51 protein-coding genes and 1 pseudogene (1 of these 52 cut by a window edge) are annotated in these 57,118 nt (G+C 63.4%); 20 read left to right on the forward strand and 32 right to left on the reverse strand.

What is annotated here, in order from left to right; all coding sequences use genetic code 11:
- Positions 1-206 precede the first annotated feature (206 nt).
- Together C6558_RS07350 and C6558_RS07355 are read left to right on the forward strand one after the other, a co-directional pair.
- Positions 207-1,139, forward strand: a complete 933-nt coding sequence (locus tag C6558_RS07350; RefSeq protein WP_051509174.1) for a LysR family transcriptional regulator — start codon at positions 207-209, stop codon at positions 1,137-1,139.
- A gap of 68 nt (positions 1,140-1,207) precedes the next feature.
- Complete coding sequence (locus C6558_RS07355) at positions 1,208-1,558, forward strand: VOC family protein (protein WP_025428215.1); 351 nt, start codon at positions 1,208-1,210, stop codon at positions 1,556-1,558.
- Between the two features lie 55 nt (positions 1,559-1,613).
- Here C6558_RS07355 and C6558_RS07360 read toward each other — a convergent pair whose 3' ends face one another.
- Positions 1,614-2,897 (reverse strand): cystathionine gamma-synthase family protein, encoded by a 1,284-nt coding sequence (locus tag C6558_RS07360; RefSeq protein WP_025427853.1) that lies wholly within the window; start codon positions 2,895-2,897, stop codon positions 1,614-1,616.
- A gap of 124 nt (positions 2,898-3,021) precedes the next feature.
- On the opposite strand from C6558_RS07360, the gene C6558_RS07365 reads away from it, so the two are divergent.
- The 4 genes from C6558_RS07365 (at position 3,022) to C6558_RS07380 (ending at position 7,845) form a co-directional block, all read left to right on the forward strand.
- Positions 3,022-3,480, forward strand: a complete 459-nt coding sequence (locus tag C6558_RS07365; protein ID WP_025427852.1) for an Lrp/AsnC family transcriptional regulator — start codon at positions 3,022-3,024, stop codon at positions 3,478-3,480.
- 258 nt (positions 3,481-3,738) lie between these two features.
- Positions 3,739-5,028 carry a mechanosensitive ion channel family protein gene (locus C6558_RS07370; protein WP_057217674.1) on the forward strand — a complete coding sequence of 430 codons (1,290 nt, stop codon included), beginning with the start codon at positions 3,739-3,741 and terminating at the stop codon, positions 5,026-5,028.
- Positions 5,029-5,341: 313 nt separating this feature from the next.
- A complete protein-coding gene (locus C6558_RS07375; RefSeq protein WP_025427850.1) occupies positions 5,342-5,974 on the forward strand; it encodes a LysE family translocator in 633 nt (210 codons plus the stop codon).
- A 179-nt stretch (positions 5,975-6,153) separates the two neighbouring features.
- Positions 6,154-7,845, forward strand: coding sequence for an alpha/beta-hydrolase family protein (locus tag C6558_RS07380; protein ID WP_025427849.1), 1,692 nt, complete (start codon positions 6,154-6,156; stop codon positions 7,843-7,845).
- Between the two features lie 15 nt (positions 7,846-7,860).
- Here the strand turns inward: C6558_RS07380 and C6558_RS07385 are convergent, their stop codons facing one another.
- Positions 7,861-8,751 (reverse strand): LysR substrate-binding domain-containing protein, encoded by an 891-nt coding sequence (locus C6558_RS07385; protein WP_025427848.1) that lies wholly within the window; start codon positions 8,749-8,751, stop codon positions 7,861-7,863.
- A gap of 147 nt (positions 8,752-8,898) precedes the next feature.
- Here C6558_RS07385 and C6558_RS07390 point away from each other — a divergent pair, with 147 nt between their 5' ends.
- From C6558_RS07390 to C6558_RS07405, 4 genes are all read left to right on the forward strand, one after another.
- A complete protein-coding gene (locus C6558_RS07390; protein WP_025427847.1) occupies positions 8,899-9,564 on the forward strand; it encodes a cysteine hydrolase family protein in 666 nt (221 codons plus the stop codon).
- A 61-nt stretch (positions 9,565-9,625) separates the two neighbouring features.
- Positions 9,626-9,928 (forward strand): GYD domain-containing protein, encoded by a 303-nt coding sequence (locus tag C6558_RS07395; protein WP_038576291.1) that lies wholly within the window; start codon positions 9,626-9,628, stop codon positions 9,926-9,928.
- Positions 9,929-9,939: 11 nt separating this feature from the next.
- Complete coding sequence (locus C6558_RS07400) at positions 9,940-10,755, forward strand: transporter substrate-binding domain-containing protein (RefSeq protein WP_158071706.1); 816 nt, start codon at positions 9,940-9,942, stop codon at positions 10,753-10,755.
- Between the two features lie 22 nt (positions 10,756-10,777).
- Entirely contained in the window at positions 10,778-11,449 is a 672-nt protein-coding gene (locus C6558_RS07405; RefSeq protein ID WP_025427845.1) for an amino acid ABC transporter permease, read from the forward strand.
- Between the two features lie 6 nt (positions 11,450-11,455).
- Here the strand turns inward: C6558_RS07405 and C6558_RS07410 are convergent, their stop codons facing one another.
- Positions 11,456-12,322, reverse strand: coding sequence for a LysR family transcriptional regulator (locus C6558_RS07410; protein WP_025427844.1), 867 nt, complete (start codon positions 12,320-12,322; stop codon positions 11,456-11,458).
- Between the two features lie 128 nt (positions 12,323-12,450).
- Between C6558_RS07410 and C6558_RS07415 the strand changes: the two genes are divergently transcribed.
- From C6558_RS07415 to C6558_RS07425, 3 genes are all read left to right on the forward strand, one after another.
- Positions 12,451-14,898 (forward strand): FAD-dependent oxidoreductase, encoded by a 2,448-nt coding sequence (locus C6558_RS07415; RefSeq protein ID WP_057217677.1) that lies wholly within the window; start codon positions 12,451-12,453, stop codon positions 14,896-14,898.
- Positions 14,895-17,342: an FAD-dependent oxidoreductase gene (locus tag C6558_RS07420; protein ID WP_057211084.1), complete on the forward strand. Its 2,448-nt coding sequence runs from the start codon at positions 14,895-14,897 to the stop codon at positions 17,340-17,342. Before C6558_RS07415 ends, C6558_RS07420 begins: the two co-directional genes overlap by 4 nt.
- Before the next feature lie 250 nt (positions 17,343-17,592).
- On the forward strand, positions 17,593-18,879 hold the full coding sequence (locus C6558_RS07425) for an aromatic ring-hydroxylating dioxygenase subunit alpha (RefSeq protein ID WP_025427841.1): 1,287 nt from the start codon (positions 17,593-17,595) through the stop codon (positions 18,877-18,879).
- A 164-nt stretch (positions 18,880-19,043) separates the two neighbouring features.
- Here C6558_RS07425 and C6558_RS07435 read toward each other — a convergent pair whose 3' ends face one another.
- Complete coding sequence (locus C6558_RS07435) at positions 19,044-19,487, reverse strand: Lrp/AsnC family transcriptional regulator (protein ID WP_225906328.1); 444 nt, start codon at positions 19,485-19,487, stop codon at positions 19,044-19,046.
- A gap of 114 nt (positions 19,488-19,601) precedes the next feature.
- On the opposite strand from C6558_RS07435, the gene C6558_RS07440 reads away from it, so the two are divergent.
- Complete coding sequence (locus C6558_RS07440) at positions 19,602-20,186, forward strand: cysteine hydrolase family protein (protein ID WP_025427839.1); 585 nt, start codon at positions 19,602-19,604, stop codon at positions 20,184-20,186.
- 24 nt (positions 20,187-20,210) lie between these two features.
- Here C6558_RS07440 and C6558_RS07445 read toward each other — a convergent pair whose 3' ends face one another.
- From C6558_RS07445 to C6558_RS07490, 10 genes are all read right to left on the reverse strand, one after another.
- Entirely contained in the window at positions 20,211-20,732 is a 522-nt protein-coding gene (locus tag C6558_RS07445) for a hypothetical protein (protein WP_107027132.1), read from the reverse strand.
- 160 nt (positions 20,733-20,892) lie between these two features.
- Complete coding sequence (locus C6558_RS07450; RefSeq protein WP_025427837.1) at positions 20,893-22,038, reverse strand: ABC transporter substrate-binding protein; 1,146 nt, start codon at positions 22,036-22,038, stop codon at positions 20,893-20,895.
- A 2-nt stretch (positions 22,039-22,040) separates the two neighbouring features.
- Positions 22,041-22,793 (reverse strand): siderophore-iron reductase FhuF, encoded by a 753-nt coding sequence (fhuF, locus tag C6558_RS07455; protein WP_025427836.1) that lies wholly within the window; start codon positions 22,791-22,793, stop codon positions 22,041-22,043.
- Between the two features lie 289 nt (positions 22,794-23,082).
- Entirely contained in the window at positions 23,083-23,574 is a 492-nt protein-coding gene (locus tag C6558_RS07460; protein ID WP_084814687.1) for an ester cyclase, read from the reverse strand.
- Between the two features lie 67 nt (positions 23,575-23,641).
- Positions 23,642-25,069 (reverse strand): gamma-aminobutyraldehyde dehydrogenase, encoded by a 1,428-nt coding sequence (locus tag C6558_RS07465; protein WP_025427834.1) that lies wholly within the window; start codon positions 25,067-25,069, stop codon positions 23,642-23,644.
- A 25-nt stretch (positions 25,070-25,094) separates the two neighbouring features.
- Complete coding sequence (locus C6558_RS07470) at positions 25,095-25,910, reverse strand: ABC transporter permease (RefSeq protein ID WP_025427833.1); 816 nt, start codon at positions 25,908-25,910, stop codon at positions 25,095-25,097.
- Positions 25,900-26,850 carry an ABC transporter permease gene (locus C6558_RS07475; protein WP_025427832.1) on the reverse strand — a complete coding sequence of 317 codons (951 nt, stop codon included), beginning with the start codon at positions 26,848-26,850 and terminating at the stop codon, positions 25,900-25,902. The genes C6558_RS07470 and C6558_RS07475 overlap by 11 nt, the downstream gene beginning before the upstream one ends.
- Complete coding sequence (locus C6558_RS07480) at positions 26,847-27,845, reverse strand: ABC transporter ATP-binding protein (RefSeq protein WP_025427831.1); 999 nt, start codon at positions 27,843-27,845, stop codon at positions 26,847-26,849. Before C6558_RS07480 ends, C6558_RS07475 begins: the two co-directional genes overlap by 4 nt.
- Positions 27,846-28,035: 190 nt before the next feature.
- Positions 28,036-29,196, reverse strand: a complete 1,161-nt coding sequence (locus C6558_RS07485; RefSeq protein ID WP_025427830.1) for an ABC transporter substrate-binding protein — start codon at positions 29,194-29,196, stop codon at positions 28,036-28,038.
- Positions 29,197-29,401: 205 nt separating this feature from the next.
- Positions 29,402-30,310: a LysR family transcriptional regulator gene (locus tag C6558_RS07490; protein WP_025427829.1), complete on the reverse strand. Its 909-nt coding sequence runs from the start codon at positions 30,308-30,310 to the stop codon at positions 29,402-29,404.
- A gap of 160 nt (positions 30,311-30,470) precedes the next feature.
- Here C6558_RS07490 and C6558_RS07495 point away from each other — a divergent pair, with 160 nt between their 5' ends.
- Positions 30,471-31,394, forward strand: a complete 924-nt coding sequence (locus tag C6558_RS07495) for an alpha/beta hydrolase (RefSeq protein ID WP_025427828.1) — start codon at positions 30,471-30,473, stop codon at positions 31,392-31,394.
- Positions 31,395-31,437: 43 nt separating this feature from the next.
- Here C6558_RS07495 and msrA read toward each other — a convergent pair whose 3' ends face one another.
- Complete coding sequence (gene msrA / locus C6558_RS07500) at positions 31,438-32,115, reverse strand: peptide-methionine (S)-S-oxide reductase MsrA (RefSeq protein WP_038577286.1); 678 nt, start codon at positions 32,113-32,115, stop codon at positions 31,438-31,440.
- A gap of 232 nt (positions 32,116-32,347) precedes the next feature.
- On the opposite strand from msrA, the gene C6558_RS07505 reads away from it, so the two are divergent.
- Entirely contained in the window at positions 32,348-32,749 is a 402-nt protein-coding gene (locus C6558_RS07505; protein WP_025427826.1) for an ACT domain-containing protein, read from the forward strand.
- Positions 32,750-32,761: 12 nt separating this feature from the next.
- Here C6558_RS07505 and C6558_RS07510 read toward each other — a convergent pair whose 3' ends face one another.
- The 7 genes and pseudogenes from C6558_RS07510 to C6558_RS07540 form a co-directional block, all read right to left on the reverse strand.
- Entirely contained in the window at positions 32,762-33,181 is a 420-nt protein-coding gene (locus tag C6558_RS07510; RefSeq protein ID WP_025427825.1) for a GFA family protein, read from the reverse strand.
- Between the two features lie 124 nt (positions 33,182-33,305).
- The gene (locus C6558_RS07515) at positions 33,306-34,901 is read right to left on the reverse strand and encodes an MFS transporter (RefSeq protein ID WP_234907748.1); all 1,596 of its coding nucleotides are present in this window, start codon (positions 34,899-34,901) and stop codon (positions 33,306-33,308) included.
- The gene (locus C6558_RS07520; RefSeq protein WP_371412246.1) at positions 34,894-35,361 is read right to left on the reverse strand and encodes an SRPBCC domain-containing protein; all 468 of its coding nucleotides are present in this window, start codon (positions 35,359-35,361) and stop codon (positions 34,894-34,896) included. The genes C6558_RS07515 and C6558_RS07520 overlap by 8 nt, the downstream gene beginning before the upstream one ends.
- Positions 35,362-35,494: 133 nt before the next feature.
- Positions 35,495-36,062 (reverse strand): annotated as a pseudogene (locus C6558_RS07525) (TetR/AcrR family transcriptional regulator).
- Positions 36,059-36,553 carry an HPP family protein gene (locus C6558_RS07530; RefSeq protein WP_057211088.1) on the reverse strand — a complete coding sequence of 165 codons (495 nt, stop codon included), beginning with the start codon at positions 36,551-36,553 and terminating at the stop codon, positions 36,059-36,061. The pseudogene C6558_RS07525 and the gene C6558_RS07530 overlap by 4 nt, the downstream one beginning before the upstream one ends.
- 66 nt (positions 36,554-36,619) lie before the next feature.
- Entirely contained in the window at positions 36,620-38,614 is a 1,995-nt protein-coding gene (locus C6558_RS07535) for a CocE/NonD family hydrolase (protein WP_057211091.1), read from the reverse strand.
- Between the two features lie 122 nt (positions 38,615-38,736).
- Complete coding sequence (locus C6558_RS07540) at positions 38,737-40,326, reverse strand: ABC transporter substrate-binding protein (protein WP_025427820.1); 1,590 nt, start codon at positions 40,324-40,326, stop codon at positions 38,737-38,739.
- Between the two features lie 128 nt (positions 40,327-40,454).
- On the opposite strand from C6558_RS07540, the gene C6558_RS07545 reads away from it, so the two are divergent.
- Entirely contained in the window at positions 40,455-41,249 is a 795-nt protein-coding gene (locus tag C6558_RS07545) for a helix-turn-helix transcriptional regulator (protein ID WP_057211094.1), read from the forward strand.
- A 173-nt stretch (positions 41,250-41,422) separates the two neighbouring features.
- Positions 41,423-41,764: a PAAR domain-containing protein gene (locus C6558_RS07555; RefSeq protein WP_107027134.1), complete on the forward strand. Its 342-nt coding sequence runs from the start codon at positions 41,423-41,425 to the stop codon at positions 41,762-41,764.
- Positions 41,765-41,845: 81 nt separating this feature from the next.
- Here C6558_RS07555 and C6558_RS07560 read toward each other — a convergent pair whose 3' ends face one another.
- From C6558_RS07560 to C6558_RS07600, 9 genes are all read right to left on the reverse strand, one after another.
- On the reverse strand, positions 41,846-43,498 hold the full coding sequence (locus tag C6558_RS07560) for an ABC transporter ATP-binding protein (RefSeq protein WP_025427817.1): 1,653 nt from the start codon (positions 43,496-43,498) through the stop codon (positions 41,846-41,848).
- Positions 43,491-44,318 (reverse strand): ABC transporter permease, encoded by an 828-nt coding sequence (locus C6558_RS07565; RefSeq protein ID WP_025427816.1) that lies wholly within the window; start codon positions 44,316-44,318, stop codon positions 43,491-43,493. Before C6558_RS07565 ends, C6558_RS07560 begins: the two co-directional genes overlap by 8 nt.
- The gene (locus C6558_RS07570) at positions 44,315-45,430 is read right to left on the reverse strand and encodes an ABC transporter permease (protein WP_025427815.1); all 1,116 of its coding nucleotides are present in this window, start codon (positions 45,428-45,430) and stop codon (positions 44,315-44,317) included. Before C6558_RS07570 ends, C6558_RS07565 begins: the two co-directional genes overlap by 4 nt.
- A complete protein-coding gene (locus C6558_RS07575) occupies positions 45,430-47,019 on the reverse strand; it encodes an ABC transporter substrate-binding protein (protein ID WP_025427814.1) in 1,590 nt (529 codons plus the stop codon). Before C6558_RS07575 ends, C6558_RS07570 begins: the two co-directional genes overlap by 1 nt.
- A gap of 340 nt (positions 47,020-47,359) precedes the next feature.
- Complete coding sequence (locus C6558_RS07580; protein WP_025427813.1) at positions 47,360-48,142, reverse strand: carnitinyl-CoA dehydratase; 783 nt, start codon at positions 48,140-48,142, stop codon at positions 47,360-47,362.
- A 4-nt stretch (positions 48,143-48,146) separates the two neighbouring features.
- A complete protein-coding gene (locus tag C6558_RS07585) occupies positions 48,147-50,213 on the reverse strand; it encodes an acetate--CoA ligase family protein (RefSeq protein WP_025427812.1) in 2,067 nt (688 codons plus the stop codon).
- 230 nt (positions 50,214-50,443) lie between these two features.
- Positions 50,444-51,604 carry an acyl-CoA dehydrogenase family protein gene (locus C6558_RS07590; RefSeq protein WP_025427811.1) on the reverse strand — a complete coding sequence of 387 codons (1,161 nt, stop codon included), beginning with the start codon at positions 51,602-51,604 and terminating at the stop codon, positions 50,444-50,446.
- A gap of 277 nt (positions 51,605-51,881) precedes the next feature.
- Positions 51,882-53,372 carry a carnitine 3-dehydrogenase gene (locus C6558_RS07595; protein ID WP_025427810.1) on the reverse strand — a complete coding sequence of 497 codons (1,491 nt, stop codon included), beginning with the start codon at positions 53,370-53,372 and terminating at the stop codon, positions 51,882-51,884.
- 11 nt (positions 53,373-53,383) lie between these two features.
- Positions 53,384-54,286, reverse strand: coding sequence for a 3-keto-5-aminohexanoate cleavage protein (locus C6558_RS07600; RefSeq protein WP_025427809.1), 903 nt, complete (start codon positions 54,284-54,286; stop codon positions 53,384-53,386).
- A 108-nt stretch (positions 54,287-54,394) separates the two neighbouring features.
- Here C6558_RS07600 and C6558_RS07605 point away from each other — a divergent pair, with 108 nt between their 5' ends.
- Positions 54,395-55,432 carry a GlxA family transcriptional regulator gene (locus C6558_RS07605; RefSeq protein WP_025427808.1) on the forward strand — a complete coding sequence of 346 codons (1,038 nt, stop codon included), beginning with the start codon at positions 54,395-54,397 and terminating at the stop codon, positions 55,430-55,432.
- A gap of 232 nt (positions 55,433-55,664) precedes the next feature.
- Here the strand turns inward: C6558_RS07605 and C6558_RS07610 are convergent, their stop codons facing one another.
- Positions 55,665-56,861: a LysR family transcriptional regulator gene (locus C6558_RS07610; RefSeq protein WP_025427807.1), complete on the reverse strand. Its 1,197-nt coding sequence runs from the start codon at positions 56,859-56,861 to the stop codon at positions 55,665-55,667.
- A gap of 209 nt (positions 56,862-57,070) precedes the next feature.
- On the opposite strand from C6558_RS07610, the gene C6558_RS07615 reads away from it, so the two are divergent.
- Positions 57,071-57,118 carry the beginning of an aromatic amino acid lyase gene (locus tag C6558_RS07615; protein ID WP_025427806.1) on the forward strand. It continues 1,491 nt past the right edge of the window, so 48 of the gene's 1,539 nt are visible here — the first part of the coding sequence; its start codon is at positions 57,071-57,073; its stop codon lies off the right edge, out of view.

The raw sequence follows: 57,118 nt of genomic DNA on the forward strand, positions 1-57,118 counted from the left end.
TTGTTGAGATCTTCGAAACCCCAATAAGGTAAGCCGAAAGGCCGGAAGCGTGACTGTCCCTCGATCATCACCTGCATCTCAATGGTCCGTTCTCTCCTGGGACGCGGCTGCTTTCATGCCACCTCCTGTGTTAAGGAGCCGCTGTAGCAAGGCCAACGATCGCTGGAAAATGATCGCTCCTCATCTCGCATTGAACGGAATTCAGCATGCTCGACTGGCGTCGCATCGACCTCAACAATCTGAAAGTGCTGCATGCACTGATGCTGGAACGCCATGTCGGGCGGGCGGCGGTGCGGCTCGGGGTGACGGCGTCGTCGATCAGCCACAGGCTGCGGCGCATGCGGGAGGATTTTTCCGACGAACTGTTCGCGCGCACGCCAACCGGCATGGCGCCGTCGCCGCGGATGGAAGAGATCGCGGTGCCGCTCAGCGAGATGATTGCCAGCATTACGCTCGCGGTTTCATCCGGCGCTTTGGAAGCGTTGCCCCAGGCGCGCCGGTTTACCCTGGTGGTGCCCGACGGCCTGCGCCAGCAGTTGCTGCCGGTGCTGATCCAGGGCGTGCAACAGGACCATGCGTGCCATAGCCTGGAGATCCGCTCCTTCGAGCGCCGCTCCTACGCCACCGAACTGTCGCAGGGCGAAGTCGATGCGGTCATCTCGGTCGGCGGCGATCGTGACGACCGCAGCCTCGTTGACCGGACCCCGGTTGCGATCGACCGCCTCGTCTGCCTGTTCGGTCCGCTCTGCCCGTTGGCTCCGACGGATGAGGTCACGGTCGAAGGCTATTTGTCAGCCTCGCATCTCTATTCGTTGCCGTGGCCGGTCTCGGACAACCATTTTGATCGGCTGCTGGCGCGGGACGGGCGCTCGCGCCGTATCATGCTCATCATGCCATCGCATCTGGGGATCGGCGATGCACTGACCGCGAGCCGGCTGGTCGCCACCGTTCCGTCGTCACTCGCCCGGCATCTGGCGGGCCTGCATCCGGCGCTCGTCATCCGCCCGCTCGCAATCGACGGCACCGAGGGAACGGTCTTTCTGGAGACCTCGCGCCAGCAGCAGCGGCGGCCGGAGATCGCGCGCTTCAAGGCTGTGGTCGAAACCGCGATCCGGACCGTGCTGCCGCGATCGGAGTAGGCACCACTGCTCTTGGCAAACTTGTCGTGGCGATACAGATTGCCGAGTGGCAAAACCGGGAGGACGACATGGCAGTCAAACGTATCGTGTCCAATCTTTACGCGTCAGATCCGCAGGCCGCGCACGCCTTTTACGCAGATCTGCTCGGGCTCGAGCTGGTGATGGATCACGGCTGGATTCTGACATTCGCGGCCAAAGGGCAGACGGCATTGCCGCAGGTGAGCGTGGCGAGTGAGGGCGGGAACGGCACGCCGGTGCCGGTGCTTTCGATCGAGGTTGACGATGTCGATGCGGTCTATGCCCAAGCCCGGGAAAAGGGCGTGGCGATCGTCTATGACATTACCGATGAGCCCTGGGGTGTCAGGCGCTTCTATCTCCGCGACCCGTTCGGCAACGTGATCAACATCCTGTCCCATTGAGCAGACCGGTCGCGAAGGCGTCGGCGGCCGGTCTGCTGATGTCAGGTTCTCGAAATCAGGCGAGCGTCAGCGCGTTGGCGAGGTCGGCGACCAGATCGTCGGGATGTTCGATGCCGATCGAAAGCCGGATCGTCGTGTCGAGAACGCCGATCCGGCGGCGCACGTCGATCGGCACGCCGGAATGGGTCATCGCCGCCGGGTGGCTCGCCAGCGATTCCGTGCCGCCGAGGCTGACGGCAAGCTTGAAGATCTGCAGTGCGTTGAGGAAGCGGAAGGCCGCTTCCTGGCCGCCTGATATATCGAAGGAGAAGGTCGAGCCGGCGCCAGTGCATTGCGCCGCATAGGCCTTGCCGAGCGGTGAGGCTTCGTCGTGGAAGGGCAGGTAGTGGATACGCTCGACCTTCGGATGGTCGCGCAGGAACTCGGCGACGACGCGGGCGTTATCGTTGGCCTTGTGCATGCGCACCGACAGGGTTTCGAGCGAGCGGCCGAGCATCCAGCAGGAATGCGGATCGAGCTGCGTGCCGATGGCGCCGCGCAACGCCTTCACCTGCTTCATCACCGCCTTCGAGCCGAGGGCTGCGCCGGCGATGAGGTCGGAGTGGCCGCCGACATATTTGGTCAGCGAATAGAGCGAGATATCGGCGCCGTGTTCGATCGGCCGCTGGAAGACCGGTCCGAGCAGGGTGTTGTCGCAGGCGATCACCGGCGTGTGACCCTGCTTGGCGCCGATCGCGTCGGCGACGCGGCGGATCATGGCGACGTCCACCAGGCTGTTGGTCGGATTGGCAGGCGTTTCGATGAGAATGACCGAGACGCGGCCCTTGGCCATCGCCTCTTCGGCGGCCGCGGTCACCGCCGCCTCGTTGACGCCATCGGCAAAGCCGACGGCCGAAACGCCGAGATTGAGGAAGGTTTTCGCCAGCAGCGTTTCCGAACCGCCATAGAGCGGCTGGCTGTGCAGCACCGCGTCGCCGGGCTTGACGAAGGCGAGCAGTGTCGTGGCAATCGCCGACATGCCGGAGGAAAACAGCGCGCAGCTTTCCGTGCGCTCATAGACGGCAAGGCGATCTTCGACGATTTCGCTGTTCGGGTGGTTGAAGCGCGAATAGACAAGACCAGCGCCGACACCCGCCGGCGGCTCGCGGCGGCCGGAGACGAAATCGAAGAAGTCGCGGCCTTCCTCGGCCGAACGGAAGACGAAGGTGGACGTCAGGAACACCGGCGGCTTGACGGCCCCCTCCGACAGTTCAGGATCGTAGCCATAGTTCAGCATCAGTGTTTCGGGATGCAGCTTGTGGTTTCCGATATGAGTCTTGTAGGGGTGCGGCGCGGTCATGGCTTTCTCCTGAAGCGAAACGGGGCGACTGACAGGCAAATTATATCAGACGCCTGGACCGATCCTTGCTATTTGCGATCACATACCCTTGAGTTGCGCAAACTATTGCCAGGACTGAAGGAATATGACGCAGAAAATTGCCGATGAAACCGACCGCCGAATTCTGAAGGAATTGCTGGCCGACGCGCGCATCACCAACAACGAGCTCGCCGAGCGCGTCGGGCTATCGGCGTCGCCTTGTTTGCGCCGGCTGCGGCGGCTGGAGGAGACCGGCGTGATCCGCGGCTATACCGCCTTGATCGACCCGGCGGTCGAGGGCTGGACGATGACGGCGATCGCGACCGTCAGGCTCAGTCGTCAGCACGAGGACGAGATCGTCATGTTCGAGCAGGCGATCCGCGGCTGGGACGAAGTGCTCGAATGCCACCTCGTCACCGGCTCGCGCGATTATGTGCTGAAGGTGATGAGCGCCGGGCTCGAACAATACGAGCGCTTCATCAAGGAGAAGATCGCGCGGCTCAAATGCGTGGCCTCGATCGAGACAAGCTTCGTCATGAACACGATCAAGGAGCGGCGGATCTGAGAGGACTGCGCTGTATGCGGGTCGCATTTTCCCGACGCGACCGCACCAGGTTTTCGGGCGGCGGCTTTGAAAGTGCAAAGGGTGCGCTAGATTCAAAAGAGAGCGTCCCTGGATCACGATGATTTTCGGTCGATCGACCCACGATCATGAACGTGATCGATTCTGGCTAGGGCGGGATGCGGGCGGAAACCGCGCCCACTTTTCCTCACCCCGCTCTCGTGCGCTCAGATGGACGCATGGCGCTCGCGGAGAAAGGCGATGGATTTCGTAGAAGCGTTCGACGCCGTTGGTTCCTGGATGCGGACGGTCCTTCTCAACGAGTGGACGTTCTATCAACTCGCCCTGATTGTCGCCGGCTACCTGGTTTGTGGCCTCCTGGCAAAGCGGATAGAGCCGGCAGTCGAAGCTCGCGCACGCACCATCAAGGGCAATCCGGACTTGCTGCGCGTCATCATCGCTTTCATGCGGCGGCTACGGTGGCTATTTCTGATTATATGGCTGTGGATCGCCGATGCGATGCTGTTGCGCTTTGGATGGCCGTCATACCGATGGCTGGTCGGCACCGCGCTTACGCTTACGGCGGCGTGGTTTGTTATCTCGGTCCTCACGCGCATCATCAGAAATCAGACGCTGGCGCGTGTTGTTGCCGTCACTGGCTGGATCTACTTTGCGCTCTACGCGATTGGCCTCGATCGCGTGATCCTGACGACGCTCGATGGCGTGGCGTTCAATCTCGGCGCGGTTCGCCTTTCGCTGTTGCTTGTCTTGAAGGCTATCGTCCTTTCCTTTGCGCTGATCTGGCTCGCCGTCCTGTTCGGTAACGTCTCGGCGCATTGGATACAGAGGTCTGCGGATCTCACCCCCTCCTTCAAGGTCCTCATCAGCAAATTGGTCAAGATCGCATTGATCTGCTTCGCCGGCTTAATCGCCCTGAACGCCACCGGTATCGACTTGACCGCATTGACGATCTTTTCCGGTGCCGTCGGTGTCGGCATCGGCTTTGGCCTGCAGAAGGTGGTCTCCAACTTCATCTCGGGGATCATTATCCTGCTCGATAAATCCATCAAACCGGGCGACACGATCACACTCGGCGATACCTTCGGCTCGGTCCGCGACCTGCGATCCCGGTTCGTCTCGGTGATCACGAGAGACGGCAAGGAATACCTCATTCCAAACGAAGACTTCATTTCGCAGCAAGTCGTGAACTGGTCGTTTTCCAGCGACTATGTTCGCATCGAGATCGACTTCGGAACATCCTATGACAGCGATCCGCACGAGGTCGCGCGCATCGCCATCGAGACCGCCGCATCGATTCCGCGGGTCGCCAGCACCTATGCCCGGCCGGTCTGCTGGATGACCGGTTTCGGTGCATCATCGCTCGATTTCAAATTGAGGTTCTGGATTTCCGATCCGAGCAACGGGCTGACGAATATTCGCGGTCAAGTGCTGATGGCGCTATGGGATGCGTTCAAGGCGGCCGGCATTTCCATCCCGTTCCCGCATCGTGAAATCATCATGAAGACACCTGTCGAGGTGACCCGCGCGTGAAGCGGAACGCCGCTACGCGGGTGGTGTGGAGGACGATGAAACGCCCGACGCTGCACGCGTCTTGGGCTCGCAACACCGGACTGGACAACTATGGGAGGCGACGTTGCGGCCTGCGCGTCGGTCGCCCTCGGCTGGGAGATGCGCGCCGCATTCCGGCTTGTAGATTCCAAAACGGCAGGCAGGTGGGCGTGGCAAGGTCGGGCCGGCCCGCAATGTCTGCGTGCGCGCATTGGCCCATTCGCCTTGCCAAGCAAGCGCAGGCATTGTCTATTGCCAGCTTATCCGCACCGTCCAGCCTATCGGGAGCACATCGATGCCTTCAATGGAACTGCTGTTGGCTTTCCTCGCCACCACGGCGATCTTCGCCTATATCCCCGGTCCTGCGATGCTCTATGCGGCGGCGCAGACGATGGCGCGCGGCCGCTGGTCCGGATTGATGGCGACGCTTGGCATTCACCTCGGCGGTTATGTGCATGTTTTCGCGGCGGCTGCCGGCCTGTCGGTGCTGTTTCATGCGGTGCCGGTGCTTTACATGGTCGTCAAGTTTGCCGGTGCGGCCTATCTCGTCTGGCTCGGCATCTCGCTGTTTCGCGCCAAGACGCAAGGGGAGCGCGCCTTGCCCGGCATCCAGGCGAAATCCGGCCGGCGCGCCTTCTTCGAGAGCATCACCGTCGAAGTGCTGAACCCGAAGACGGCGATCTTCTTCGTCGCCTTCCTGCCGCAGTTCATCGATGCATCCGCGGCGTTTCCGGTCTGGCTGCAGTTCGTCATCCTCGGCACGATCGTCAACCTGATGTTTTCGTCGGCTGATATTGCCTGCGTCATCCTCGCGGGCGTGCTGATCACCCGGCTCAAGCGTTCGAGCATGGCGCAGCGCGCCATGCAACGCGTCGGCGGTGGTGTGCTCGTCGGGCTCGGCGTTCACCTGGCCTTCCAGAAGAGCTGATCCGCACCCACCGCGTGTAAGGGGATGCCGCATTCGCCGCTTTGGCAAGGGTTGTCGCGCCCGTAGCGGTTGCAGGGCCGATACGAGGTTGTCGGCGCGGTGACTGGCGGTTATCAATCGGGTAACGCGTCGATCGGAATGGCGCGCTCGATGAACGACCGTGAACAAGGAGCCTGCCGGTGGATCACCTTCAAGAGACAGGTCTGCGCGTGGCAAAGTGGCCCATTCCACAGTTCGTGTCCGGGCATAGGGCGTCGTTTTCGACGACGGGCCTCATCGTCGGGGTGCTGTTTTTCGCTGCATCGCTGACGCCAAGCCTGATCCCGCGCCCCTATGTCATCCAAGCGGTCATCTCAGGTCTTTCGCTGTCTGCCGGCTATGCCATCGGCGTGTTCCTTCGTTGGCTGTGGTCGTTTCTCGAGCTGCCCGATGTGCGGCCACGGACCGGGCTGATCCTCAAGCTGGTGGCTGCCCTCGGCTGCACCGCCGTTGCACTCGCCTTCCTCTGGCGGGCGGCGGCGTGGCAGAATACCGTGCGGAACCTCATGGGCCTCGACCCGGTCGAGAGCGCGGAGCCGCTGAAGCTTGGCCTGATTGCCGTGCTCGTCTTCATCTTCATCGTCCTGCTGGCACGGCTGTTTCGGTTGACGTTCCGCGTTCTCGCCAGGCGCTTCGAGTATGTGTTGACGCGGCCACTGGCAAAGCTCGCCGCAGTAGCGGCGGCAATTGCACTGTTCTGGTCGGCCACCGACGGGGTGATCTTCCGCTACGCTCTGCATGCGGCCGACAGCTCGTTCCAACGGCTCGACGCGCTGATCGATCCTGATGTGGCGCCGCCGACTGACCCGATGAAGACGGGCAGTGGCGCGTCGCTGATGACCTGGGATGAACTCGGGCGGCAGGGACGCCAGTTCATCGCGTCAGGGCCGAGCGCCAAGGACATCGGCGCCTTCTTCAATGGCGGGGCGAAGGAGCCGCTGCGGGTCTATGCCGGGCTCAATTCGGCCGAGACGGCAAAGGAGCGAGCGAAGCTCGCGCTCGAAGAACTGAAGCGCGTCGGCGGGTTCGAGCGCTCCAACCTTATGATCGTTGTGCCGACCGGAACGGGCTGGATCGATCCGCCGGGGCTCGATTCGCTCGAATATCTGTTGAAAGGCGACGTCGCCAGTGTCGCGGTGCAATACTCCTACCTGACGAGCTGGCTCTCTCTGCTGGTCGAGCCGGAATATGGCGCCGAGACAGCCAACGCCCTGTTCGACGCGGTTTACGGCTACTGGACGACGCTGCCCAAGGACAAGCGGCCGCGGCTCTATCTCTACGGCCTCAGCCTCGGCTCGATGAATTCGCAGGGTTCGGTCGACCCGTTCGACATCATCAGCGATCCGTTCCAGGGCGCGCTCTGGGTCGGCTCGCCGTTTCCGACGAAGACCTGGCTATCGATCACCCGCAATCGCAATCCAGGGTCTCCGCAATGGCGCCCGCTCTATCGCGACGGATCGGTGATCCGCTTCACCAACCAGGCGAATACGCTTGATATTCCGGGCCCTGAATGGGGCAATGTCCGCATCGTCTACCTGCAATATGCCAGCGACCCGATCACCTTCTTCGATCCGTATTCCTTCTACCGCGAGCCGGACTGGATGAAAGCGCCGCGCGGGCATGACGTCTCGCCCGATCTTCGATGGTTTCCTGTCGTGACGATGTTCCAGCTTCTGGCCGACATGGCGATGGGCACGACGACGCCGATCGGCTACGGCCACGTCTATGCGCCGGAACACTATATCGATGCGTGGATGCAGGTTGTCGATCCGCCGGGCGTAACCGCGGATGATGCGGTGCGGCTGAAGGCGCTGCTCAAAGGGCGCTATTGAAGGGTACGGCGCCAGTCAGTCGCCACGCAGGTGGGCGGCGATCTGGTGGGCAAGCGCCTGGATCAGCGGTTCCTCGGCCTTCTCCGTCGGACAGAGAAGATAGTAGCCTGCTGATGCCGGTATCGCCGTCGGGAACGGCTGGATCAGCCGGCCTTCCTGCAGGTAGGAGCGGGTGAGAACGTCCGAGACGAGCGCAATGCCCTGTCCCTGCAGGGCGGATGCGACGGCGACGGCGACCGAGGGCACCCGAACGCTGCGGCTGCCTTCGAGCGAGATGCGCGAGGCGGCCGACCAGCGCGTCCATTCCCGCCCGTCATCCTCATGCAGCAATGTGACGTCGCGCAGCTTCCTGTCGCGGTGCGAGCCTTCCAGCCGCGGGAACAATAACGGCGAACATATGGTCCTGAGCTTCACGTCGCTGACCACCTGCCACCACAGGCCGTCGAAGGGCGGATTGTCGTAGACGATCGCCAGGTCGACATCGTCCCAGAGGACGTCGCTTGCGCGAATGCAGCTGCGCATGGCGAGATCGCTGACGCCGCGCGCATCGGCGAACTGCACCAGGAGGCTGGCCATCCAGGCGATCGCCAGCGCCGGCGGCAGGGCGACCGTCAGCTTCTTCTGGTGGTTTTCGAGCTGCCGCTCGGCACCATTCTCGACCGCGACGGCAAGATTGCCCATGGCATGGGAGACGGTCTGGGCGAAATCACGTCCGGCCGCCGTCAGGCGGATATTGCGTCCCGATTTCTCCAGAAGTGTCAGCCCCGTCGTCTCTGAAAGCCGGCGCAGCTGCAGCGATACCGCGCCGGGGCTGAGGCCCAGTTCGTCGGCCGCCTGGCGCACGGAGCCGATCCGGGCGACGGCTTCGAAGGCCCTGAGATAAGGCAGGAAATGCAAAGCTTTCATTCGAACTTCCGCCTTGATTGACAATCGACTGTCGCGTGCAAAGCAATGGCAATTGTTTAGCAAAACTAGACAATATCAAGCACAAAAAATCGCTATTCCCAATCGATTTTTGCTCCTATGAATTGGATCGGAGAGAGGGAGACATGCATGATCGAGGCCCAACCATTTGATTTTCCTTATGACGGAAAGCTGGTTCCGTCGCAGACCGCGCTGATGGTGATCGACCTGCAGATCGACTTCTGCTCGCCCGACGGCTACTTCGCTTCGATGGGCTATGATCCGGCGCCGCTTAGGGCAATTCTGCCGGCCGTCAACCGTGTCATCGCCGCGGCGCGGCAAGCCGGATGCCTGATCATCCATACGCGCCAGGGCTATCGTGCCGACCTCGCCGACATGACGCCTTACGAAAAATGGCGCCGCAAGCGCTCGGGGCTGGAAAACACCGAGGTCCTGCTGCGCTCGAGCCCCGGCTTTCAGCTGCTACCCGAGCTCGATGTCGCAGACAGCGACGTCATCATCGACAAGACCTGCAACAGCTCGTTCACCTATACGGATCTCGAGCATGTGCTCAGAGCGCAGGGCATCACCCATATGCTGTTTACCGGCTGCACCACCGACGTCTGCGTGCATACGACGTTGCGCGAGGCCTGCGACCGCAATTTCCAGTGCCTGACGATCTCGGATTGCTGCGCCAGCGGCGAGCAATGGGCGCATGAGGCGGCGATCAACATGATCTCGATCGAGAACGGCATCTTCGGCACGGTCTCGACCAGCGACGCGGTCATCGCCGGCCTGGCAAAAGCTAGCCGCTAACACTGACGCCAACACCACATCACCGGTTCTGATGCCAACCGTTTCAACGGAATGATGCCCCATGCAACGATATATCTCGCTAATGAAACTGACGGCCAAGGGATTGGCCGAACTCGCCGACAGCGGCGCGCGGCGCAAGGTGAGCGAAGACCGCGTTTCTTCGCTCGGCGGCCGCTCGGTCGCCTTCTACGCCACGCTCGGAACCTATGATTTCGTCCAGGTTTTCGAGATGCCTGATAATGCGTCGATGATGCAATACGTGCTGACGGCACGACGCGACGGGTTCGTCGACCCGCTTATCCTTCCCGCCTTCGACAGCCAGACCTATGGCGACATCGTCGGGCGCGTTTCACCAACACAATGAGGGGAATAGAGATGATCAGACTGGCATCGCATGCAACCCTTCTCGGAACCATCCTGCTGTCGGCGGGGCTTGCCCAGGCGGAGCCGCCGGCTTTTGCCGCCGATGGCGATATCGGTGTGTGCACCACCGCGGCCTTTCCGCCGCTGACCTTCAAGGAAAGTCCGGCCGATCTAACCCCGACCGGCATCGATATCGAGATCGTCGAAGCGCTCGCCGGTCTCTGGAATGCCAAGGTCAACTATACCGTCACGGAGTTTGCCGGGCTGTTGCCGACGCTCGGGGCCGGGCGCTGCGACTTGATCGTCAGCGGCATCTACATCAACGCCAAGCGCCGCGAGACTTATGACGGCGTGTCCTACATGAAATCGGCCACCGCGATGGTGACCAAGGCCGGTAGCGACACAATCAAGGCGCCGGAGGATCTGAGCGGCAAGGTGATCGCGCTCGAAGCCGGCGCCTACTACAAGCAGGAGCGGATCGAGCCCCTGAACAAGGAACTGATCGCCAAGGGTCAGCCGCCGGTCGAGGTCCAGGAATATCCGACCCAGCAGGCGGCCTACCAGCAGGTCCTCGTCGGCCGCGTCGATGCGACGATGACCGAAGAGGCCGAAGGCGCCTACCGCGCCTCGCGTTCCGACGGGACGCTGCAGCTTCCCTACACGTGGGCATCGGATTTCACCTACGGCATCTACAGCCGCCAGGAAGGCAGCGATGCGGCCGCGGTCAAGGCTGGGCTGAAGGCCCTGAAGGAGCAGGGTTTTTTTGCCGGCATCGCCAAGAAATACGGGCTGAACCCGGCGCTGTTCGACGTCGATTACGATCGTTGAGGCTTGAAAAGGTGGACAGGGCATGAACTTCGACACGAAACTGTTTCTGGATGCCCTGACCATGCCGGTCATGTTGCAGGGGGCGGCCATCGCGATCCTGCTGTCCATCCTGGTTCAGGTCGCCTCGTTTCTGCTCTGCCTGCCGCTCGCCGTCGCCCTGAACTCGATGGCGGCGGTGCGGCGCACGGCGGCCCAGCTCTATGTCTGGCTGTTTCGCTCGTCGCCGCTCATCCTGGTGCTGCTGATCGTCTGGAACGGTGCGCCGCAGCTCTTTCCCGGCCTGACGCGCGCGCCCTGGTACACGCCCTTTGCCGCCGCCTTCATCGCCTTCACGCTGGTGACGACCGCCTATATGGCCGAAGCGATGCGCGGGGCGCTCGCGGCGATCGGCCAGGGGCAGACAGATGCGGCACGCGCGCTCGGGCTCAACCGCCTGCAGACCTTCGGCCTCGTCGTCCTGCCGCAGGCCTTGCGCATCGTCATGCCGGTGCTCGTCAACGAGTTCATCAACCTGATCAAGCTGACCTCGCTTGCCTATGTGATTTCGATGCGGGAGATCATGGCCGTCGTCAACGACGCGATCGCGTCGAGTTTCCGCTTCGTCGAATGGTATTCGGCAGCACTCGTCTACTATCTTGCGATCGTCTCGATCCTGATGTTTTTACAGCGGCTGATCCAGCGCCGAATGGCGTAACGTACATTAGGCTTCCTCCTCATTTCCTGCGGAAAGCAGCACCTCCATCGCACCGATGATCTTGCGGTGCTGATGGGCATGACGGGTGCGCAGACTGGTGGCGGCGTAGACCGTCTGCGGGATCACCGGCGCATCGGCAACAAGGGCGACGTGGCCGGATTGCGTCAGCCGTCTGGCCGTTGCGGTGGTGACATAGGCGGCTCCGCCGAGCGAATGCAGGAGCATGGTGATCGCCATGTTCTGGCCGGTCGCAACAGGCGCTGCGGAGAGATGCGGCAGAGCCAGCCGGTGAGCGCGATCGAAGGCCGGCGAATAGATCGCCTGGATATAGGTCTCGACCCTGATATCCGATAGCGCAGCCGCTTCCGTGCTCACCATCATGTAATGCAGATCGCCGATCCTTTCGTAATGAAGATCGGGCAGATAGTGCGGGGTATAGAGCATGGCGAGGTCGAGGTTGCCGGCGCCGAGATCCCGGTTCATCTGGTTGGAATAATCCGCTTCCATGTAGATTTCGGTTGTCGGCAGCTCACGCCTGATCGTGAATAGCCATTCGCCGGCAAAGGCTTCGGCCAGATCGTGCTGGATGCCGAGCCGCATGGAGCGCTCCAGCGCGCCGGCATTGGTGACCGCGCGCGTTGCCTCATGCCACTGGTTTTGCAAGGCTATTGCGTAGTCTAGAAACCTGAGTCCGGCGGCTGTCGGCACGGTTCCACCCTTGTTGCGGGTAAAGAGCTTGCGATTGAACTGTGCCTCCAGCGCCTTGACGCGGTGGGAAACGGTGGACTGGGTGATGTTCAGCCGCTCGGCCGTGCGGTTGAAGGAACGGGTTTCCATCAGGTCCAGAAACGTCTCGATCAGATCCACTTGCATCGGCATCCCATCCGGTTTCGAAGTTCCACTCAATCTAATCGAATTCTTCGATCAATAAAGCCTGTTTCCATCGCTTGATGGCGCCTCGTTTCGACGGCAAGAATTCCGGCAAAACGAGGGAACAGTGCATGTCGAATTTGCCGTCTCACGCGCGTGTCGTGATCATCGGTGGGGGAGCGATCGGCGCTTCCTCGCTCTACCATCTTGCCAAGGCCGGCTGGACCGACTGCGTGCTTCTGGAAAAGAACGAGCTGACGGCCGGATCGACCTGGCATGCGGCCGGCAACGTGCCGACCTTCTCGTCGTCCTGGTCGATCATGAACATGCAGCGCTATTCCGCCTCGCTCTACCGCGATCTCGGTGCGCTCGTCGATTATCCGATGAACTACCACGTCACCGGCTCGATAAGGCTCGGCCACTCGAAGGAGCGGCTGCAGGAGTTCAAGCGTGTCGTCGGCATGGGTCGCTACCAGGGCATGGACCTCGACATCCTGACGCCCGACGAGATGCGCAGCCGTTATCCGTTCCTCGAAACGCACGAGCTGACCGGTGCGCTCTACGACCCCTATGACGGCGACATCGACCCGGCGCAGCTGACGCAGGCGCTGGCCAAGGGCGCGCGCGACATGGGCGCAAAGATCATCCGCTTCTGTCCCGTTACGGCGGCGCGCCGCGAAAACGACGAATGGGTGATCTCGACGCCGCAGGGCGAAATCCGCTGCGAATACGTCGTCAACGCCGCCGGCTACTATGCCCGCGAGGTCGGCAAGATGTTCGGCCGCGACGTGCCGATGATGGTGATGAGCCATCAGTACGTGCTGTTCGACGAGATCCCGGAACTGGCCGCCTGGTCGAAGGAGGTCGGACACAAGCTGCCGCTCTTGCGCGATGTCGACAGCTCCTATTATCTCCGCCAGGAGAAGAACGGCATGAACCTCGGGCCCTATGAGCGTAACTGCCGAGCACACTGGACGACATCAGACGATCCGATGCCCGAGGACTTTTCGTTCCAGCTCTTCCCTGACGATCTCGATCGGCTGGAATGGTATCTGAACGACGCTGTCGAGCGCGTGCCGATCCTTGGGACCGCGGGGCTGTCGCGGATCATCAACGGCCCGATCCCCTATGCGCCCGACGGCAATCCGCTGATCGGGCCGATGCCCGGCGTGCCGAACGCGTTTGAGGCCTGCGTCTTCACCTTCGGCATCTGCCAGGCCGGCGGCGCCGGCAAGGTGCTGGCTGAGTGGATCACCGAGGGCCAGACGGAATGGGACATGTGGTCCTGCGATCCACGCCGGTACACCGACTATACCGACCAGGACTATTGCATCGCCAAGGGCATGGAGATCTACGGCCACGAGTACGCGATGCATTTTCCGAAGCACTATTGGGCGGCGGGTCGCGGCAAGAAGCTGTCGCCGATCCACGACCGGATCCAGGCACTCGGCGCGCAATTCAAGCCCTATAACGGCTGGGAACGGGCGATGTGGTACGCCAAATCAGGTGACGACACCTCCGAAGAGGCAACGCAGACCTGGGGGCGGGCGGGGCCGTGGGCCAAGCGCATCGAGGAAGAGTGTCTCGCCGTGCGCGATGCCGCCGGCATCCTCGACCTGCCGGGGTTCTCGCGCTTCCGGATCAAGGGCAAGGGCGCGACCGAATGGCTCTCGGGCCTGATCACCGGCCGGGTGCCGAAGCCGGGCCGCATCGGCCTTGCCTATTTCTCCGACGACAAGGGCCGCATCGTCACCGAAATGTCGGTGATGATGCTGGACGAGGATTTCTTCTTCCTGATCACGGCGGCAACGGCGCAGTGGCACGATCTCGAATGGCTGCAGAAACATCGGCCCGCCGATGCCGCGTTCACGCTTGACGATGTCACCACGCAGTTTAGCTGCCAGATCCTCACCGGGCCGAAATCGCGCGACATCCTTGCCGATGTCAGCGATGCGGATCTCGCCAAGGGCTGGCTCACGCACCAGACAGCGCAGATTGCCGGGCGCTACTGCCAGTTGGTGCGGGTATCCTTTGCCGGTGAACTCGGCTGGGAGATCCACACCAAGGTGGACGATACCGCCGCGATCTTCGATGCCGTCTGGGCTGCCGGAGAGAAACATGGCCTGAAACCCTTCGGCATGGAGGCGCTCGACAGCCTGCGCATCGAGAAGGGCTACCGCGCCTGGAAGGGCGACCTTTCCACCGATTACACCATCCTGCAGGGCGGGCTGGAGCGCTTCGTCGACTGGGCAAAGCCCGGCTTCAAAGGCAAGGCGGCGCTGGAGCGCGAAAAGCAGCAGGGTGTCAGCAAACGTTTCGTCACTTTGACAGTCGCCGCCGACGGCTGCGACGCGCCGTATATGTCGACGCTCTGGTCGGACGGCCAGGTGGTGGGCGAAACGACCTCGGGCAACTGGGGCTACCGCGTCGGCAAGTCGATTGCGCTCGGCATGCTGCGCGCCGATCTCGCCGTGCCCGGCAACGAGATCGAGGTCGAGATCTTCGGCGACCGCTTCAAGGCGACCGTCGAGGCCGACCAGCCGCTCTGGGATCCCTCCAATGAAAGACTGCGCGCATGACCAAGCCGATTCCCTCGAAAGCCCGGGCAGTCATCATCGGTGGCGGCGTCTCCGGCTGTTCGGTCGCCTATCACCTCGCCAAGCTCGGCTGGACCGACGTGGTGCTGCTCGAACGCAAGCAGCTGACGTCGGGCACGACCTGGCATGCGGCCGGCCTGATCGGCCAGCTACGCGCCTCGCAGAACATGACGCGGCTGGCAAAATATTCCGCCGACCTCTACGTCAAGCTGGAGGCCGAAACCGGCATCTCCACCGGCATGCGCCAGAACGGTTCGATCACCGTGGCGCTGACGGAAGAACGCAAGGAGGAGATCTACCGCCAGGCTTCGCTGGCGCGCGCCTTCAACGTCGATGTGCGTGAAATCACGCCTGACGAAGTCAAGGCGATGTATCCGCATCTCAACACCTCGGATGTGAAGGCGGCGGTGCATCTGCCGCTCGACGGCCAGTGCGACCCGGCCAACATCGCCATGGCGCTCGCCAAGGGTGCGCGGCAGAACGGCGCGACGATCATCGAGGGCGTCAAGGTGACCGCGGTTCTGAAGAAGGACGGCCGGGTAACGGGCGTGACCTGCGAGCAGAACGGCGAAAGCTATACGATCGAAACCGACAACGTCGTCAACTGCGCCGGCATGTGGGGCAGGGAGTTCGCGCGACAATCCGGCGTCACCGTGCCGCTGCATGCCTGCGAGCACTTCTACATCGTCACCGAGGCGATCCCCGGCCTCAAGCGCCTGCCGGTGCTGCGCGTGCCGGATGAATGCACTTACTACAAGGAGGATGCCGGCAAGATGCTGGTCGGCGCCTTCGAGCTGAAGGCCAAACCCTGGGGCATGGACGGTATCCGTGAGGATTTTTGCTTCGACCAGTTGCCAGACGATTTCGACCATTTCTCGCCGATCCTCGAAATGGCCGTCAACCGCATGCCGATGCTGGAGACGGCGGGCATCCATACCTTCTTCAATGGGCCGGAAAGCTTTACGCCGGACGACCGCTACTATCTCGGCGAGGCGCCGGAAGTGAAAGGCTATTGGGTCGCGGCCGGCTACAACTCGATCGGCATCGTATCGTCAGGCGGCGCCGGCATGGCGCTCGCCCAATGGATGAACGACGGCGAGCCGCCCTTCGATCTCTGGGAGGTCGATATCCGCCGGGCACAGCCCTTCCAGAAGAACCGCGCTTACCTCAAGGATCGGGTCTCTGAGACGCTGGGGCTGCTCTATGCCGACCATTTCCCCTATCGCCAGATGGCGACGGCGCGTGGCGTGCGCCGCTCGCCGCTGCACGAGCATCTGAAGGCGCGTGGCGCGGTCTTCGGCGAAGTGGCCGGCTGGGAGCGAGCCAACTGGTTTGCGAATGACGGCCAGGAGCGCGAATACCGCTACTCCTGGAAACGGCAGAACTGGTTCGAGAACCAGAAGTCCGAACATCTGGCGGTTCGCAACGGCGTCGGCCTGTTCGACATGACCTCCTTCGGCAAGATCCGGGTGGAGGGGCGCGATGCGCTTTCCTTCCTGCAGCGGCTTTGCGCCAACGAGATGAATGTCGAGGCCGGCCGTATCGTCTACACCCAGATGCTCAACGGCCGTGGTGGCATCGAAAGCGACCTCACGGTCACGCGCCTTTCTGAAACCGCGTTCCTGCTCGTCGTTCCGGGCGCCACGCTTCAACGTGATCTTGCTTGGCTGCGCAAGCATGTGCGCGACGAGTTCGTCGTCATCACCGATGTCGGTGCCGGCGAAAGCGTGCTCTGCGTCATGGGGCCGAAGGCGCGCGAACTGATGCAGAAGGTGAGCCCGAACGATTTCTCGAATGCGGCGCATCCCTTCGGCACGGCGCGCGAAATCGAGATCGGCATGGGGCTCGCCCGCGCCCACCGCGTCACCTATGTCGGCGAACTCGGCTGGGAGCTCTACGTCTCGACCGACCAGACGGCGCATGTGTTCGAGGCGCTGGAGGAGGCGGGGCAGGATGTCGGGCTGAAACTCTGCGGCATCCACACGCTCGACAGCTGCCGTATCGAAAAGGCCTTCCGCCATTTCGGCCACGATATCACCGACGAGGACCATGTGCTCGAAGCCGGGCTCGGTTTTGCGGTGAAACCCGACAAGGGCGATTTCATCGGTCGCGAGGCGGTGCTGGCCAAGCACAATCGCGGGCTTTCGCGCCGGCTGGTGCAATTCCGGCTGGCCGATCCCGAGCCTTTGCTCTTCCACAACGAAGCGATCGTGCGCGACGGCCAGATCGTCGGCACCATCACCTCGGGCAACTACGGCCACCATCTCGGCGGTGCCATCGGCCTTGGTTATGTGCCGTCGGAAGGCGAAAGCGACGCCGACGTGCTCGGCTCCAGCTTCGAGATCGAGATCGCCGGCACGCGGGTGAAGGCGGAGGCGTCGCTGAAGGCGATGTACGATCCGCGTTCCGAGCGGGTGAGGATGTAACGACGGCGTTTGAGGCTGCCCCTCATCCGGCCTGCCGGCCACCTTCTCCCCGTTTGACGGGGAGAAGGAGACGTGTGGCGACCGCCGTGCCTGAGTAAGGGCGCGGTTGAGGTGCGGGTGGAGCGCTCTCCCTCTCCCCCGCGTGCGGGGAGAGGGTGGGGGTGAGGGGCAGCCTCGTACATCAAGGCAAATTTAGCATGCGCGCGCCGGGACGCGGTTCTTCCGGTTCTTCTTTCAGGAGTTCAGGGCCATGTTCGCATCGGACCTTTCCAATACGACTGTCGCGGGCGACCGCATCGATCAGCTGGTCGCTGCGCATCGGCCGGGCCATGGGCTGGTGCGGGCCTTCTACCACGACGAGGATATCTACGAGCGTGATCTCGACCGGGTGTTTCGCCGCCATTGGCACTGCGTCGCGCATGAAAGCGTGATCCCCAACCCCAATGACTTCGAAGTCTTTCGCATGGCCGCCGAGCAGGTGATCGTCACCCGCACGGCCACGGGCGCGATCCATGCGATGCTGAACGTCTGTCGCCATCGCGGCGCCGAGGTCTGCACCAAGGAAAAGGGCAACGCCCGCGCCTTCGTCTGTCCCTACCACGCCTGGACCTACGGCAATGACGGTGCGCTGAAGGCGGCGCGGCTGATGCCGAAGGATTTCAAGCGTGAGGACCATGGGCTGAAGAAGCTTCATGTGCGCGTCGTCGAGGGGCTGATCTTCATCTCCTTTGCCGAACAGCCGCTCGATTTCACCGAGGTCGAGAACCTGCTGCATGCCACCTGCGGCCAATATGGCTGGGCCGAGGCCAAGGTCGCGCACCGGCAGTCCTATCCTGTCGACGCCAACTGGAAGCTCGCGGTCGAGAACTATGTCGAGTGCTACCATTGCGGCCCGGCGCATCCTGAGTATTCCGAGACGCACGCGCTCGAACAGCCGTTGCACATGATCGAGGAGCTGAACGCCAAGATGGAGGCGCGCACCTGCGCTCTCGGCATCGAGGTCGGTTCCGGCGATCACTGGCAGAGTTCCGCCGGCGGCAAGGAGACGGTGCATGCCTTCCGCTATGCGCTCTATGACGGCGTCAAGACCGGCAGCAAGGACGGCCAGCCGCTTAGCACCCTGATGGGCCGGTTCAGCGATTTCGACGGCGGCGTCACCTCCATCCACCTCGGCGGCACGACCTTCCTCGTCTGCTATCCCGATCACGGCATGATCTACCGCTTCATTCCGAAGACGGCGGGCACCTGCGAAATGGAGCTGATCTGGCTTGTCGACGGCAAGGCCGAGGAGGGGCAGGACTACGACCTCGAAAAGCTCACCTGGCTGTGGAAGGTCACGACCGATGAGGACAAGGCGATCATCGAGCACACCTCGCGCGGCGTGCGCTCGCATTATTTCGTGCCGGGCCCGATCGCGCCGATGGAGCAGAACGAGCTGCGCTACATCAACTGGTATCTCGACGAGATCAGCCGGCCTTCGCAACCATCATCCCTGTTCTTGTCACAGGGATCCAGCAGCGCCGCGTCGGCGGTGTGAAAGAATTCTGAAAACGCCTGATGTGACGAAGAATGTCACTGACGGCGCGGACGCGCCGTCGCTAGATTCCTGTGACGAGCACAGGAATGAGGTAGGTATCCGTGGTCTCAGTTGCGGCATGGAGGCCGAAACAACGCCAGGCATCGTCTATCGGCGCAGCGCGATCAGTCACGCCTATCGAAATGGGTGCGCAGCGCCACATGGGTCTGCACGGTGGCGACGCCCGATATCAACGAGATCTGCCGACGGATGGTGTCAAGATCGCCGTTCGAAGCGCATTCGACCAGCAGCATCAGGTCGGTCTCTCCGGCGAGCGACCAGCAGCTGACGACCGGCGGCATGCCGGCGAGATGCGGTACGATGTGGTCGCAGTTCTTACCGGGCTGGAAGGATATCGCGATCAGCGCGCGCACGACCGGCGCCTTGTCCTCGATGCCGATGCGGATCGTATAGCCGGCGATGACGCCCTTGGTTTCGAGCCGGCGCAGACGTTCATGGGCGGCGCTGCGTGACAAGCCGGCATGGCGGGCAAGCGCCACCAGGCTCTGGCGCGAATCCTGCCGCAGGGCGGCCACCAGCAGCCGGTCCTTTTCATCAAGTTCGGTCAATGTGTCGTCCCCTTGGTCATTTTGCCGGACAATCGTCCGGTCTTCCGCCATCATGTCCAGTGAAACCGGACGATAGGACGGCTAGCTTCCCGAGGCAATCAAGGAGCGTTAGCCATGACCATTCCGAGACTTCCCGACAATGCCGTCCTCATCCCGATCGACATGCAGCAGGCATTTGATGCCGCTCCCTGGCCGCCACGCTGGAACGGGGACGTTGACAACAACGGCCGCGCCTTGCTTGCCGCCTGGCGCGCGGCCGGCCGGCCGATCATCCATGTGCGGCACGACAGCGTCGCGCCGGGCTCGACCTTGAGGCCGGGTGCGTCTGGCAACGCGCCGCGCCCGGGCTTCGAGCCCGTTGGCGACGAACCGCTCGTCAACAAGAGCGTCAACGCCGCCTTCATCGGCACCGATCTCGATCTTCGCCTGCGCCGGCTCGGCGTTGATACGATCGTCCTCTTCGGCATCTCGACTGATATGTGTGTTTCGACCTCGGTGCGGGTCGGCGCCAATCTCGGTTACCGGGTGGTCCTGGTGGAAGATGCCTGCGACTGCTTCGACCAGCCGGATGGCGACGGCGACATGATTCCGGCGCGGGACATCCACCGTGCCCATGTCGCAACGCTGCGGGCGGAATTCGCGGAGGTGACGACCACGGCGGCAATCATTTCGGCCATGCGGCCGGCGTCGGCAGCGTAAGGACGCCGCAACGCGTGCAGTGGCTTATCGGCTGGCGGCGCCGCGGACTTCCAGCACCTGGTAGGTCCATTTCGGCGTCGTCAGGCTTTCGCCCTCTCGGCTCGGGAAAGTGAGGAAAGTCTCGAAAGGCCTTGCCTGGCCGACGGGCACGCGGGCGAGAACCAGGGCTGAGTCGTCGCCGATCTTCGCGCATGCGTCCTGCGGGCAGTCTTCGAGCGTCACGGAAAGCCGGAAATATTCGAGCGGTGTTGCGCCATTGTTGCTGACGGTGCCGCGCAGGCGGAAGCTGCGCTCCGGCTGGCTTTGTTCGAACGTCATGCCGTCGAGGCTGATGTTCTGGGCGGCCGGAGCCGCCGGGGCCGTCGCCACCGGCTCAGGTGCTGCAGCCTTGCGCTCGCCGCGGTCGCTGATCCAGACGACGAAGGCAGAGAGCAGGGCGATCGCCACTGCGACCGAGAGGATGGGCTCGGCCCACCGGCGAAAGCGGCTGAAACGCGGCGCCAGATACACGATCGCCACGCCAACCAACGCTACCAACCAAAGCATGAAGCTCCTCCTCGTCGACCCTTATATAGTGTGAGGAGCGGGTGGCAACATCGCGTGGCTCTGGTCGAAGGTCACGCTTGCGACATTTGGTGGATTGAACGGCGAGCGATTTCGTCAACCCCTTGCGGCGATTGCAAATGTTGCGGGCTTTTGGGCGCTTCTACCGGGGCGTAACGGCCCCAAGGCTGACGGTATAGGTGCCCTCGAAAGGAACGGCTGCGAAGCGTTCGTTGATGTCGGCGAGGCTCTTTTCCGGGTCGAGATCGGCGAAGATGTCGGGCCGCAGCCAGTGGGCGAAGGCTTCGGCAGCGACAATATTGAGCGGGATGGCGTTGAAGAAGTTCCAGACGCCATGGACGCGGCCGTTCTCGACCGCCGCAACGCTCGATAGCGCCGGCGTTGCGACGGCCGCAGCCAAGGTCTGCTGCGCCTCTTGCCTGGCAACGCCGGGACCGATGGAGAAGCCGCTATAGGTGCCGCCGGGCGAAGAGGTGGCGATGTAGACGTCGGGGTTTGCCGCCATCACCGCTTCTGCATTGACGGTGCCGCCGACGCGCGGCAGCGCGCCTTCGGCGATGTTGCGGCCGCCGGCGATCGTCAGGAATTCGCCGAGCCCACCGACGCCATAGGCCCAGCAGCAACGGTCAGGCTTGGGAAACGCATCCATCAGCACGGTTGGGCGCGGTTCGGGCTTGGCGGCGACACGGGAGCGGATCAGCGCCAGCTTGTCTTCGTAGTAGCGTGCGAAGGCTTCGGCCTGCTCGTCGCGTTCGAAGATACGCCCAAGGAGCCGCATCATATCCGGCGTGCTCTTCAGGGGATCGCTGTTGAAGTCGACGACGATGACCGGCACGCCGGTGCTGGTGAGATAGTCGATGGCGCGCTGGCCCGGCTCGGTGTCGGCCTGCCAGTTGGCGAGGATCGCGAGGTCGGCCTTCAGCGTCAGCAGCGTTTCGAAAGACAGTGCGGCGCCGGTGCCGCCGTCGTCGATCAGCGGCACGTCGGCGATTGCAGGAAATTTTTTGCGAAAGCTCTCGTAGATCTCAGGGTTGTCGCCCTTCATGTCTCCGGACCAGCCGGCCAGCAGGCTGACGGGGTCCGGATGAATGAGCGAAAGCGCGACCAGGTTGAAGCCGCTGCCAAGCAGGATGGCTTTTGGCCTTTCCGCTAACGTCACCTCGCGCCCGGCCGCGTCCTTCACCGTCAGCGGCCATCGGTTTTCGGCCCGGGCGCCAGTGGCGAAAAGCGTGGTGGTGACGAAGATGGCCAGCAAGGCCCGGACCGTGGATCGCGATAGGAGAAGCAAAACTACTGTTTCCGTTGGGTGGGAAGGGCGCAGAGGCTGCCGCAGCTGCGGACCCCCGGCAGCAGATAGCGCAGGCAGCAGATCTTGCGCCGGCACACCCGCGCACCGTCCTCTTCCTCGTGACGCAGGCAATCGAAGAAGGGGTTGGGCGAGCCGTCGGGCAGGGATCTGCTGCCGATGAGGGCTTCGGCCTGGGCATGAAGCGGCTCGACGCCGGCGGCGCGCAGGGCATAGTCGATGTAAACCAGCGCGTTGTTCCAGGCGAGTTTCGGCGCGATGCCGCCACTCGACTTGAGGTAGCCGACCACTTCGCGCAGGTGCTCGCCCATCAGCGGCGCCAGGGTGGCAAACACGTCGTCGTCATCGCCCGCCTGCCAGTTACCGGCATCGGCGACGCCAAAGGCGCGGGGCAGGCCATCTTCTGCCAGCGCCACCTTCATGCGGTTGAAGGCGACCGGCAACACCTGATGGTCGAGCACGCGAGCAACGAGATAGGGGATGGTGAGCGCCGAGAAGTAGTAGAGCGACCACATGGAGGCGATCGCGCGGCGGTCGGTGCCGCCGGACCTTTCAGCGTAGGTGTCGAGGGCGCGGTCGAAGGCGCCGGAGGCGAAGAACTCGGGCAGGACCATGCCGTCGGAAAGATCGTCCGACAGCACCATCTTTTCGTTGCACCAGGCGTGCGGGCCGGAAAAGGCAGCAGACAGAACCTTGGGGGCGCCTGTCTCCATGATCGCTTCGGATACGGCAGTCATTGGGGCACCCGCGTGTGGCCCGTGGCCGGCCCACTGCCGTTGCGAGGCCTGCCGCGCGGAGCCGTCGCGAACACAAATGCGGGGGCGGACAGACGCCATCTTGCAACCATGCGACACCTTCTGAACGGGTCAGACATTCATAAGATGATCGTGTTACTCATGTTTATTCGTTGTGCAAGTTATTTTATGAGTTTTGTCCGCATGTTTTAATGCGCGGGCGAGGCGCGAGACAGCCGCAAGCTCGGGCTTGCGGCTACTGAAGGGCCGGTGCCGCGGGCTCGACGGCCGCCTACATCAGGCCGAGCTGCTTGTAGAAGCCGAGCGCGTCGTAATAGTCGCTTTGAGTGGCGATCTTGCCGTCCTCGACCGTGAAGACCGAGGCGCCGGTGAACTTGAAGCTCTTGCCGGTCGCGGCCGTGCCATCGGCCCAGGCGCCTGAGTTGGTGCCGGAGAATTCCCATTCGAAGGAGACCTTGTCGCCGGCGGCGATGGGGTCGCCTTTCATGGTCCAGACGGCGTCGGGAACCGCATTCAGGAAATTGTCGATGACACCGGTCTTGGCGGCATCCTTGCCGGTGACAGGCTTGCCGACGGACGCGTCGTAATAGGTGACGTCGTCGGCGAAATAGGATGCGGCCTTGCTCGAGTCATGGGCATTCCACGCTGCGACATAGGCACCGACGACATCAGGCGCCGCGTCGGCGGCGAGGCCGGCGGGCGCCAGAAGAAGTGTGCTCAGACCCAATGCACCTGCAGCAGCAAGCAGTTGACGGCGATACATGGCATTTTCCTCCCGTTTATCTTCGTTTGCATGCTTTGTCCGCACCGCGGCCAACGTCCTGCCGGCGTCAGCCGTGGTTGATCATGATGTGACGGACAGCAGTGTAGTCCTCGAGCGCATAGACCGACATGTCCTTGCCATAGCCCGACTGCTTGACGCCGCCATGCGGCATCTCGTTGGTCAGCATGAAGTGGGTGTTGATCCAGGTGCAGCCATATTGCAGGCGCGAGGCGGCCTTCATCGCCTTGGAGATGTCCTTCGTCCAGACCGAAGAGGCGAGGCCATAATCGCTGTCGTTGGCCCAGCCGACGGCATCGTCCTTGCCGGTGAAGCGGGTGACCGAGACGACAGGGCCGAACACCTCGCGACGGACGATCTCGTCTTCCTGCGTCGCGCCGGCAATCACCGTCGGCTGGAAGAAGAAACCGTCGGCGCTGCCAGGAGCACCGCCGGTGGTGATCTCGATATGCTTCTGGTCGGCCGCACGTTCGACGAAGCTTGCGACGCGATCACGTTGGCGCCGCGAGATCAGCGGGCCGATCTCGTTTTCGGTGTCGTCGGCGAGATTGTAACGGATGGTGGAGACGGCCGAACTCAGGTCGGCGACGAGCTTTTCGTAGATGCCGGCTTCGGCATAGATGCGGCAGGCGGCGGTGCAGTCCTGGCCGGCATTGTAATAGCCGAAGGTGCGGATGCCGTTGACGACGGCTTCGAGGTCGGCGTCGTCATAGACGATGACAGGGGCCTTGCCGCCGAGCTCCAGATGCGTGCGCTTCACCGTCTTGGCGGCGGCCGTCAGCACCTTCTTGCCGGTGGCGATGTCGCCGGTGATCGAGACCATCGCGATCTTCGGGTGGTTGATCAGCGCGTTGCCGACGGTTTCGCCGCGGCCCGTGACAACGTTGACCACGCCTTCCGGCAGGATGTCGGCGAGCAGACGGGCGAGCTTCAGCGCCGTCAAAGGCGTCTGTTCGGACGGCTTGAAAACGACGGTGTTGCCGCCGGCAATCGCCGGTGCCAGTTTCCACGCCATCATCATCAGCGGGTAGTTCCAGGGCGCGATCGAGCCGACGATGCCAACCGGATCGCGACGAACCATGGAGGTATGCCCCGGCAGATACTCGCCCGATGTCGGCGCGTGCAGATTGCGGATGGCGCCGGCAAAGAAGCGCCAGCAATCGACGATCGCCGGCAGTTCGTCGTTCTTCACCGCATTGATCGGCTTGCCGCAGTTGAGCGCTTCAAGGGCTGCGAAATCGTCGGCGTGCTTTTCGATCGCGTCGGCGATCCTGAGCAGGTAACCGGAGCGTTCGCCGGGTGTCGTCATCGACCAGGAGACGAAGGCGCGTTCTGCCGCGCTCACCGCCGCCTCGACCTGAATGTGCGAGGCTTCGGCGAGGTCGATGATCTTTCCGCCGGTGCGCGGGTTCAGGATATGCTCTTCGGCCTCGGTTCCGGCTTCGAAGCGCGATCCGATCAAAAGCTGGGTGTCCATGTCTGTTCTCCCTTGAAAGTCGAGTTCACTTGCCGGCACCGGCGATCTGGTCGCCGTCGCGGGTCAGGTAGTAGGCGCCGAGGATCGGCAGGAAAGTGACCAGCACCACGATCATGGCGACCACGTTGGTCACCGGTCGCTGGCGCGGGCGGATGAGTTCTTCGAGCATCCAGATCGGCAGCGTCGACTGCTGGCCGGCGGTGAAGGTGGTGACGATCACCTCGTCGAAGGACAGCGCGAAGGCGAGCATGCCGCCGGCAAGAAGTGCGGTGCCGATGTTCGGCAGGATGATGTGGCGGAAGGTCTGGAAGCCGTCGGCACCCAGGTCCATCGAGGCTTCGATCAGCGAGCCCGATATGCGGCGGAAACGGGCCACCGCATTGTTGTAGACGACGACGATGCAGAAGGTCGCGTGACCGAGCACGATCGTCCAGAAGGAGAATGGCATCTCCGCCATGGAAAAGGCCGAGCGCAGCGCGATGCCGGTGATGATGCCGGGCAGCGCGATCGGCAGGATGACCAGCAGCGAGATCGTCTCGCGGCCGAAGAAGCGGGTCTGGCTGACGGCGGCGGCACAGAGCGTGCCGAGCACCAGGGCGACCGCGGTCGCGATCGAGGCGACCTTGACCGAGAGCGTCAGCGCCGCCCAGACATCCGGCCGGTTCCAGGCAACCGCAAACCATTGTGTCGTCAGCCCCGGCGGCGGGAACTGGTAGCTCTTTTCCTCCGTGGTGAAGGCATAGAGGAAGATCAGCAGGATTGGCACATGCATGAAGGCGAGGCCGGCGGCAGCTGCGATCTTCAGTCCGAGGGGCGAGCGGTTGAGGCGGTCAGAGCGCATCGAAGGCCCCCATGCGTTTGGCCATCCAGAGATAGGCGCCCATGATGACGATCGGCACCACGGTAAAGGCGGCGGCAAGCGGAATGTTGCCGGCAGTGCCCTGCTGGGCATAGACCGCCTGACCGATGAACAGCCGGGAGGAGCCGATGATCTGCGGAATGATGTAATCGCCGAGCGTCAGCGAGAAGGTGAAGATCGAGCCGGCGACGATGCCCGGCAGCGCCAGCGGGAAGAGCACGTGGCGAAAGGTCTGGGCCGGCGTGCCGCCGAGATCGGAGGAGGCCTCGATGAGGTTGGTCGGCACGCGCTCCAGCGCTGCCTGGATCGGCAGGATCATGAACGGCATCCAGACATAGACGAAGACGATGAAGGTGCCGGTGTAGCTGACCGAGAGCGAGTTGCCCCCGACGACGGGAAGCGAGAGCCAGGCATCGAGCACCCACAGAAGATGCAGCTTCGCGAGGAACCAGGTGACGATGCCTTCCTTGGCCAGGATCAGCTTCCAGGCATAGATCTTGACCAGGTAGCTCGACCAGAGCGGCAGCATGACGCCGAGATAGAACAGCACCTTCCATTTTCCCTGCGCGTAGCGCGCCGCGTAATAGGCGATCGGGAAGGCGATGAGCGCCGAGGCGAGCGTCACGATTGCCGCCATTGATACGGTGCGCAGGATGATGTCGAGATTGGTTTCGCTCAGCAGCTGGCGGTAGGTGGCGAAGGTGAACTCGTAATTGATCAGGCCGGAGAAGTCGTCGATCGAGAAGAAGCTCTGCAGCAGGAGAGCAAAGAGCGAGCCGACATAGACGACGCCGAGCCATAAGAGCGGCGGCGCCAGCATGACGACAAGCAGCACATGCGGGTGCTTCCAGAAGAAGTCCGAGAGCCGGCCGGTCGGGCCGCGGCGATCCGGGACTGCGAGATTTTCAGCGACGGCGGTCATGCGTCCTCCATCGGGTGCAGTTCGTCGGCGGCAAAGCTGATAGTGACGGGGCTGCCGATTTGCGGGACGGCGAGCGAGGCGGGGCTTGCAACCGCGATGCGCGCGCCTTCGACGTCGACGACGACGCGGTTGACCGCGCCGAGGAAACTATGGGCCGACACGGTGCCGTTGAGGCTGAGCGCGCCTTCGCGCGGGGCCGACAGCGCGATCGCCTCGGGGCGAAGGCTGGCATAGGAGGATCTGACGCCCAGCCTCTGGCACAGCTTTGCCGGCAAGACGTTTGACGAGCCGACGAAATCGGCGACGAAGCGTGTCTTCGGCTGCTTGTAGACTTCTTCTGGGCTGCCGAGCTGCTGGATGCGGCCGTCGTTGAAGACGGCGATGCGGTCGGCCATCGACAGCGCTTCGCCCTGATCGTGGGTGACGAAGACGAAGGTGATGCCGAGCGATTTTTGCAGGGTCTTCAGTTCCTCCTGCATCTGCTCGCGCAGCTTCAGGTCGAGCGCGCCGAGCGGCTCGTCGAGCAAAAGCACCTTGGGCTTGTTCACCAGCGCGCGGGCGAGCGCCACGCGCTGACGCTGGCCACCCGAGAGCTGGCCGGGGCGGCGGCTGCCATAGTCCGGCAGCTTGACCATGGCGAGCGCATCTGCCGCCGCCTTGCGGCGCTCCTCGCGGCCGACGCCCTTGACCATCAGCCCGTAGGCAACGTTGTCGAGGATCGAGAGATGCGGGAACAGCGCATAGTCCTGGAACACGGTGTTGACGCTGCGGCGATAGGGCGGCACGCCCTCCGCGGTTTCGCCGAAGATTTCGATATGACCGCCTGTCGGCTGTTCAAAGCCGGCCATCAGCCTCAGGCAGGTGGTCTTGCCCGAGCCCGAGGGGCCGAGCATGGCGAAGAACTCGCCCTCGGCGACTTCGAGGTCCACACCATCGACCGCGCGTACGGCGCCGAAGTGGCGGGAAACATTGTCGAAAAGAACGGCGGTGGACATCAAATTGCTCCAGGATTCCAGCCCCTCATCCCGCTGCCGCAACCTTCTCCCCGCTCGGGGGGAGAAGGGAACGTGCGGTTGGCGTCTCGCCCAAAGCTCACCCGGCGGGTTTGCCGGGGGCGTTCCCTCTCCCCGCGTGCGGGGAGAGGGTCAGGGTGAGGGGCGATGCTTGCGATATGGTCGTGGCGGCTCAGCGACCGCCGATAACGCCGATGTAGTCGGAGACCCAGCGGTGGTAAGGCACACATTCGCCCTGGCTTGCGCATTTCGTCACCGGCGTCTTCCAGAACTTGACCTTGTCGAAGTCCTCGTAGCCGTTGGTCTTGCAGCCGGCGTCGGTCAGAAGGTCATTGCCCTTGCAGGCTGCGCCGACGGACGGGTTGGCGCCGAACCAGGCAGAGACGTCGCCCTGGACCTTTGGCGACAGCGAATGCTCCATCCACATATAGGCGCAGTTCGGATGGGCGCTTTCGGCGTGCAGCATGGTGGTGTCAGCCCATCCGGTGACCCCTTCTTCCGGGATGGTTGAGGCGATCGGCAGCTTTTCGGCTTCCATCAGGTTGACCTGGAACGGCCAGGAGCCGGAGGCGACGACGCCTTCGTTCTTGAAGTCGTCGATCTGGATCATCGCATCGTGCCAGTAGCGGCCGACGAGCGTGCGCTGGGTGCGCAGCAGATCGAGCGCTGCCTTGTACTGGTCTTCGTTGAGTTCGTAGGGATCCTTGATGCCGAGCTCGGGCTTGTGCTTGATCAGGTAGTTGGCGGCGTCGGCGACATGGATCGGGCCGTCATAGGCCTGGACACGGCCCTTGTTGGACTTGCCGTCGGGCAGGTTCATTTCCTCGAAGACGACGTTCCAGCTCTTCGGCGCTTCGCCCTTGAAGGCATCCTTGTTGTACATCAGCACGTTCGGACCCCAGACATAGGGAGTGCCGTAGTGAACGCCGTTGACCGTGTGCCAGGGCGCGTTCTGCATGCGCTCGTCGATCGTCTTCCAGCTGGGGATGAGATCGGTGTTGATCGGCTGGACGCGCTTGCCGGCGACGAGCCGCATCGAGGCGTCGCCCGAGGCGGTGACGAGGTCGAAGCCGCCTTCGTTCATCAGCGCCACCATTTCGTCGGAGGTCGCGGCCGTCTTGACGCTGACCTTGCAGCCGGTCTGCTTTTCGAAATCGGTGACCCAGTCGTAGTTCTTGTCGGTCTCGCCGCGCTCGATGTAGCCAGCCCAGGCGACGATCGACAGTTCGCCTTCGCCCTTGCCCAGTTCCTTCAGCGGCTCCTGCGCCAAGGCGGGCGCCACGAGGCCGAGCGACAACGTCAGCGCGGTGCAGGATTTCAGGATCTGCTTCATCTGAATTCTCCCAATTTTGAGCCGCATTTTACGGCTTCGTTCCCAGATTGAAACGTGCCTTGATTTCTCCGCATTCGCAAATTCATTAATCAGAATGCCGCTATCGGTTTTACCGATATCAGGGCCGTGTCAAGGCTCCAACGTGCCCGGCAAATGCCGAGTAGCTACATGATTTTACTCGTGGTTCTGGATCGCACCGGGATTTTTAGCGCGGCCGGGCGCTGCGAAGCGCTTCGGCTATGCCGACGAAATCGCGGGCCGATTGCGGCAGGCTGGAGCCCTTGCGCCAGACCATGCCGACCTGGACGACGGGCAGGGCGCCGGAGACGTCGCGGCTCTCGATGCGGTCGCCTTCAAGCGACCAGGGGCGGTAGACGAGATCGGGCAGGAGCGCGATGCCGGCGCCAGTCGCCACCAGGCTGCGCACCGCTTCGACCGAGCGGGTGCGGAAGGCGACATGCGGGCGGGCGCCGAGCGCCGACAGCAGCTTGCCGGTGTTCTCCTCGATTTCATCCACCGTCAGCATGATCAGCGGCTCCTTGGCGATATCGCTGATCGAGATGATGTCGGCGCTGACAAGCGGATGGCCGATCGGCAGCCAGAGGCGATAGGGCGAGGTTTCGAGAATCTCAGCCTGCAGCGCCATGCGGTCGCGCAGGTTGGAAATGACCATGACGGCAACGTCGAGTTCGCCGCCGATCAGCAGGTGTTCGAGATATGAGCCGTTGTCCTCGATGGCACTGACATCGACGCCGGGACAGGCGCGGCGATAGCGAGCGAGCAGGTCGGAGAGGACGTAACCGGCAACCAGCGAGGTGACGCCGAGATTGAGCTTGCCGCCGGTTTCCTCGCGGCTGTCGGAAAAACTGCGCCGGGCGTCGGAGACATCGGAGAGGATCTTGGTCGCATGCCGCAGGAACTGATGGCCGTTGTGGGTGATCGAAAGACCGCGCGGATGCCGGTCGAACAGCTCGACGCCGAGGTCCCCTTCAAGCTCCTTGATCGCCTCGGTGATCGAGGATTGCGAGATCGAGAGGTTCTGCGCCGCCCGCGTGATCGAGCCTTGCTCGGCGACGGCGACGAAATACTGCAACTGTCTGAAGGTGAAGGCCATCCGTGCAGTTAATCGTTGTGGAGGCGCGCTTGCAAGCGCTGCCAAGAGATCGTCCCCGACAACGCAACTGCGGCGGGATTTGTCCGGTTATGTCGGTTTCCGGATAGAAGACCGGCGGCCTGCTGCTAGACTTCCGCCGGAGAGATCAGGGAGGCGGACTTTGGATCAGGCTGTATCGAAACCGATGCCGACGGAGGAGGGCATCCTCGCCTTTCACCGGCGCTGCGAAGAATTCTATCCCGCCGATGCGGTCGATGCGTCGATCGAACAGCAGCGCAAATGGTACGATGCGCTCTGCGCAGAGTTCGACGCGCCGTCGCCGGCGGGGCTGACGCGCGAGGACGAGCTTGTCGACGGCCGGATCCCGATCCGGCGCTATCGGCCGGCGAGCGTTTCGACCGACACCCGAATCTACTACATTCACGGCGGCGGTTGGGTCGTCGGCTCGCTCGACAGCCATGACGCCATCTGCGCCGAGCTTGCCGATTTCGCAAGGGCAGAACTGGTGTCGGTTGATTATCGGCTGGCGCCCGACCACGTCTGGCCAGCCGCCTTCGAGGATTGCTACGCGGTCTTGAATTTCCTGGTGGCCGATGGCCGACCGGTGGTGGTCGTCGGCGACAGTGCCGGCGGGAACCTGACCGCAGGCATCGTGTTGAAGGCCCGGGCGGACGGGGTGTCTGGTATCGTCGGGCAGGCGCTGATCTATCCTGGCCTCGGCGGTGACCTGGCTTCCGGTTCCTATCTCGAAATGTCCGATGCGCCGGGACTGACGACTGCCGATACCAGCTACTACCGAAAGATTTTGCAGGCGCCGGCCGACGACCCGTTTGCGGTGCCGCTGGCGGAGAAGGATCTTTCCGGCTTACCGCCGACCTATATCGCTGGTGCCTATTTCGACCCCTTGCGCGATGACGCGCGCCTCTATGCCGCGCGGCTTGCGACGGCCGGCGTCAACGTCACCTTTCGCGAAGAGCCGCAGATGATCCACGCCTGGCTGCGGGCACGGCACATGAGTGAGGGTGCGCGCGAAGGCTTTCGGCGCTTGGCCGAAGGTATTGCGGTGCTTGTCGGAACCGGCTGAACGCTCCAGTTTTCACCGGAGCGCAATTGCGGGCGGAAACGCGCTAGCTCTTCGCCTTGAACACCAGCACCGGATTGGGGCGGAAGCTCTGCGGGAACAGTTTGCGCAGGCTCTCGATCTTCGGCATGTCGTTGTAGACGATGTAGGGATAGGTCGGGTTGCGCGTCAGGAAATCCTGATGGTAGCCCTCCGCGACATAGAAGCCCTTCAGCGGCGCGATCTCGGTGACGATCTCGGTCGGAAAGACGCCTGATTTTCCGAGCTCGGCGACGTAGGCCTCGGCGATCTTCTTCTGCTCCGGCGTGGCAACGAACAGAGCCGAACGATACTGCGTGCCGTGATCCGGCCCCTGATAGTTCAGCTGCGTCGGGTTGTGGCCGACGGAGAAGAAGATCTGCAACAGCTTGCCGTAGCTGACCTGGCTCGGATCGTAGGTCACTTCCACCGATTCCGCGTGGCCGGTGTCGCCATTGCTGACCGCCTCATAGGACGCCGTGTCGCGGCTGCCGCCGGCATAGCCCGAGACAGCGTTGGTCACGCCCTTCACATGCTGGAAGACGCCCTGGACGCCCCAGAAACAACCGCCGGCAAATACCGCCGTTTCCGGACCGCTGGCCGCTTTCTCATCCAGCGACGGCGGGGGAATGGATACGGCCGGTTCGGCGGCGCGGGCTGAGGGCGCAATCGAAAGGGCGGCGCAGATGGCAAGTGCCGGAGCCATCAGCCAGAGATGGTGGTTGATAGCCGGAGCGAACGGCAGAATGTTGCGTGTCGAAGACATGGTTGCTTCCTCTGCCGCGTTCGGGCGGCGGCCGTGTGAACCCATGTTTTTCGCGGACCCGGCCGAATGCAAATCGCAAGAGCGTGCTTCACGGCAATGTGACGATCCGCTACCACTGCATTGGCGACTTGATCCCGCATAGCGGGGACTGTGGAAGGTTAGAGGAGGGGTGATGGCTGGCGAAACGGATTTGACGAAGCTGCTGGCGACGATGGCGCCGGTTCTGTTTCCGCAGACCTATGTCTATTGCACCGTGCCCCATGACGAGGCGCAGCGTTACATGCCGGTGGAGCCGCTTGCCACCTATCGCGAGGACGAGGGGCTGACGCTGATCCTGGAGCGTCATGCTGCCGATGCGGCCGGCCTTTCCTATGGTCCGCTGCTTCGCCGCATCACGCTCAATGTGCATTCGGCGCTTGAGGCGGTCGGGCTGACGGCGGCGGTGGCGACGGCGCTGACGCGGGAGGGCATCAGTGCCAACGTCGTGGCCGCCTATTATCATGACCACATCTTCGTGCCGGAGGCCGATGCCGAGCGTGCGCTCGAGGCGCTGCTGGCATTGAGCCCGGCCTGATCGCCTCGGCGATCACATGAAGCGGATGTCGCGCGGCGGGTTTTCGTAGTCGTCGTGACGACCGTTCTCGTAGATGATCGGTGCCGTGCCGAGTTCCTCGTCGCTGACGCCGTCAACGCAGGCGACGTTGACGGCGTAGAAATGGCCGAGGAAATCCTCGAGATAGCCGCGCGAAAACGGCCGGATGCCGCAGCGGCTGCAGAAGTAGTGATCGACGTCGCCCTCCCGCCAGTTCGAAGGCTCCGCCCGATAGCTCGTCAACGCCTCCTTGCCCCTGGTGATGGCAAACTCGTCGCGCAGCGCGAAGGATTTCTGCATGCGCGTCTTGGCGCAGAAACTGCAATTGCAGCGGCGGATGCCTTCGGCAAGGTCGAGCTGGCATTCGAACTCAACGGTGCCGCAGTGGCAGCTGCCGCGATAGCGCTTTTTCATCGGACGGGCTCCTGTCTTTGGACAGTCGTCGGCTGTCCCTGGTCTTTCGACCGGGGAAACGACGCTGGCGAGTTGAACGTTGATGCGATTTATGTGTTGGCGTCCGTTGTGCGGACGCCGGTTATTATCCGGCTTTGACCGAGGCCTCCGCCTCGTCGGCAATTGCCGGATCGCTGTCGGCGCCGTCACCGGTTGCCTTGCGCAAGAGCAGGAAGGCGAGCAGTGCCGTCAGCAGCGACAGGGCCACGCAGATCGATGCGGTGAAGGCAAACGAATTGGTGAACACGTCGCGGGCGGCATTGAGCAGCCGTTCGGATTGCTCGCCCGGAAGTTGCTCGGCGATGGCGACGGCGCCGCCAAGCGTCTGGCGTGCGGCCTCCACGGTCTCAGTCGGAAGGCCGGTGACGATCACGGCGTCCATGCGGGTGCGATAGGCTGATGTCAGCATGCTGCCGAGCACGGCGATCCCGAGCGCACCGCCGAACTCGAAGCTCGTCTCCGAGATCGCCGATGCAGCGCCGGCGCGCTCCGGCGGGGCGGAGCCGACGATCAGGTCCGTCGTCAGCGTGCCCACTGGCGCAAAGCCGAGGCAGAGAACGACGAGGCCCGTCGTGACGAGCAGCGGACTGCTCGTCGTTTCGACCTGGGTGCAGATCGCAAAGCCGATGGCGGTCAGCACGAAGCCGGCAGCAATCAGGTTCGAGGCGGCATAGCGGGCGGCAAGCGACGGAACCAGGATCGAACCGAGCACCATGGCGACCCCTGTCGGCACCGACCAGAGACCGGCGACGAAGGGCGACAGGCCGAGCACGAGCTGCAGATACTGCGCCACGAACAGGAAGGCGCCAAAGCCGACGAACAGGCCGAGAATATTAACGCCGAGGGCGGCGCTGAAAGCCGGGGTCCTGAACAAGGCGAGGTCGATCAACGGATCGGCAAGCCGGCTCTGGCGCCGGGCAAACAGGATGGCGACGGTCAGCCCGAGCAGGATGAAGAACACGGCGGTGACGTCGAGACCGTCCTCGGCGATGCGCTTCATGCCATAGATTACCGACAGCACGGCAACCAGCGACTGTCCGGCACTGATGAAATCGAGCCGGCCGGCATTCGGATCGCGGAACTCCGGCAGCAGCATGGGACCGAGGATCAGAAGCAGGATCATCACAGGCACCGCGAGCAGGAACACCGAACCCCACCAGAACTGAGACAGCATCAGCCCGCCGACGACAGGGCCGATGGCGCCGCCGGCGGAGAAGCTGGCGATCCAGATGCCGATCGCCAGCGTGCGCTGCTTGTCATCGAGGAACATGTTGCGGATCAGCGACAGCGTCGAGGGCGCCAAGGTTGCTGCTGCGACGCCGAGGACAGCACGTGCGAGGATCAGCGTTTCGGCGCTCCAGGCGAAGGCGGCCAGCACCGAGGCGATGCCGAAGGCGATGGAGCCGATCATCAAGAGCCGGCGCCGGCCGATGCGGTCGCCAAGCGTGCCCATGGTGATCAGAGAGCCCGCCACCATGAAACCGTAGATATCGACGATCCACAGGAGCTGCGAGGCCGATGGCTTCAGCTGCTCGGTCAGTTGCGGCACCGCGAGATTCAGGACCGTCAGGTCCATCGAATAGAGCATGCAGGGCAAGGCGAGGACGGCAAGGCCGATCCACTCCCGCCGCGTGGCCTTCGGGCCCGGTGTGTTGTCCGCGGTGGTCATTGTCTCAGACATCGGAAAGATACTCCTCCAGTCTTTCGAGGCACTCGCCCCAGCCTTCCTGGTGCGAGTCGCGCTCGTCGACGCTGTCGAAGGGGGTCTGGTGGAAGGTCAGACGGGTCTTGCCGCCGACATCGACGAATGAAACGGTGATCAGCGTGTCGGCACCCGGCTTGCCTTCTTCGTCCCAGGCGAAGGTGAAGATGAGTTTCTCCGGCTCGATCACCTCGCGATAGACGCCGCCCATCCAATAGTCGCGCCCTTCCGGCGAACGGATGCAGGCGCGCCAGGCGCCGCCGGGGCGGAAATCCATCGTCAGCGAGTGCGGGCTGAAATCGCGCGGTCCCCACCAGCGCAAGGCATGCTCGGGCGTTGACCATACCCTAAACACCAGGCTGCGCGGCGCATCGAAGATCCTGGTGATTTCGAGGCTCAGTCTGTGTTCGCGCGATGCGTTTTCACTGGTCATTGCCATAACAATTCCTCCCGCAGCCAGCGCTGTCGCTTGGCGCGGCCGTTCTTTAACCTGAAAGTTATTTAACTTGATGGTTAATAACTGGGCGCGCGGGGAATTGTCAAGGCGGCCGAGGCCTGAGATCTGATTTTTGTCAGTTATGCGACAGGGTGCATCGGCCCTTAAGGCGGAGGGGCACGCGGCCGAAAGCTTCGGCGTCACCAAGGCTGCGGGCAAGAATGAGTGCCCCCTGGATGCCGCCGATCACTTCTTCGGCCAGCGCCTGCCGCTCGTTCTCGGCGATACCCTGGCGGCCGAGCGCCTCGGCGAGGGCAGTCCGCCAATCGGCAAAGTATCGGGTGAGCTCGACGGAGAAGCGATCATGGGCGCCGCTGGCGGGCAATGACGCCCATCAGGCAGAGGCGGCGTCCCCGGCGAAAGTAGCTGTCGACGGAGGCAAACATGTCGTCGATCGCAGCCGCCGGCCTTTCGCTGTTGCGCAGCAGGTCGAATATGTTGGTCTGGAACCATAGGGCGATGTCGCCAAGCACCGCCTCGGCCATCTCCTCCTTCCCACCAGGGAAGAAGTGATAGAGGCTGCCCTTGCCGAGCCCGGTCTTCTCGGTGATCAGGTTGAGGCTCGCGCCATCATAGCCGTGTTCGCGAAAGACCTCCGCGAGCGTGGCGATGACGTCCTGGCGCTCGGCGACGACGCGGCTCATGCGGGTTTCCTCGGCAGCGGATACTCGACCTTGCCAAAACGATGAAACAGCGTTCCAACCGCAACCAGCACCAATGAGCCGGTCAGAACGGGGAAAAGCAGGAAGTCGAGGCCGGGGTCGCTGGCAAAGACCACGAGCGGAGTGGCGCCCGCCGGCGGATGGGTGATGCGCAGCGCTGCCATCAGCGCGATCGCAGCACCGACCGCAAGGCCGACCGCCCACCACTCATTGGGGAAGACTGCGCGCATGACGAGGCCGACCAGCGTCGCGATGAAATGTCCACCGACGACATTGGCGGGCTGGGAGAGCGGGCTGCCGGCGACCGAGAAGATCAGCACGCAGCTGGCGCCAAACGGCGCCATCAGAAGCGGTTCGCCGACGATATTGGTGAGCGCGCCGACGGCGGCGATGGCCACGAGGCCACCCATGCCGGCAACGAGGCCGCGGCCGATATGGACGGCAGGTTGGTGGCAATTGAAGAAATGGCGCACGACTGTAACTATCAGTAAAATGTTTACCGATTGGTGCAGTCATACGCTTTTGGAGCCAAGACGGTGTTACATCAGGTCGCGTGCGACCCGCTTGGCAAAGCTCTTCTCGAAGATGGGCGCGTCGTTTTCATAGGCGACGATCTTGGCTTCGGTGATCCAGTCGTCGGCATCGCAGGTGAGAACCGAGGTCGAGACCGTGCGCACCGACCAGCCCTCGCGTTTGGAAATGCAGGTCCAGGTCGAGGTGCCGATCATCGAATGCGGATTGTCGGGAGCGATGGACCAGGTCTCGTCGCGGATGTCCTGCGTCGCGAGCCCGGTATCCGGATGCTCGCTCAAGCCCCCATCCTCGTAGATGCGATAGTGGGTGACGCCGTTGGTCATGTCGCGTTCGACGGTGCGGCTGGTGCTGCCGGCCGTCCGCTCGATGTATTTCGGCAGCGGATCCGGATTTTCCGGCTCCGGCACGACGACCTCGTTGTGCTGGCCGAGCAGCGGAAGGGCAAGCGTCAGGCTCGCTGTGTCGATGGTGAGGCCGGGATCATCAGGCGGCGGCAAAATCATCGGCCAGTAGGACGTCGACAGCGACAGCCGGATGCGGTGGCCGGCGCGCACGCGATAGCCGCAGGCGTCGAGCACCAGTGTGATCCGCGTGCGGCGACCCTTTTCCATTGCCCGCGGTTCGGCATTGCCGTCGCGATGCGCCAGATTGAGCACGCCGAAGGCGATGCGGGTGGCGGTACCATCCGGGTGCACGTCGACGATGCGGGCGACAAGGTTGGCCGTGTCGGCCGGGCAGGTGACATCGACCGAGAGGCTTGGCTGGCCGAGATAGTCTTCAGCCTCCAGCAGCGGCCGCGTTTCGAAGGTCAGCGCTCCGGCATCGTCGATGCGCTGGTCACCGGCCATTTCGGCATCGGGTTTCAGGGTGAAATATTCGCCGGAAGCCGTGCCGGTATCGAGCGGTGATTTCAGATAGACCTCGCCGGTGCCCATATCTTTGGCGTCGGTGGAAAGCCTGCCGTCGAGCGTGATGCCGAGAACCTGCATCTCCGGCTTTTGCCAGACGTCCTTGGCGACCCAGCGGCCAGGGTCGTTGTCGCGCCGGACGGCCGGGCGCGGGCCGTCGAGGATATAGGCGCGCACCTGCGGTCCGCCTTCGGCGCCGTTCTTTTCGTCGCGCAGCCAACGGTTCCACCAGCGGATCGCCTCGCCGTGAAAATCGGCGCGGGGCTTTGGCCAGGCGAAATGCGGATATTTGTGCACCCAGGGGCCGATCAGCGCCTTGGCCTTTGCGCCGAGGCCCTCGACGGCTTTCAGCGGCGTGTTGCGATAACCGTCGGCCCAACCGGCGATGACGAGCGCGGGAGTGTCGAAGCCGCCGAAATCCTCCGAGATCGAGCCGTGCTGCCAGAAGGCGTCGCGGCGCTGATGCTCGAGCCATTCCTCCATGAAGTAGGGTTCGTTCTCCAGGCGCTCCAGCCACATCTCCTTCCAGCGGTCGCCGACGATCGCAGGGTCGGGCGCGCGCGATTGATAGGCAAGCATGGTCGCCGCCCAGGAAAGCTGGGCGGAGAGATGGCACCCATTCTTGTAATGGATGTCGTCGTTGTAGCGGTCGACGGTCGAGGCGATCGAGATCACCGCCTTCAGCGCCGGCGGCTTGAGGGCTGCCACCTGCAGGCAGTTGAAGCCGCCCCAGGAGATGCCCATCATCCCGACCTTGCCATTCGACCACGGCTGGGCGGCGATCCATTCGATGATCTCGCAGCCGTCGGAAAGCTCGCGCGGCGTATATTCGCCATCGATGACGCCATCGGATTCGCCCGAGCCGCGAATGTCGACGCGCACGCCGGCAATGCCGGCGGCGGCAAAGACCGGATAGGTCGATTCATCGCGGAGACTCGTGCCGCCGCGCTTGCGGTAGGGCAGGTATTCGAGCACGGCCGGCACCGGCTCAGCGTCGGCGCCATCCGGCATCCAGATGCGGGCGGCAAGCCGCGTGCCGTCCTTCAATCGGATCCACTCGTTCTCGATCAGGGTGAATTCACGCTCTGACATATCGGTTGTTCCGCTCACTCTCATTGTTCTTACGCGTTTCCAGACGCAAAACCGCTAAACACTTCTGCTGGAAATGCTCTAACGCATTGTTTTTACGCACTTCCGTACGCGAAACCGTGTTCTTAGCTGTCGAACCAGACGCGGCTGGCAACATAGCCGTTCGAAAGGTCGTTGCCGATGTCGTGGACGAAACCCTTCAGCGATGCGGAAGCGGCGTTCACGTAGTCGTTGAACACCGGCAGGATCAGGCCGCCCTCGTCGCGCACCGTCATCGCCATCGTACGGTACATCTCCTTGCGCTTGGCATCGTCGAGCTCCGAGCGGGCCTGAAGCAGGAGCTTGTCGAAGTCCTCGCGCTTGAAGCGCGTGTCGTTCCACTCGGCGCTGGAGAGATAGGAGGTGGAGTAGCGTGAATCCTGCGTCGGCCGGCCGCCCCAGTAGGAGGCGCAGAACGGCTGGACGTTCCAGACATTGGTCCAGTAGCCATCCTCCGGCTCGCGGCGCACTTCGAGCTCGATACCGGCCTTCTTGGCGCTTTCCTGGAACAGAACCGCGGCGTCGATGGCGCCGGGGAAGGCGGCATCCGAGGTGCGCAGAAGGATCGGCCGGTCGTGGCCCGATTTCTTGAAGTGGAAGGCGGCCTTGTCGGGGTCATAGGCGCGCTGCTCGATGCCCTCGGGCGCCAGCGCATAGTTCTCGTTGACCGGATAGTCGTTGCCGAGCGTGCCGAAACCACCGACAACGCGGTCGAGAATCGCCTGTCGGTCGACCGCATATTTGAGTGCGAGCCTCAGGTCGTTGTTGTCGAAGGGCGCCGTGTCGCAATGCATCAGGAAGCTGTAGAAGCCCTTGCCGGCGGTCCGGAGAATCTCGACGCGCGGCGCACGCTTCAGGAGCGGCACCGTCTTCGGGTCGATGTTGTTGATGAAATGCACCTGGCCGGAGGAAAGCGCGGCGATGCGCGCGGTCGTGTCGTTCATCACGATGATTTCGACGCTGTCGACGAAGCCGCGGTCCTGGCGCCAGTCATTGGCGTTCTTCTCGAAGGTCGAGCGCAGGCCGGCTTCATAGCTTGCAAGCTTGTAGGGGCCGGTGCCGATGGGCGAGGCGGGATTGTCGACGCCGCCGCGTGGCTGGATGATCAGGTGATAGTCGGTCAGAAGCAGCGGCAGGTCGGCATTGCCTTCGGTCAGTGTCAGCACCAGCGCGCCGGCCTTTTCCTCGATGTTCTTGATCGAGCGCATCAAGCCGAGCGCACCTGATTTCGAGCCTTCGTCCGAATGCCGCTTCAGCGTGGCGATGACATCGGCGATGGTCATCTTGCTGCCGTCGTGGAAGCTGACGTCGCTGCGGATCTTGAAGGTCCATTGCGACGCATCCGCCGAGGGCTCCCAGGATTCGGCCAGTGCCGGCAGCGGCGCGCCGGTCTTCGGATCGGATTCGACCAGGGTGTCGCCCCAGAGGTGGCCGATGACGAAGGACACCGAGCCGCTATAGCCGGCGGGATCGAGCGTATCGGTGGTGGCGCCGCCCTTCAGGCCCAGTTTCAGGTGACCGCCGCGCTTGGGCTCCTCGGCGCGTGCATCGCCCGCAACCATCGTGCCGCCCAAGCCTGCCGCCAGACCGAGGGCCGCGGTGCCCGCCAGGAAGCCGCGGCGGTTGATGCCTGTCGGCACGATGAGGCCGTCGGGACGCTTGGTGAATTCGCTCATATGCAGGTTCCCTCTGAAGTGTTGTTTCAAGGGAAAACCTAACGGCTGCGGCGGGTTGCACAATTTCGCGACTTGACGCTGATTTACGCGACTTTACGCTATCTGTTCCGGATCGCTGGGAGCCGCTCGTGCACGACGCCGACAACTTTGCCGCCAATCTTCGTTTCGCCTGCGCGACGCGGCGCTCGATCTCGCAGATCTGTCGCGAGATCGGCATCAACCGTCAGCAGTTCAACCGCTACATCAGTGGCGAGGCGCGGCCGTCGGCGCATAATGTCGCGCGCATCGCCAGCTTCTTCGGGCTGCAGGCGCAGGACTTTTCCCTGTCGTCGAAACTGTTCGAAGCCCGCATGGTCAGGCCCGATCGCGACCGCTCGCAAGCCGGGCTGCTGCTTGAAGGATTTCCCGGTGATCTGGCCGGGCTTCGCCGCCATATCGGCTATTACCAGACCTACCATCTCTCGCCGTCGTGGCCCGGCCGCGTCGTCTGTTCCTGCGCCCGCATTCACGAGGAGAGCGGATCGATCCGGGTGAAGTCGATTGAGCGCATCCGCGATGCCGCCAACGAAATCCAGCAGTTTTCGAAATATGTCGGCCTCGTCACCTTCTGGCGCAATCGCATCTTCATCGCCGAGCGCAGCGTCGGGCGCCAGCCGATGCTGTCGCAGACGATCCTGATGCCGTTCGAAGTGCATCAGCGCGTCTATCTGCGCGGCACGACCATGGGCGTTTCCTGGCGCAAGGAAAACCTGCCCTATGCCTCGCGGATGATCTGGCGCACCCTCGGCCAGGAGCCGGATATCCGGCAGATGCTGTCGCGCTGCGGCGTGCTGGCCACAGGCTCGCGGCAGATGCCCTCGACGGTCAGGGCCTTTCTCGAAACGCCTGATGCCGACGTGCTGACGGTGCCGACCGATTATTGAGATAGCGTGCGCGGCGTTGCCGACTTAAAGCGCATCGCGATCTCCAGGTTTGCTCGCTGCGCTTTAAGTTCTTGTTTCTACGCATGTCGTTATCGCAAAACCGCTGCGCACTTTTGCGCGACATGCTCTAGATTGCGTTGCATTCCGCGTCTGCACCGTCGAAGGAGAAGCTGATGAAATCTGCAGATATCGCCATGTCTGGACTTCTGCTCGCGGTCTCGGCCATGCCGTCTGCCGCCGAAGATGCGCGCCCGCCCATCCCGGCTTGCGCGCTTTCCGGCTCCACCAGCGTCATGATCGGCGGCCAGCCGGCGCTTCGGCTCTCCGACGTCGCCAACTGTCCGCCGGAGCTTTACGAGGTGGTGCCGAGCATCATGATCGAAGGGCAGCCGGTCGCGCATTTCCGGTCAGGCAGTGGCGCCACCGGCGACTGCACCGCCAAGGCGGAGCCGTCGGTGACCTTTGAGGGCGAAGCGGCGCAACAATTGGGCGATGTCGATTGCAAGGTGAAGTGACGGCTGGATCGTCTTGACCAACCTAGCCCTCTCCCCGCAGGCGGGGAGAGGGGACTACGTAGGCACTTTCGGCGCTGGCCCTCAGTTGCCCGCACTTTCCATGCGGCGGGTCGTCAGCACCCGCTCCAGCCAGCCGATTTCCATCTCGGGAACGGACTTTAGCAACAGGTCGGTATAGTCGTCGAAGGGCGGTGCCAGCACCTTGGACTTCGGGCCGAAACGCACCAGCCGGCCGCGATGCATCACCGCGACGCTGTCGGCAATCGCCCGGACGATGGCGATGTCGTGGGTGATAAAGACATAGGAAACAGCGGTTTCCTCCTGAAGCTTCAAAAGCAGATTCAGGATGCCTTCGGCCACCAGCGGGTCGAGGGCCGAGGTTGGCTCGTCGCAGAGGATGAGTTCCGGCTCCGCGGCGAGCGCCCGGGCAATGGCGACGCGCTGCTTCTGGCCGCCGGAAAGCTCGGCCGGATAGCGATCGAGGAACTTCGTTCCCATCTCGATCTGGTCGAGCAGTTCCTTGACCCGCGCCGTCTTCTTGGCGCCATGCATGCCGAAGTAGAAGGACAGCGGTCGGCCGACGATGTCGCGCACCGTTTGGCGCGGGTTCATCGCCGTATCGGCCATCTGGTAGATCATCTGGATGCGGCGCAGTTCGTCGTTGCTGCGGCCCTTCAAGGCGCGCGGCAGTTCCTTGCCTTCGAAGGTGATGCGCCCTTCGGTCGGCGGCAAGAGGCCGGTGATGACGCGCGCCAGCGTCGACTTGCCGGAACCGCTTTCGCCAACGATCGCCAACGTCTGGCCCTTGGGCAGATGCATGGAAACGTCGTGCAGCACCTTGAAGCCGTTGGCATAGCCAGCGCTGATATGCTCGATCTTCAATTGCGTGCCGGTCTGGTCCGGCGCTTCTTCGCGCTTGGTCTGGCGTACGCTGACCAGTGCCCGGGTATAGTCTTCGGCCGGAGCCTCGATCACCTGTTTGGTGGTGCCGTACTCCACCGTCTTGCCGTGGCGCAGCACCATGATGTCGTCGGAGATCTGGGCGACAACGGCAAGGTCATGGGTGATGTAGAGGGCTGCGGTGTGCGTTTCCTCGATCGCGTGCTTGATCGCGGCGAGCACGTCGATCTGGGTCGTCACGTCGAGCGCCGTCGTCGGCTCGTCGAAGACGATCAGCTCCGGGTTGGGGCAGAGCGCCATAGCGGTCATCGCCCGCTGCAACTGACCGCCGGAAACCTGGTGAGGATAACGCTCGCCGAAGCTTTCCGGATTCGGCAAGCCGAGCACCTGGAACAGGTAGAGCGCACGCTTTTTTGCTTCCTCGCGGTTCATGATGCCGTGGCGAAGCGATGCCTCGATCACCTGATCACCGAGCCGGTGCGCCGGGTTGAAGGCGGCGGCCGCCGACTGTGCGACGTAGCAGACGCGGGCGCCGCGGATCGAGCGGATGCCGTTCTTGTCGAGCGGCAGGATATCCTTGCCGTCGAGCAGCACCTGGCCCCCGGTGATGCGCACGCCACCGCGGCCATAGGCGAGCGCCGACAGGCCAATGGTCGACTTGCCGGCCCCGGATTCGCCGATCAGGCCAAGCACCTTGCCCTTCTGGAGGTCGAAGGAAACGCCTTCGACCAGGGTCACGGTTTTCGGTGGCTCGCCCGGGGGATAGCTGGTCGCTTCGATCTTCAGGTTCTTGACGGAAAGAAGCGTGTTCTTGTCAGGTGAAGCCTCAGGCATCGCCACGCCCTCCTTTCAGGCTGGAGGTTCTCTTCATCAGCCAGTCGACCACGAGGTTGACGCAGATCGCCAGTGTCGCGATCGCAGCACCCGGGATCAGGGCAGCTGATATGCCGAAGATGATGCCATCCTTGTTGTCCTTGACCATGCCGCCCCAGTCGGCGGCCGGCGGCTGGATGCCGAGGCCGAGGAAGGAGAGGGTGGAAAGAAACAGGATGGAAAAGGCAAAGCGCAGGCCGAACTCGGCAAGCAGCGGCGACAACGTGTTGGGCAGGATCTCGCGGAAGATGATCCAGACGCTGCCTTCGCCTCTTAGTCTGGCCGCCTCGACGAACTCCATGACCGCGACATCGAGCGCGACCGCGCGGCCGATGCGGAACACGCGGGTGGAATCGAGCACGGCCATGACCAGGATCAGGATCCACAGATGCTGCGGCAGCACCGCCAGCACGACGAGGGCGAAGATCAGCGTCGGGATCGCCATCATCAGATCGTTGAAGCGGGAGAAGAACTGGTCGACGAACCCGCCCATGACCGCGGCGGTGAAGGAGAGGATCATGCCGAGCGAGAAGGACAGCACGGTTGCCGCCAGCGCCACGAAGATGGTGGTGCGGGCGCCGTAGATCAGGCGCGACAGCAGGTCGCGCCCGAGATTGTCGGTGCCGAGCAGGAAGTCGCCACCGGAAGGAAGCCAGACGTCGCCGACGACCTCGCGTTCGCCGAAGGGGGCGATGACAGGGGCGAACAGGGCGCAGAAGATCGCAATGGCGATGCCGGCGATGCCGATCCAGGCGCTAAGGGGGATGGATCTCAGGTTCATCGCGGATGCCTCAGTCTCGGGTTGGCGAGAATGGCGATAATGTCGGCCGCCATGTTGAGGAAGATGTAGAAAGCCGCGAAGATCAGGCCGCAGGCCTGCACGACCGGCATGTCGCGCACGGTCACGGCATCCACCATGTATTGCCCCATGCCGGGATAGACGAACACCACCTCGACCACGACGACGCCGACGACGAGATAGGCAAGGTTGAGCGCGATGACGTTGATAACAGGTGCCACGGCATTGGGAGCGGCGTGGCGGGCGATGATGCGGAACATGCCAAGCCCTTTGAGTTCGGCCGTCTCGACATAGGCCGACGACATGACGTTGAGGATCGCCGCTCGGGTCATGCGCATCATGTGGGCGAGAACGACGAGCACGAGGGTTGCGACCGGAAGCGCGATCGCCGAAAGCCGCTCGCTGAAGGTCATGCTGTCATAGACCGTCGCCGGGAAGGTGGCGACGCCGAATTTGACGGCGAAGAACATGATCAGGAGATAGCCGACGAAGAACTCGGGCAGCGAGATGGCCGCCAGTGAGACGACGTTGATGATCTTGTCCGGCAGCCGGTTGCGGAACTGCACCGCCAGCATGCCCAAGCCGACGGCAAGCGGCACGGAGACGAGCGCGGCGAAGAAAGCGAGGAACAGCGAATTGCCGAGACGCTTGCCGATCTGTTCCCCGACCGAGTTCTTGCTGGCCCAGGAGGTGCCGAAGTCGCCTTGCACGGCGCCGCCGAGCCAGGAGAGGTAACGCTCGCTCCAGGGCTTGTCGAGGCCGAGGTCCTTGCGGATGTTTTCCACCGCCTGCGGCGTTGCCGACTGGCCGAGATAGGTGGTGGCGAAGTCGCCGGGAAGCGCCTCGATGCCGCCGAAGATCATCAGCGACACGGCAAAGAGCAGGCCGACGCTCAGGCCGAGGCGCTGAAGGATCAGCGCCGCGAGAGGACGGCGAAAGATAAAGCGCCGCCTGAAGGTGCCACCGAGTTCGCCCTGGGCGTCGGCGGGGTTGGGTTTTGCTGGTACACCGGAAAGATCGGCAGACCGCGGATGTGCTCCATCCGCGGTCCCATCCGTCGGAACCGGACCAGTCATCGGTCCGCTTTCCATCATCAGGCGTCGAGCCAGACGCGGGTCGCGACGTAGCCATTCGACATGTCGTTGCCGATATCGTGGACGTAGCCTTTCACCTGCTTGGTGGAGGCGTTCACGAAGTCGTTGAACATCGGCAGGATCAGGCCGCCTTCGTCGCGCACCATCATCGCCATGGTGCGATACATGTCCTTGCGCTTGGTCTCGTCCAGTTCGGAGCGTGCCTCGAGCAGGATCTTGTCGAAGTCGGGGCGCAGGAAGCGCGTGTCGTTCCAGTCGGCGGTGGACAGATAGGCTGTCGAATACATCTGGTCCTGGGTCGGGCGCCCGCCCCAGTAGGATGTGGAGAACGGCTGGACGTTCCAGACGTTCGTCCAGTAGCCGTCGCCCGGTTCGCGCTTGACCTCGATCTCGATGCCTGCCTTCTTCGCGCTTTCCTGGTAGAGCACGGCCGCATCGACGGCGCCTGGGAAGGCGACGTCGGAGGTGCGCAGCAGCACCGAGCCACTGTGGCCGGACTTCTTGTAATGGAAGGCCGCCTTGTCGGGGTCATAGGCGCGCTGCTCGATGCCTTCGGGGAAGAGGGCGTAGGTGTCGTTGATCGGGAAGTCGTTGCCGACCTTGCCGTAACCGCCGAGGATGCGCTCGACCATGGTCTCGCGGTCCATCGCATATTTCAGCGCCATGCGCAGGTCGATATTGTCGAACGGCGCAGTGTTGCAGTGCATGATGAAGACGTAGTGGCCGCGGCCGGACGTGTTCAGGATCTCGACGGTCGGCGCCTTCTTCAGGAGATTGACGGTCTTCGGATCGACGCGGTTGATGAAGTGGACCTGACCGGAGGAAAGGGCCGCGATGCGAGCGGTGGCATCGTTGATTGCAATCAGCTCGACCGAATCGACAAAGCCGCGATCCGTCCGCCAGTCGTCGGTGTTTCGCTCGAAGGTGGCGCGAACGCCGGCCTCGAAGCTCGCCACCTTGAAGGGTCCGGTGCCGATCATGGCGTCGGGAGCGTCGATGCCACCATTCGGCTGGATGATCAGGTGATAGTCGGACAGAAGCAGCGGCAGATCGGCATTGCCCTCCGTCAGCTTCAGCACCAGCTTGTCGCCGTCGGCCTTGATCTCCTCGATCGATTTCATCACGCCGAGCGCGCCGGACTCCGACTTCTCGTCGGTGTGGCGCTGCAGCGTCTTGATGACGTCGTCGATGGTCAGTTCCTTGCCGTCGTGGAACTTCACGCCCTTGCGGATGGCGAAGGTCCAGGTCGAGGCATCGGCAGATGGCTCCCAGGATTCGGCGAGCGCCGGCACGGGTGCGCCGGTGGTCGGATGGCTTTCGACCAGCATGTCGCCCCAGTTGCGGCCGACGACGAACATGAACTGCGAGAGTGCCTTGGCCGGATCTTTCGAGTCGGTCGCGGCAGCGCCTTCGAGGCCGAGTTTCAGATGGCCGCCGCGCTTCGGCTCCTGGGCCGCGGCGCTGGTGGCAAACAGTGTTCCTGCCGTCGATGCGAGGATGCCGGCTGCAGCCGCGCGTCCGAGAAATTCACGCCGGTTCATCCTGCCGAGCATGACCTGTCGTGTGAGGTAATCCTTGTAATCGCTCATTCCCCTGTTCCCTTCTGTGTCGGCATTCGCCGTTCGTTGTGGTTGGTAGAGATTGCTGCGTACCGCCACCTTGCGGATGGCTTTCGGATCGGCCGTTTGGGCCCATTTTTTGTCTTCGCTTGCCTCGTTTCTCCTTTCTCGGGCGGACGCTCTTGGCTTCAGATCGATAAGCCTAATCGCTCGATTGCACCTTGTAACGTCCTAAATTATAATTCATTTCCATAAGCTACATTTATGGATAGGCCTTCGGCGGCGCGCGGGAGACCCCACACGTTCCGTGACGTCGCTTTGCCGGTTCACCGGCCCGTCGTCAGTCCTGCGCCGCCCGTGGCAGCGTCTGTCAGCGCCCCTTCCAGACCGGGTCGCGCTTCTCGGCAAACGCCTTTGCGCCCTCCAGCTGGTCCTCGCTCGAATAAAGAATGTCGACAGTCTTGAACTGCCGGCGGGTGATCTTGTTCATCGTCGCCTGGAAGGTCTCGCCCTCGGCTGCGCGCACCACTTCCTTGATGGCGGCATAGACGAGCGGCGGGCCGCTCTCGAGCAGGCGGGCGAGCTCCCAGGCGCGCGCCATCAGCTTGTCGGCGGGCAGGATCTCGTTGACGAAGCCCCAGCGGTTGGCTTCGACGACATCGAGCCAGCGGCCGGTCAGGAGCATGTCCATGGCGATGTGATAGGGGATGCGCTTCGGCAGCTTGATCGAGGCGGCGTCGGCGACGGTGCCGGAGCGGATTTCCGGCAGCGCGAAGGTGGCGTGCTCGGCTGCGAGGATCAGATCGGTGGAAAGCGCGATTTCGAGGCCGCCACCGCAGCAGATGCCGTTGACGGCTGATATCACAGGCTTGTTGAGATCGCGCAGTTCCTGCATGCCGCCGAAGCCGCCGATGCCGTAGTCGCCATCGACAGCATCGCCGGCCGCCGCCGCCTTCAGGTCCCATCCCGGACAGAAGAATTTTTCGCCGGCCCCGGTGATGATGGCGACGCGCAGCGTGTCGTCGTCGCGAAAGTCGCGGAAGATCTCGCCCATCACCCGGCTGGTCTTCAGGTCGATGGCGTTCGCCTTCGGCCGGTCGATCGTGACTTCGAGAATGCCGCCTTCGCGGCGGGTAAGGATCGGTCCGGTCATGGCGTCAGTTCCTCCGGCGGATCAGGGCGTCGGCGGCGATGGCTCCATGGCCTTCCGGTAACACCATTAAAGGATTGATATCGAGTTCTTCGAGGTTTGAAGCGTTTGAAACGACATAGGATGCCGCAGCGGCGACAGCGTCGGCAAGGGCCGCGAAATCGCCCTTCGGTCCGCCGCGGTAGCCGTCGAGCAACTTCCTGATCTTCAGTCCGTCGATCGCCTCGCGGATCAGCTCCGGCGTCGTCGGCAGCGTCAGGATTGCGGAATCATCCAGCAGTTCCACGAGGATGCCGCCGGCGCCGATGGTCAGCACCGGGCCCGCGACGGGATCGCGCATCGCGCCGATGATGAGTTCGGCCACGGGTTTTGCCACCATCTTCTCGATGAGATAACCCGATGCCACGGCAGCCATGCCTTCCGCGGCGCTAAGCACCTCGGCACTGCTTGCAAGGTTCAGCTTGACGGCCCCGGCCTCGGTCTTGTGGGCGACGCCCAGCCCCTTGAGCACGACGGGGAAACCGAGGCTTTCGGCTGCCGTGGCGGCCTCTTGCGGCGTCGATGCGGTCGTGCCCGGCGGAACCTTAAGGCCCGAAGCCGCAAGCTCGGTCTTGGCTTCATGTTCGCTAAGGGTGATGGCATTGCCACCGCCTGAAACGCCGCCGTTCAGGAGCTTCGGCGGTGCGGGTCTGGCCCAGGCCGCGCCGATGCCGGCAGCGGTCTCGACGGCTGCCAACGCCTCGTCGATCCCAAAGAAGGGGATGACACCGGCAGCCATCAGAGAGAGTGCCGTCTGTTCCGGCATGTTTTCGCCGAGGCTGGCGACGATACCGGCGCGGGCGCTGGTCGCGTTTGCCGCATCGATCACCGCGTCGCAGGTCGTCACCCAGTCGGCCGCGTCGCAGCGGTCCTGGCGGGGGAAGTCCAGCACGATCAGGTTGAGCGCATAGCCGCCCTTCATCATCGCGCTGAAGGCGGTCGTCTGTTTCTCGCGGTTGCCCCAGACGAAGGTGTGGTAGTCGAGCGGGTTGGCGATCGTCACCATCTCGCCGAGGCTTTCCTTCAGGGGGCGTCGCTGTTCTTCCTTCAGTGCCCGGAAGTTGACGCGATAGCGCACGCCGGCATCCGCCATCAGCGAGGCCTCGCCGCCCGAACAGCTCATCGAGGAAATCTCGCTGCTTTCGAGCGGGCCGGCGACATGCAGCAGCTTCAACGTTTCCAGCAGCGCCGGCAGCGTGTCGACGCGGCCGATGCCGAGGCGGGCGAGAAGTGCGGAGGAGACCCGGTCGTTGCCGGCAAGCGAGGCCGTGTGCGAGACCGTGGCAAGCTGGGCTGCCTCCGACTTGCCGACCTTCAAAGTCACGACCGGCTTGCCGAGTTCACGGGCGCGCGTTGCCAGCCGCTCGAGCGCTGCAATGCTGTCGAAACCCTCGATATGCAGGCCGACGGCAGTGACGCGCGGATCTTCCAGCACGGCGCAGGCGATGTCGGACAGGCCGGTCTGCGCCTGGTTGCCGGCGGTCATGAGATAGGCGAGCGGCAGGCCGCGCGTCTGCATCGAGATGTTGCAAGCGATGTTGGAGGATTGCGTCAGGACGGCAACGCCTCTTTCGACGCGCTGCATACCGTGCTGGTCGGGCCAGAGCAGGGCGCCGTCGAGCATGTTGATGAAGCCGTAACAATTCGGGCCGACGATTGGCATGTCGCCGGCAGCGGCAACGAGCGCTTCCTGCATGTCGTTGCCGTCATCGAGTTCGCTTGCCGCCTCGCGAAAACCCGAGGCATAGCAGACGGCGCCGCCGGCACCGCGCGCCGAAAGCGCCGCGATGATGTCGATGGTGAGCTGCCGATTGACGCCGACGAAGGACGCGTCCGGTGCTCCGGGAAGGTCGGCGACCGAGCGGTAGCACCTGCGTCCGAGGATCTGGTCCTCCCTCGGATGCACCGGCCAGATATCGCCGGCGAAGCCCATCTTGTCGCATTGTTCGATGACCCGCCGCGCCTCCTTGCCGCCGAAGACGGCGATGGATTTTGGTCGGATCAGCCTGTCGAGGGAACGGGGTGTTTGGGTCATCTAATCAGACACTCCCACGTTCCTGTGTTTCGCGACGCCCTCATTCCTGTGCTCGTCACAGGAATCCAGCCGTCTTGCATCGGCAAGCCGGTGAAGAGTGTTTCTGCCTTGGAGGCGGTGTCGGGTCTGGTGTTCGTCAAAGGGTCAATCGCGGCACGGACGTGCCGCTGCTGGATTCCTGTGACGGGCACAGGAATGAGGGGTGGGGAGGAGCGCCGCTCGATCATTCGTTACGCTCCGAGCGGCCGCAGCAGGTCGCGGCTGATGATGTGGCGCTGGATCTCGGAGGTGCCGTCCCAGATGCGCTCGACGCGGGCGTCGCGCCAGAAGCGGGCGAGCGGCAGGTCGTCCATCAGCCCCATGCCGCCGAAGATCTGGATCGCCTCGTCGGTGACGCGGGCAAGCATTTCGGTGGCGTAGACCTTGGCAGAGGCGATCTCGCGGTTGGAGGGCAGGCCCTGGTCGAGGCGCCAGGCGGCCGAAAGCGTCAGCAGATCGGCGGCGTCGATCTCGGTGATCATGTCGGCGAGCTTGAAGGAGACGCCCTGGTTGGCGCCGATCGGCTTGCCGAACTGCTTGCGCTCGGCGGCGTAGTTCAGCGCGTAATCGAAGGCGCGACGCGCGCGGCCGACCGAGGTCGCAGCCACCGTCAGCCGTGTGGCGAACAGCCAGTCGTTGGCGACGTCGAAGCCTTTGTGTACTTCGCCGAGGATCTGGGCGGAGGGCAGGCGGCAGTCGTCGAAGGTCAGGATGCAGTTGTTGTAACCGCGGTGGGAGACGGAGCTGTAACCCTTGCGGATCTCGAAGCCGGGCGTGCCGCGGTCGACGAGGAAGCAGGTGATCTTCTTTTTTGGCCCGCGCGGTGTGTCCTCTTCACCCGTTGCGATGAAGACGATGACGAAATCGGCGATGTCCGCATGGCTGATGAAATGCTTGGTGCCGTTGACGATCCAGTCGTCGCCGTCCTTGCGGGCAAAGCACTTCATGCCGCGCACGTCGGAGCCGGCATCCGGCTCGGTCATGGCGAGCGCGTCGAACTTGTCGCCCTTGACCGCCGGCAGCAGGTATCTTTCGCGCTGCTCGTCGTTGCAGGCCATCAGGATGCCCGAAGGGCGGCCGAAGAAGACGGTGAGGCCCATCGAGCCGCGGCCGAGCTCGCGTTCGACCAGCGTGAAGGACGTATGGTCGAGACCGGCGCCGCCCACCTCTTCGGGGAAATTGCAGCCGAAGAAGCCGATTTCCTTGCACTTGCGGGCAATATCCTGGCCCAGTTCGGGCGGCACGATACCCGTGCGCTCGACCTCGTCCTCATACGGATAGATTTCGGTCTCGACGAAGCTGCGGACCGTGTCGACGATCATCTGCTGTTCATCGGTCAGTGCGAAATTCATGTGTTCTCCCTCGCAATTTATCTGCCTGCCCTCTGGCCGATCTCCCCATCGGCCGCTGGCATGCGCGGTTGCCTGCCCCTCACCCTAACCCTCTCCCCGCAGGCGGGGAGAGGGGACGCTTTGCGGCTGCGCTCCTACTGCCGAAGACAGGGGCGAGCGGCTGCAGCATGTTCCTTCGCCCGTTGACGGGGACAAGGTCGCGGCAGCGGGATGAGGGGCGGCCGTCGCCCGACTTTTCCCGCAAAGACTGCCCCTTCCACGTCGAAGGAGCCGTCCGTTAGCGCTTCTGGCCGACGAACCGTCCGGCACCTTCGGGCGTCGGCAGGCCGGCGTGGGCCTCGGTGATCGCCTTCAGCTTGTCCAGGACCTTGGCTGGGGCAGCGACCGATTTGCCGGCCTTGCTGTCGACGTGCAGCATCATCTGCTCGGCGGTTGCGATGGCTTCCTTCGTTTCGGCATTGTAGATCGTCGAGAAGAGATGCAGGCGCTTCTCGTCCGACGACAGAAGCTGGCAGGTCGAATAGAGCGCATCGCCGAGCTTGGCCTCGCCGAGGTTCCGGATATGGGTCTCGACCGTGTAGTAGCTGTGGCCGTCGCGGACATAGTCGAGGTCGACGCCGATCAGGCGCAGCAGGCCGTCGGAGGTATCGCCGAACACCTGGAGATAGCGGTGCTCGGTCATGTGGCCGTTATAGTCGACCCAGGCGGCGCTGACCTTGGTGTCGAGAATGTGCAGCGGCTTGACGTCGCCGAGATCGGCTTCAGGCTTCTTGGCGTTGGCCCAGAGCTTCGCCTCGAAGTCGGCAAGCAGCTTGCCGGCGCCCCAGCCTTCGCCGCCATTGCCCGATTTCAGCGCATGCATGATGCCGACGAGGTTTTCGTCGCGGATGCGCTCGAGCTCGCGGATCGAGCGGCCGGCGGCCTGCGCGTCCGACTGTGCACCGATCTTCTCCACCAGCGCATCGTCGAGATCGACGACATCGGTGAACTTGGTCCAGGGCCATTTCAGGCAGGGGCCGAACTGGGCAAGGAAGTGGCGCATGCCGGCTTCGCCGCCGGCGATGCGGTAGGTCTCGAACAGACCCATCTGCGCCCAGCGCATGCCGAAGGAGTAACGCATGACATTGTCGAGCGTCTCGGTATCGCAGATGTCATCCTGGATCAGCCACAGCGCCTCGCGCCAGAGCGCTTCCAGCAGACGGTCGCCGACGAAGGCCTCGATCTCCTTGGCAATGACGACGCCCTTCATGCCGATCTGTTCGACGCCCTGCATGGCGCGCTCGATCGTCGCCTTCGACGTCTTCTTGCCGCCGACGAGTTCGACGAGCGGCAGCAGGTAGACGGGGTTATACGGGTGCGCCACGAACATGCGCTCGGGGTGCTTCATCTCGGCCTGCAGGTCGGATGGTAGCAGCCCCGAAGTGGAGGAGCCGATCAGCGCGTCAGGTCTTGCGGCGGCATCGATCTGAGTGATGACGCCGCGCTTCAGCTCCAGCCGCTCGGGCACGCTTTCCTGAATCCAATCAGCGTCCTTGACCGTTTCCTCGATGCTTTTGCAGAAGGTGAGTTTTCCCTTCGGCGGCAGCGGCGCCATGGTCAGCATCGCATAGGCGCGCTCGGCATTGGCCATGACTTCGCCGATGATGCGTTCTGCCTCCGGATGCGGGTCGAAGATCTTCACATCGATGCCGGCAAGCGCAAACCGCGCTACCCAGGCGCCGCCGATGACGCCGCCACCGACGCAGGCTGCTTTCGTTATAAGGCTCATGATATCCCCGCTCAGCGCTTCGTCAGCTTCAGTTTCTTGCGGACCTCATCCGGCCCGATGATCTTGGCACCCATGCCCTCGATGAGGCCGACTGCCTTTTCGACGAGCTGACCGTTGGTCGCGAGCTGGCCCTTGCCGATATAGAGATTGTCTTCGAGGCCGACGCGGACGTTGCCGCCGGCAAGGACTGCTGCTGCCGGGTAGGCAAGCGCGTTCCGGCCGATTGAGAAGGCAGAGAAGGTCCAGTTATCCGGCACGTTGTTGACCATGGCCATGAAGGTGTTGAGGTCATCAGGCGCCCCCCACGGAATGCCCATGCAGAGCTGGATCAGCACCGGATCCTCGATCAGCCCTTCCTCGGCGAGCTGCTTGGCGAACCAGAGGTGGCCGGTGTCGAAGGCCTCGATCTCGGGGCGGACACCGAGCGCCGTCATCTGCCGCGCCATTTCGCGCAGCATCGACGGCGTGTTGGTCATGACATAGTCGCCGAGCGAGAAGTTCATGGTGCCGCAGTCGAGCGTGCAGATTTCCGGCAGGCAGTCGGCGACATGGGCAACGCGCTCGGTGGCGCCGGCCATGTCGGTGCCTTTTTCGTTGACCGGGAACGGGCTTTCGACATTGCCGAAAACCAGGTCCCCGCCCATGCCGGCTGTCAGGTTGAGCACGACATCGACATCGGCGGAGCGGATGCGGTCGGTGACTTCGCGGTAGAGATCGAGCCTGCGGGCAGGGGCGCCGGTGTCCGGATCGCGGACGTGGCAGTGGGCCACGGCAGCACCCGCCTTGGCGGCTTCAATCGCCGCATCGGCAATCTGCTTTGGCGTGATCGGAACGTGGCTGGACTTTGAAACGGTGTCTCCGGCGCCGGTGACGGCACAGGTGATGAATACCTCGCGGTTCATGCTGAGCGGCATTGCAGTCTCCCTTTTATTAAAGCCATTACGAGCCAAGAACGGCGGCTCTGCTTTTCATAATCGGTTCTATCTTGTACATTATCGGCAACGATAAGGAGAAGTTTGCGAATGGATCAGAGCGTTTCGCAGGTGCAGCACGCCGACATCCTGGTGTTGCCGGAGACCAACCTGATCCTCGTTGCCTCGGTGATCGAGCCGATGCGCGCTGCCAACCGCATCGCCGGCCGGCCGCTCTACAGCTGGACGCTCTACAGCCCTGACGGCGAGCCGATCGAAACCAAGAGCGGCATCCCCATTCCGGTTGCAGGCGCTTTCCGACCACAGCGCGAAACGGCGCCGCTCTTCATCCTGTCGAGCTACAATTGGCAGCGGAGCGCCACCTCGCAGCTGAAGATGATGCTGTCGCAGACGGCGCGCCATCGCGAGCTGATGGCGGGCATCGAATCCGGCTCCTGGCTGCTTGCCGAAACCAGCTTGCTCGACAATTCCAAAGCCACCACCCACTGGGAGGATTTCGAGGATTTTACCGCCACCTATCCGCAGGTGACGATGGTGCGCGAACGGTTCGTCATCGACGGCAAGCGCATCACCACCGGCGGCTCCCTGCCGACGCTCGACCTGATGCTGGAGCTGATCCGCCGGGCGCACGGCTATTCGCTGGCGCTCGAAGTGTCGCGCCTGTTCATCTACGAACAGGAGCGCACCCGCGGCGACCTCCTGCAGATGCCGGCGATCGGCAACATGCGCATCCTCGACCCCCGTGTCGGCGCCGCGGTCAAGCTGATGGAGGAAACGGTTGAGGCGCCTTTGACGCTCGCGCGGCTCGCCCGCCGCATCGGCGTCGGTGCCCGGCACCTGCGGGACCTGTTTCGCGACACGATGGGGGTGGGGCCGCACGAACATTACCTGGCGCTGCGCCTTAATGCGGCGCGGCGTAAGGTGATCGAGACGCGCATGGAATTTGCCGACATCGCCGCGATCACCGGCTTCAATTCGTCATCATCCTTCTCGCGCAGCTACCGCGCCCATTACCGCGAGAGCCCGAGCGAGACGCGTCGTCGGCTGAAGCTTGGCCATGGAGCCGAGGATCGCGGCCGTTCGCCGGAGGGTGCGATCGGCAAGGCCAAGGCGACTGGACATCCCTAAGGCACGTCGCGCAAAAGTGTTCAGCGGTTTTGCGATGACGACATGCGAAAAAACAAGAGCTTAAAGCGCAGCAAGCGAATCCGAAAGATCGCGACGCGCTTTAGCTGCTCAGGTGGAGACACCGGCTTTGAGGCGACGATGCACCTCATGAGCTGATTCAACGGTGCGGTATTCCTGAGTCGTTTCAGCTGTTTGACGGCAGATCGTGAAGAACTGATTCCGGCGATCCCGATTACGCTGGCGAGGCTGTCGCTGCCTGCGGACCCGTCTTCATCATGCCGATCATCAGGTCGCCGACCTCGCTGGAAAAGGCGCCGCGCGGCCAGATGAGCGTCAGCGACTGGCGGTAGAGCGGCCCTAGCCGGATCATGGCGGGTGGGCGCTGGACCCGCGACAGCGAGGTTTCCGGCAGCACCGAGAGATAGCCATGGTGGCTGACCAGGTTGATGATGACGGGGATGGAATCGACCTCGACCAGTGTCACGCGGCGGTGCTCATGCTCCGTGAGCGTGTCATCGAGAAAGCGGGTGACCTCCCGGCGCAGGCCGCTTCGCACGCTCGGAACGGCGATCGGGCAGGTGGCGAGCAGCCGGGGGAGATCGCCGCCCATTTCCGAAAGGGCCGGTGCCGGACCGGCGAGCACCAGTGCGGTTTCGGACACGAGACGGCCGTCGAAATCTGGTGGAATGCCGGCGATATCGAGCAGGGCGGCGTCGAAGCGCCGGCTCTTGAGACCGGCGAGAAGCTCGTCGGCGGTGGTGCTGGAGATGAACAGCGATTGCCGCGGGCGGGAGCGGTGCCAAGTGGCCGTCAGCGCCGCCAGCATGCGGGCAATCTCGCTTTCCGGCCCGAGCGGCATGACCGCGCCGAGGCGCCAGGTGGTGACGTCGCGGCGGAACCGGTCGGCCGAAGCGCGCGTCAGCCGCGCCCAGATGTCGAGCAGGCGTTCGACTTCAGGGATGATGCCGAGGGCTGTCGGGGTGCAGACGATGCCGCCATGGGACCGCCCGAGCAGCCGGCATTGCAGATGACGTTCGAGGTCGGCGATCTGCCGTGTCAGTTGCGGCTGGCCAAGGCCGAGGGTGCGGGCGGCCGCCCGGATGCTGCCGGCCCGGGCGATCCGGACGAAACGGTCGAGGGCGACGAGGCCGACAGGCGGGATCGCAGTCGGTGGTTCGCCGCTAGCCGTAGTCAGCAGCGCCCGGATTGTGGCGCTTGCTTCGGTCACATCGGCCTGGCGTGCACGGGCCTCCAGCGTTAGGGCCACGAGGCCGCCGTCGCGACGGAAAAGCGGGATCGAAACGGCCTGTTCGAAGCGGCGAACGGCGGCGCTGACGCTCGACGGCGCACGGCTGCTCAAGGTGGCGGCGCGCCTTATGCCGCCTTCGCGCATGACGGCCTCGACGAGCAGGATCGTGGCGATATCCATTGCGTAAGTTCTCCGCCGGCATCGTCGGTGCCACCATGTTCAGAATTTGGCATCGGCCGTTCCGGATTTGGGATATATCACGAGAGCGAACAAAACGCATAGCATGCTGGCAGACGATCCCTCGCCCATAGAGGCGGGATCGCATCAAGTCTTTGCATCCACGCATCGTTTCGGCGTCGAGGCGGATCGCGTGGTAAGGTTCTCGAGGCATGCTGCAACAGGTCAAGTCCATCGTTCTCTGCGGAAAACCGCTCGAC

The sequence above is a fragment of the Ensifer sp. NM-2 genome (assembly GCF_003024455.1).
Lineage (GTDB): Bacteria > Pseudomonadota > Alphaproteobacteria > Rhizobiales > Rhizobiaceae > Ensifer > Ensifer canadensis.

What these genes read in the sequence shown, in the direction of transcription:
- C6558_RS07350 (WP_051509174.1), top strand. Translation starts at nt 207, where the DNA reads ATGCTCGACTGGCGTCGCATCGACCTCAACAATCTGAAAGTGCTGCAT.
- C6558_RS07355 (WP_025428215.1), top strand. Translation starts at nt 1,208, where the DNA reads ATGGCAGTCAAACGTATCGTGTCCAATCTTTACGCGTCAGATCCGCAG.
- C6558_RS07360 (WP_025427853.1), bottom strand. Translation starts at nt 2,897, where the DNA reads ATGACCGCGCCGCACCCCTACAAGACTCATATCGGAAACCACAAGCTG.
- C6558_RS07365 (WP_025427852.1), top strand. Translation starts at nt 3,022, where the DNA reads ATGACGCAGAAAATTGCCGATGAAACCGACCGCCGAATTCTGAAGGAA.
- C6558_RS07370 (WP_057217674.1), top strand. Translation starts at nt 3,739, where the DNA reads ATGGATTTCGTAGAAGCGTTCGACGCCGTTGGTTCCTGGATGCGGACG.
- C6558_RS07375 (WP_025427850.1), top strand. Translation starts at nt 5,342, where the DNA reads ATGCCTTCAATGGAACTGCTGTTGGCTTTCCTCGCCACCACGGCGATC.
- C6558_RS07385 (WP_025427848.1), bottom strand. Translation starts at nt 8,751, where the DNA reads ATGAAAGCTTTGCATTTCCTGCCTTATCTCAGGGCCTTCGAAGCCGTC.
- C6558_RS07390 (WP_025427847.1), top strand. Translation starts at nt 8,899, where the DNA reads ATGATCGAGGCCCAACCATTTGATTTTCCTTATGACGGAAAGCTGGTT.
- C6558_RS07395 (WP_038576291.1), top strand. Translation starts at nt 9,626, where the DNA reads ATGCAACGATATATCTCGCTAATGAAACTGACGGCCAAGGGATTGGCC.
- C6558_RS07400 (WP_158071706.1), top strand. Translation starts at nt 9,940, where the DNA reads ATGATCAGACTGGCATCGCATGCAACCCTTCTCGGAACCATCCTGCTG.
- C6558_RS07405 (WP_025427845.1), top strand. Translation starts at nt 10,778, where the DNA reads ATGAACTTCGACACGAAACTGTTTCTGGATGCCCTGACCATGCCGGTC.
- C6558_RS07410 (WP_025427844.1), bottom strand. Translation starts at nt 12,322, where the DNA reads ATGCAAGTGGATCTGATCGAGACGTTTCTGGACCTGATGGAAACCCGT.
- C6558_RS07415 (WP_057217677.1), top strand. Translation starts at nt 12,451, where the DNA reads ATGTCGAATTTGCCGTCTCACGCGCGTGTCGTGATCATCGGTGGGGGA.
- C6558_RS07420 (WP_057211084.1), top strand. Translation starts at nt 14,895, where the DNA reads ATGACCAAGCCGATTCCCTCGAAAGCCCGGGCAGTCATCATCGGTGGC.
- C6558_RS07425 (WP_025427841.1), top strand. Translation starts at nt 17,593, where the DNA reads ATGTTCGCATCGGACCTTTCCAATACGACTGTCGCGGGCGACCGCATC.
- C6558_RS07440 (WP_025427839.1), top strand. Translation starts at nt 19,602, where the DNA reads ATGACCATTCCGAGACTTCCCGACAATGCCGTCCTCATCCCGATCGAC.
- C6558_RS07445 (WP_107027132.1), bottom strand. Translation starts at nt 20,732, where the DNA reads ATGCTTTGGTTGGTAGCGTTGGTTGGCGTGGCGATCGTGTATCTGGCG.
- fhuF (WP_025427836.1), bottom strand. Translation starts at nt 22,793, where the DNA reads ATGACTGCCGTATCCGAAGCGATCATGGAGACAGGCGCCCCCAAGGTT.
- C6558_RS07460 (WP_084814687.1), bottom strand. Translation starts at nt 23,574, where the DNA reads ATGTATCGCCGTCAACTGCTTGCTGCTGCAGGTGCATTGGGTCTGAGC.
- C6558_RS07465 (WP_025427834.1), bottom strand. Translation starts at nt 25,069, where the DNA reads ATGGACACCCAGCTTTTGATCGGATCGCGCTTCGAAGCCGGAACCGAG.
- C6558_RS07470 (WP_025427833.1), bottom strand. Translation starts at nt 25,910, where the DNA reads ATGCGCTCTGACCGCCTCAACCGCTCGCCCCTCGGACTGAAGATCGCA.
- C6558_RS07475 (WP_025427832.1), bottom strand. Translation starts at nt 26,850, where the DNA reads ATGACCGCCGTCGCTGAAAATCTCGCAGTCCCGGATCGCCGCGGCCCG.
- C6558_RS07480 (WP_025427831.1), bottom strand. Translation starts at nt 27,845, where the DNA reads ATGTCCACCGCCGTTCTTTTCGACAATGTTTCCCGCCACTTCGGCGCC.
- C6558_RS07485 (WP_025427830.1), bottom strand. Translation starts at nt 29,196, where the DNA reads ATGAAGCAGATCCTGAAATCCTGCACCGCGCTGACGTTGTCGCTCGGC.
- C6558_RS07490 (WP_025427829.1), bottom strand. Translation starts at nt 30,310, where the DNA reads ATGGCCTTCACCTTCAGACAGTTGCAGTATTTCGTCGCCGTCGCCGAG.
- msrA (WP_038577286.1), bottom strand. Translation starts at nt 32,115, where the DNA reads ATGGCTCCGGCACTTGCCATCTGCGCCGCCCTTTCGATTGCGCCCTCA.
- C6558_RS07505 (WP_025427826.1), top strand. Translation starts at nt 32,348, where the DNA reads ATGGCTGGCGAAACGGATTTGACGAAGCTGCTGGCGACGATGGCGCCG.
- C6558_RS07510 (WP_025427825.1), bottom strand. Translation starts at nt 33,181, where the DNA reads ATGAAAAAGCGCTATCGCGGCAGCTGCCACTGCGGCACCGTTGAGTTC.
- C6558_RS07515 (WP_234907748.1), bottom strand. Translation starts at nt 34,901, where the DNA reads ATGTCTGAGACAATGACCACCGCGGACAACACACCGGGCCCGAAGGCC.
- C6558_RS07520 (WP_371412246.1), bottom strand. Translation starts at nt 35,361, where the DNA reads ATGGCAATGACCAGTGAAAACGCATCGCGCGAACACAGACTGAGCCTC.
- C6558_RS07535 (WP_057211091.1), bottom strand. Translation starts at nt 38,614, where the DNA reads ATGTCAGAGCGTGAATTCACCCTGATCGAGAACGAGTGGATCCGATTG.
- C6558_RS07540 (WP_025427820.1), bottom strand. Translation starts at nt 40,326, where the DNA reads ATGAGCGAATTCACCAAGCGTCCCGACGGCCTCATCGTGCCGACAGGC.
- C6558_RS07555 (WP_107027134.1), top strand. Translation starts at nt 41,423, where the DNA reads ATGAAATCTGCAGATATCGCCATGTCTGGACTTCTGCTCGCGGTCTCG.
- C6558_RS07560 (WP_025427817.1), bottom strand. Translation starts at nt 43,498, where the DNA reads ATGCCTGAGGCTTCACCTGACAAGAACACGCTTCTTTCCGTCAAGAAC.
- C6558_RS07565 (WP_025427816.1), bottom strand. Translation starts at nt 44,318, where the DNA reads ATGAACCTGAGATCCATCCCCCTTAGCGCCTGGATCGGCATCGCCGGC.
- C6558_RS07570 (WP_025427815.1), bottom strand. Translation starts at nt 45,430, where the DNA reads ATGATGGAAAGCGGACCGATGACTGGTCCGGTTCCGACGGATGGGACC.
- C6558_RS07575 (WP_025427814.1), bottom strand. Translation starts at nt 47,019, where the DNA reads ATGAGCGATTACAAGGATTACCTCACACGACAGGTCATGCTCGGCAGG.
- C6558_RS07580 (WP_025427813.1), bottom strand. Translation starts at nt 48,142, where the DNA reads ATGACCGGACCGATCCTTACCCGCCGCGAAGGCGGCATTCTCGAAGTC.
- C6558_RS07585 (WP_025427812.1), bottom strand. Translation starts at nt 50,213, where the DNA reads ATGACCCAAACACCCCGTTCCCTCGACAGGCTGATCCGACCAAAATCC.
- C6558_RS07590 (WP_025427811.1), bottom strand. Translation starts at nt 51,604, where the DNA reads ATGAATTTCGCACTGACCGATGAACAGCAGATGATCGTCGACACGGTC.
- C6558_RS07595 (WP_025427810.1), bottom strand. Translation starts at nt 53,372, where the DNA reads ATGAGCCTTATAACGAAAGCAGCCTGCGTCGGTGGCGGCGTCATCGGC.
- C6558_RS07600 (WP_025427809.1), bottom strand. Translation starts at nt 54,286, where the DNA reads ATGCCGCTCAGCATGAACCGCGAGGTATTCATCACCTGTGCCGTCACC.
- C6558_RS07605 (WP_025427808.1), top strand. Translation starts at nt 54,395, where the DNA reads ATGGATCAGAGCGTTTCGCAGGTGCAGCACGCCGACATCCTGGTGTTG.
- C6558_RS07610 (WP_025427807.1), bottom strand. Translation starts at nt 56,861, where the DNA reads ATGGATATCGCCACGATCCTGCTCGTCGAGGCCGTCATGCGCGAAGGC.